The organism is Citrobacter portucalensis, assembly GCF_002042885.1.
GTDB lineage: Bacteria > Pseudomonadota > Gammaproteobacteria > Enterobacterales > Enterobacteriaceae > Citrobacter > Citrobacter portucalensis.
Map to the genome: position 1 here is coordinate 115344 of NZ_MVFY01000011.1, position 54860 is coordinate 170203.

Annotated in this window: 49 protein-coding genes and 1 riboswitch (1 of these 50 only partly in view); of the genes, 17 read left to right on the plus strand and 32 right to left on the minus strand. The window is 53.3% G+C overall.

The window, feature by feature from the left end:
- Nucleotides 1-1048: the 3' portion of a type II secretion system protein GspE gene (gene gspE, locus BZK40_RS17085; RefSeq protein ID WP_079934996.1), read on the plus strand. The gene continues 338 nt to the left of window position 1, outside the view; only the last 1048 of its 1386 coding nucleotides appear in the window; the start codon falls outside the window, past its left edge; it ends in the stop codon at nt 1046-1048.
- Nucleotides 1038-2240, plus strand: coding sequence for a protein transport protein HofC (gene hofC, locus BZK40_RS17090; RefSeq protein ID WP_079934997.1), 1203 nt, complete (start codon nt 1038-1040; stop codon nt 2238-2240). Before gspE ends, hofC begins: the two co-directional genes overlap by 11 nt.
- Before the next feature lie 56 nt (nt 2241-2296).
- Here the strand turns inward: hofC and BZK40_RS17095 are convergent, their stop codons facing one another.
- Complete coding sequence (locus BZK40_RS17095) at nt 2297-3340, minus strand: GMP reductase (protein WP_003829510.1); 1044 nt, start codon at nt 3338-3340, stop codon at nt 2297-2299.
- Nucleotides 3341-3565: 225 nt separating this feature from the next.
- On the opposite strand from BZK40_RS17095, the gene coaE reads away from it, so the two are divergent.
- From coaE to yacG, 3 genes are read left to right on the plus strand one after another with little or no spacing between them, the layout of a single operon-like run.
- Nucleotides 3566-4186, plus strand: a complete 621-nt coding sequence (gene coaE / locus BZK40_RS17100) for a dephospho-CoA kinase (protein WP_003829511.1) — start codon at nt 3566-3568, stop codon at nt 4184-4186.
- Nucleotides 4186-4929: a cell division protein ZapD gene (gene zapD / locus BZK40_RS17105; protein ID WP_003829513.1), complete on the plus strand. Its 744-nt coding sequence runs from the start codon at nt 4186-4188 to the stop codon at nt 4927-4929. Before coaE ends, zapD begins: the two co-directional genes overlap by 1 nt.
- Before the next feature lie 9 nt (nt 4930-4938).
- Entirely contained in the window at nt 4939-5133 is a 195-nt protein-coding gene (gene yacG / locus BZK40_RS17110) for a DNA gyrase inhibitor YacG (protein WP_003018740.1), read from the plus strand.
- A gap of 173 nt (nt 5134-5306) precedes the next feature.
- Here yacG and mutT read toward each other — a convergent pair whose 3' ends face one another.
- From mutT to leuO, 23 genes are all read right to left on the minus strand, one after another.
- Entirely contained in the window at nt 5307-5696 is a 390-nt protein-coding gene (mutT, locus tag BZK40_RS17115; protein WP_008786200.1) for an 8-oxo-dGTP diphosphatase MutT, read from the minus strand.
- A 56-nt stretch (nt 5697-5752) separates the two neighbouring features.
- Nucleotides 5753-8458, minus strand: coding sequence for a preprotein translocase subunit SecA (gene secA, locus BZK40_RS17120; RefSeq protein WP_008786199.1), 2706 nt, complete (start codon nt 8456-8458; stop codon nt 5753-5755).
- Nucleotides 8459-8518: 60 nt separating this feature from the next.
- Nucleotides 8519-9025, minus strand: coding sequence for a secA translation cis-regulator SecM (secM, locus tag BZK40_RS17125; protein ID WP_003829520.1), 507 nt, complete (start codon nt 9023-9025; stop codon nt 8519-8521).
- A 283-nt stretch (nt 9026-9308) separates the two neighbouring features.
- Nucleotides 9309-10226: a UDP-3-O-acyl-N-acetylglucosamine deacetylase gene (gene lpxC, locus BZK40_RS17130; protein WP_006686706.1), complete on the minus strand. Its 918-nt coding sequence runs from the start codon at nt 10224-10226 to the stop codon at nt 9309-9311.
- 100 nt (nt 10227-10326) lie between these two features.
- Nucleotides 10327-11478 carry a cell division protein FtsZ gene (gene ftsZ, locus BZK40_RS17135; RefSeq protein ID WP_003018753.1) on the minus strand — a complete coding sequence of 384 codons (1152 nt, stop codon included), beginning with the start codon at nt 11476-11478 and terminating at the stop codon, nt 10327-10329.
- Between the two features lie 62 nt (nt 11479-11540).
- Nucleotides 11541-12803: a cell division protein FtsA gene (gene ftsA, locus BZK40_RS17140; RefSeq protein ID WP_003018755.1), complete on the minus strand. Its 1263-nt coding sequence runs from the start codon at nt 12801-12803 to the stop codon at nt 11541-11543.
- Nucleotides 12800-13633, minus strand: a complete 834-nt coding sequence (gene ftsQ / locus BZK40_RS17145; RefSeq protein WP_079934998.1) for a cell division protein FtsQ — start codon at nt 13631-13633, stop codon at nt 12800-12802. The genes ftsA and ftsQ overlap by 4 nt, the downstream gene beginning before the upstream one ends.
- Nucleotide 13634: 1 nt before the next feature.
- A complete protein-coding gene (locus tag BZK40_RS17150; protein ID WP_079934999.1) occupies nt 13635-14555 on the minus strand; it encodes a D-alanine--D-alanine ligase in 921 nt (306 codons plus the stop codon).
- Nucleotides 14548-16023 (minus strand): UDP-N-acetylmuramate--L-alanine ligase, encoded by a 1476-nt coding sequence (murC, locus tag BZK40_RS17155; RefSeq protein ID WP_003018763.1) that lies wholly within the window; start codon nt 16021-16023, stop codon nt 14548-14550. The genes BZK40_RS17150 and murC overlap by 8 nt, the downstream gene beginning before the upstream one ends.
- A 51-nt stretch (nt 16024-16074) precedes the next feature.
- On the minus strand, nt 16075-17142 hold the full coding sequence (gene murG, locus BZK40_RS17160; RefSeq protein ID WP_003829528.1) for an undecaprenyldiphospho-muramoylpentapeptide beta-N-acetylglucosaminyltransferase: 1068 nt from the start codon (nt 17140-17142) through the stop codon (nt 16075-16077).
- Nucleotides 17139-18383, minus strand: a complete 1245-nt coding sequence (gene ftsW, locus BZK40_RS17165) for a cell division protein FtsW (protein ID WP_003829529.1) — start codon at nt 18381-18383, stop codon at nt 17139-17141. The genes murG and ftsW overlap by 4 nt, the downstream gene beginning before the upstream one ends.
- Nucleotides 18383-19699 carry a UDP-N-acetylmuramoyl-L-alanine--D-glutamate ligase gene (gene murD, locus BZK40_RS17170; protein WP_032942364.1) on the minus strand — a complete coding sequence of 439 codons (1317 nt, stop codon included), beginning with the start codon at nt 19697-19699 and terminating at the stop codon, nt 18383-18385. The genes ftsW and murD overlap by 1 nt, the downstream gene beginning before the upstream one ends.
- 2 nt (nt 19700-19701) lie before the next feature.
- Complete coding sequence (gene mraY / locus BZK40_RS17175) at nt 19702-20784, minus strand: phospho-N-acetylmuramoyl-pentapeptide-transferase (protein WP_003018774.1); 1083 nt, start codon at nt 20782-20784, stop codon at nt 19702-19704.
- The gene (gene murF / locus BZK40_RS17180; protein WP_079935000.1) at nt 20778-22136 is read right to left on the minus strand and encodes a UDP-N-acetylmuramoyl-tripeptide--D-alanyl-D-alanine ligase; all 1359 of its coding nucleotides are present in this window, start codon (nt 22134-22136) and stop codon (nt 20778-20780) included. Before murF ends, mraY begins: the two co-directional genes overlap by 7 nt.
- Nucleotides 22133-23620: a UDP-N-acetylmuramoyl-L-alanyl-D-glutamate--2,6-diaminopimelate ligase gene (gene murE / locus BZK40_RS17185; RefSeq protein WP_079935001.1), complete on the minus strand. Its 1488-nt coding sequence runs from the start codon at nt 23618-23620 to the stop codon at nt 22133-22135. Before murE ends, murF begins: the two co-directional genes overlap by 4 nt.
- Entirely contained in the window at nt 23607-25373 is a 1767-nt protein-coding gene (ftsI, locus tag BZK40_RS17190) for a peptidoglycan glycosyltransferase FtsI (RefSeq protein WP_003829538.1), read from the minus strand. Before ftsI ends, murE begins: the two co-directional genes overlap by 14 nt.
- A gap of 15 nt (nt 25374-25388) precedes the next feature.
- Nucleotides 25389-25754, minus strand: coding sequence for a cell division protein FtsL (gene ftsL, locus BZK40_RS17195; protein ID WP_000625651.1), 366 nt, complete (start codon nt 25752-25754; stop codon nt 25389-25391).
- Entirely contained in the window at nt 25751-26692 is a 942-nt protein-coding gene (gene rsmH, locus BZK40_RS17200) for a 16S rRNA (cytosine(1402)-N(4))-methyltransferase RsmH (protein WP_079935002.1), read from the minus strand. The genes ftsL and rsmH overlap by 4 nt, the downstream gene beginning before the upstream one ends.
- Nucleotide 26693: 1 nt before the next feature.
- On the minus strand, nt 26694-27152 hold the full coding sequence (mraZ, locus tag BZK40_RS17205) for a division/cell wall cluster transcriptional repressor MraZ (protein ID WP_003018792.1): 459 nt from the start codon (nt 27150-27152) through the stop codon (nt 26694-26696).
- Nucleotides 27153-27764: 612 nt separating this feature from the next.
- Complete coding sequence (cra, locus tag BZK40_RS17215) at nt 27765-28769, minus strand: catabolite repressor/activator (RefSeq protein ID WP_003018794.1); 1005 nt, start codon at nt 28767-28769, stop codon at nt 27765-27767.
- A gap of 263 nt (nt 28770-29032) precedes the next feature.
- Nucleotides 29033-29524, minus strand: a complete 492-nt coding sequence (ilvN, locus tag BZK40_RS17220) for an acetolactate synthase small subunit (RefSeq protein WP_003829566.1) — start codon at nt 29522-29524, stop codon at nt 29033-29035.
- Between the two features lie 2 nt (nt 29525-29526).
- The gene (gene ilvI, locus BZK40_RS17225) at nt 29527-31251 is read right to left on the minus strand and encodes an acetolactate synthase 3 large subunit (RefSeq protein WP_020996230.1); all 1725 of its coding nucleotides are present in this window, start codon (nt 31249-31251) and stop codon (nt 29527-29529) included.
- Between the two features lie 318 nt (nt 31252-31569).
- The gene (gene leuO / locus BZK40_RS17230; protein ID WP_020996231.1) at nt 31570-32517 is read right to left on the minus strand and encodes a transcriptional regulator LeuO; all 948 of its coding nucleotides are present in this window, start codon (nt 32515-32517) and stop codon (nt 31570-31572) included.
- 654 nt (nt 32518-33171) lie between these two features.
- Here leuO and leuL point away from each other — a divergent pair.
- From leuL to leuD, 5 genes are all read left to right on the plus strand, one after another.
- Nucleotides 33172-33258, plus strand: a complete 87-nt coding sequence (gene leuL, locus BZK40_RS24465; protein ID WP_048998978.1) for a leu operon leader peptide — start codon at nt 33172-33174, stop codon at nt 33256-33258.
- A gap of 90 nt (nt 33259-33348) precedes the next feature.
- A complete protein-coding gene (gene leuA / locus BZK40_RS17235) occupies nt 33349-34920 on the plus strand; it encodes a 2-isopropylmalate synthase (protein ID WP_003829569.1) in 1572 nt (523 codons plus the stop codon).
- Nucleotides 34920-36011 carry a 3-isopropylmalate dehydrogenase gene (leuB, locus tag BZK40_RS17240; protein WP_003829570.1) on the plus strand — a complete coding sequence of 364 codons (1092 nt, stop codon included), beginning with the start codon at nt 34920-34922 and terminating at the stop codon, nt 36009-36011. Before leuA ends, leuB begins: the two co-directional genes overlap by 1 nt.
- A 2-nt stretch (nt 36012-36013) precedes the next feature.
- Nucleotides 36014-37414 (plus strand): 3-isopropylmalate dehydratase large subunit, encoded by a 1401-nt coding sequence (gene leuC, locus BZK40_RS17245; protein ID WP_048227098.1) that lies wholly within the window; start codon nt 36014-36016, stop codon nt 37412-37414.
- A 10-nt stretch (nt 37415-37424) separates the two neighbouring features.
- Nucleotides 37425-38030, plus strand: a complete 606-nt coding sequence (gene leuD / locus BZK40_RS17250) for a 3-isopropylmalate dehydratase small subunit (protein WP_003829572.1) — start codon at nt 37425-37427, stop codon at nt 38028-38030.
- 45 nt (nt 38031-38075) lie between these two features.
- On the opposite strand, the gene idnR is transcribed toward leuD, so the two are convergent.
- The 5 genes from idnR to sgrT all read right to left on the minus strand — a co-directional run bounded on the left by idnR (nt 38076) and on the right by sgrT (nt 42951).
- Nucleotides 38076-39068, minus strand: a complete 993-nt coding sequence (idnR, locus tag BZK40_RS17255; protein WP_032944294.1) for a DNA-binding transcriptional regulator IdnR — start codon at nt 39066-39068, stop codon at nt 38076-38078.
- 82 nt (nt 39069-39150) lie between these two features.
- Nucleotides 39151-40434: an MFS transporter gene (locus BZK40_RS17260; protein ID WP_003829574.1), complete on the minus strand. Its 1284-nt coding sequence runs from the start codon at nt 40432-40434 to the stop codon at nt 39151-39153.
- Nucleotides 40435-40492: 58 nt separating this feature from the next.
- A complete protein-coding gene (gene idnO, locus BZK40_RS17265; protein WP_079935003.1) occupies nt 40493-41257 on the minus strand; it encodes a gluconate 5-dehydrogenase in 765 nt (254 codons plus the stop codon).
- A 278-nt stretch (nt 41258-41535) separates the two neighbouring features.
- Complete coding sequence (locus BZK40_RS17270; protein WP_003829576.1) at nt 41536-42714, minus strand: sugar efflux transporter; 1179 nt, start codon at nt 42712-42714, stop codon at nt 41536-41538.
- Nucleotides 42715-42822: 108 nt separating this feature from the next.
- The gene (gene sgrT, locus BZK40_RS17275) at nt 42823-42951 is read right to left on the minus strand and encodes a glucose uptake inhibitor SgrT (RefSeq protein WP_020996233.1); all 129 of its coding nucleotides are present in this window, start codon (nt 42949-42951) and stop codon (nt 42823-42825) included.
- Nucleotides 42952-43050: 99 nt separating this feature from the next.
- On the opposite strand from sgrT, the gene sgrR reads away from it, so the two are divergent.
- The 4 genes from sgrR (at nt 43051) to thiQ (ending at nt 48160) form a co-directional block, all read left to right on the plus strand.
- Nucleotides 43051-44706, plus strand: a complete 1656-nt coding sequence (gene sgrR, locus BZK40_RS17280; protein WP_079935004.1) for an HTH-type transcriptional regulator SgrR — start codon at nt 43051-43053, stop codon at nt 44704-44706.
- A 47-nt stretch (nt 44707-44753) separates the two neighbouring features.
- A riboswitch (TPP riboswitch) is annotated at nt 44754-44878 on the plus strand.
- Between the two features lie 30 nt (nt 44879-44908).
- The gene (gene thiB, locus BZK40_RS17285) at nt 44909-45892 is read left to right on the plus strand and encodes a thiamine ABC transporter substrate binding subunit (protein WP_008786184.1); all 984 of its coding nucleotides are present in this window, start codon (nt 44909-44911) and stop codon (nt 45890-45892) included.
- On the plus strand, nt 45868-47478 hold the full coding sequence (gene thiP / locus BZK40_RS17290) for a thiamine/thiamine pyrophosphate ABC transporter permease ThiP (RefSeq protein WP_079935005.1): 1611 nt from the start codon (nt 45868-45870) through the stop codon (nt 47476-47478). Before thiB ends, thiP begins: the two co-directional genes overlap by 25 nt.
- Complete coding sequence (gene thiQ, locus BZK40_RS17295; protein WP_032942352.1) at nt 47462-48160, plus strand: thiamine ABC transporter ATP-binding protein ThiQ; 699 nt, start codon at nt 47462-47464, stop codon at nt 48158-48160. The genes thiP and thiQ overlap by 17 nt, the downstream gene beginning before the upstream one ends.
- A 97-nt stretch (nt 48161-48257) precedes the next feature.
- Here the strand turns inward: thiQ and BZK40_RS17300 are convergent, their stop codons facing one another.
- Both BZK40_RS17300 and araC read right to left on the minus strand, forming a co-directional pair.
- Entirely contained in the window at nt 48258-49025 is a 768-nt protein-coding gene (locus tag BZK40_RS17300) for a DedA family protein (RefSeq protein ID WP_003829584.1), read from the minus strand.
- Between the two features lie 119 nt (nt 49026-49144).
- The gene (gene araC, locus BZK40_RS17305; protein WP_003829586.1) at nt 49145-49990 is read right to left on the minus strand and encodes an arabinose operon transcriptional regulator AraC; all 846 of its coding nucleotides are present in this window, start codon (nt 49988-49990) and stop codon (nt 49145-49147) included.
- Nucleotides 49991-50329: 339 nt separating this feature from the next.
- Between araC and araB the strand changes: the two genes are divergently transcribed.
- The 3 genes from araB (at nt 50330) to araD (ending at nt 54345) form a co-directional block, all read left to right on the plus strand.
- The gene (gene araB / locus BZK40_RS17310) at nt 50330-52039 is read left to right on the plus strand and encodes a ribulokinase (RefSeq protein WP_079935006.1); all 1710 of its coding nucleotides are present in this window, start codon (nt 50330-50332) and stop codon (nt 52037-52039) included.
- Nucleotides 52040-52049: 10 nt separating this feature from the next.
- On the plus strand, nt 52050-53552 hold the full coding sequence (araA, locus tag BZK40_RS17315; RefSeq protein ID WP_079935007.1) for an L-arabinose isomerase: 1503 nt from the start codon (nt 52050-52052) through the stop codon (nt 53550-53552).
- Nucleotides 53553-53649: 97 nt separating this feature from the next.
- On the plus strand, nt 53650-54345 hold the full coding sequence (gene araD / locus BZK40_RS17320; protein ID WP_048214955.1) for an L-ribulose-5-phosphate 4-epimerase: 696 nt from the start codon (nt 53650-53652) through the stop codon (nt 54343-54345).
- 39 nt (nt 54346-54384) lie between these two features.
- On the opposite strand, the gene BZK40_RS17325 is transcribed toward araD, so the two are convergent.
- Nucleotides 54385-54717, minus strand: a complete 333-nt coding sequence (locus BZK40_RS17325) for a DUF4751 family protein (RefSeq protein ID WP_079935008.1) — start codon at nt 54715-54717, stop codon at nt 54385-54387.
- Nucleotides 54718-54860 lie beyond the last annotated feature (143 nt).

Here is a 54860-nt window from a genome sequence, read left to right on the forward strand (position 1 = left end):
ACGCGTAGATGGCGTGCTTCACGCTTTACCGGAAGTCACGACCGAGATGGGCATTGCCATCACCGCAAGGTTAAAAGTATTAGGCAGCCTGGATATCGCCGAGCATCGGCTTCCACAAGACGGACAATTTACCGTTGAGATTTCAGGAGAGCCGGTCTCGTTTCGCATCGCCACCCTACCCTGTCGCTACGGCGAAAAAGTCGTGTTACGGCTACTTCATCAGGTCGATCAGTCACTGGAGATCGCGGCGCTGGGAATGCAAGACGCGCAGCTGGCCGCATTTTCGCAAGCCTTGCAGCAGCCTCAGGGGTTGATTCTGGTCACCGGACCTACCGGAAGCGGCAAAACGGTCACGCTGTACAGTGCGCTGCAAACCCGAAACACCCCGGATGTGAATCTTTGTAGCGTGGAGGATCCGGTAGAGATCCCGATCGCAGGTCTCAACCAGACGCAAATTCACCCACGCGCCGGTTTGACTTTTCAGGGCGTATTGCGCGCGCTGCTGCGCCAGGATCCCGACATTATCATGGTGGGTGAAATCCGCGATGGCGAAACGGCAGAAATAGCCCTTAAGGCCGCACAAACAGGTCATCTGGTTCTTTCTACGCTGCATACCAATTCCACCAGTGAAACGCTGGTGCGCCTGCAACAAATGGGTGTCGCACGCTGGATGATCGCCTCCGCGCTGACGCTCGTTATTGCACAGCGGTTGGTCAGAAAGTTGTGCCCCCATTGCCGACAACGTCAGAGTACGCCTATCACGCTCCCGAAAACTGTCTGGCCTACACCACTACCGAATTGGCAGGCCCCTGGCTGCAAACATTGTTATCACGGATTTTATGGTCGTGCGGCATTGTTTGAAGTGCTCCCTGTTACTCCGGCATTACGTCAGAGTATTGCCAGTGGCACATCCGTAGACGAAGTGGAATCTGATGCTCAGCAATCAGGAATGAGAACGCTTTTCGAGAATGGCTGTCAGGCCGTCGAGCAAGGGTTAACGACATTTGAAGAGCTGATTCGTGTACTGGGCATGCCTCATGTCCACTAAACAGCTTTGGCGCTGGCAAGGCATTAACAACGAAGGTAAATCGCTGGAAGGCACACTATGGGCCGATACCCGACCGTCATTGATACTGGCTCTTGAGAAACAACAGATTACGCCGCTGCGCATTAAACGTATGCGTGTCAAAACCTCGCACTGGAGCCGAACAAGAAGTGCCGAAACCATACACCAGCTGGCGACATTGCTAAAAGCAGGGTTAACGCTCTCAACAGGGCTAGCTCTGCTTGCTGAACAGCATCCCAGCACTCAATGGCAGGCGCTACTGCGTACGCTGGCTTACGATATGGAACAGGGCATTACCCTCTCCACCTCGTTATCACAATGGCAACACGTTTTTCCGCCCCTTTATCAGGCAATGATCCGTACCGGAGAACTTACGGGTAAGCTGGACGACTGCTGTTTTGAACTCGCCTACCAGCAAAAGAAACAACAGCAACTTGCTGATAAAGTTAAAAAAAACCTGCGCTATCCGATCATCATCATAACAATGGCGGTGATGGTCGTATTTGCGATGCTGCAGTTTGTACTCCCTGAGTTTGCCGCTATCTACCAGACGTTCAACACCCCGCTACCGGCGCTCACTCAGTGGATTATTACCATCGCACACTGTAGCAGCCAATGGGGATGGCTGGCGGTAGCGCTTGGCCTGGTAGCAGTTGCCACACATCATTTGATAAAGCAGAAACCGTACTGGCTCATTCTGCGCCAGAAATTGCTGCTCAGCCTCCCGGTCATAGGGACGATGGTGAGAGGGCAAAAACTCACGCAGATATTCACTGTTCTGGCGTTAACGCAAAATGCGGGCATTCCCTTTTTGCAGGGTCTTGAGAGCGTTACCGAAACGCTGGCTAACCCTTTCTGGTCGCAACGTTTAGCACTGGTTCAGCAGGACATCAGCTCAGGAAAACCGATCTGGTTAGCACTTAAAAATAGCTGTGAATTCAGCCCATTGTGTATACAGCTGGTCAGAACTGGTGAAGCTTCCGGCTCGCTGGATGCAATGCTGCGCAATCTTGCTCATCACCATGGCGAGAAAACCCTGGCTCAGGCTGAGAATTTGGCTGCATTACTTGAGCCTGCGTTGCTGGTCATTACGGGGCTTATCATCGGTACGCTGGTCGTCGCGATGTATTTACCGATTTTCCATTTGGGAGATGCGATGAGCGGGGTAGCATAGATTCAAATGCCGGATGGCGGCGTAACGCCATCAGGCATTTACAGAACTAGCTGTTCTTACAGGCTATTGAAAACGCGGTTTTCTTGTTCCTGTACACGAATAAACGTTGTACGTTTGGTCAGCTCTTTCAGACGGGATGCGCCCACATAGGTACAAGCAGAACGCAAACCGCCGAGGATATCGCGAGCGGTATTATCAACCGGGCCGCGCAGTGGCAGCTTGACGGTTTTACCTTCTGCAGCGCGGTACTGTGCAACACCACCTACGTGACGCGTCATGGCAGATTCAGAGCTCATACCGTAGAACAGCATGAATTTCTCACCGTTCTCTTCAACAATTTTGCCGCCACTTTCTTCATGACCAGCCAGCATGCCGCCGAGCATCACGAAGTCTGCACCGCCACCGAACGCTTTTGCCACGTCACCCGGCATGGTGCAGCCGCCGTCGCTGACAATCATGCCACCCAGACCGTGGGCTGCATCGGCGCATTCAATAACCGCAGAAAGCTGTGGATAGCCAACGCCGGTTTTTACACGCGTGGTACATACAGAACCTGGGCCAATGCCGACTTTGACAATATCAGCACCGGAGAGTACCAGCTCTTCGCACATTTCACCGGTGACCACATTGCCCGCACAGATCGTTTTAGTCGGCCATGCTTCACGCGCTTTCGACACGAACTGAACAAAATGCTCTGAGTAGCCATTAGCCACATCAATGCAGATAAAGTTCAGCGCGGGGTTGAGCGCCAGAATCTGTTTAGTTTTTTCGAAATCTGCATCAGACGTACCGGTTGAAACCATTACGTGTTTGAGCACATCGGCAGAGCTCTCTGCGATGAAGGCGGCCCAGTCTTCAACAGAATAGTGTTTGTGCACAGCGGTCAGGATGTCGAAGGAAGCCAGTGCCGTTGCCATGGCAAACGTCCCGACAGTGTCCATGTTCGCGGCAATAATAGGTACGCCGGACCAGGTCTGACCTGAATGCTTAAAGGTAAATTGACGTTCCAGCTCAACATCGGAACGGCTTTTGAGAGTAGAACGCTTAGGGCGGATAAGAACGTCTTTGAAACCTAACTTCAGATCTTCTTCGATACGCATGTGCGGATTCCTGGGGTTAATGGCGAAAAATCGAAACTCACAACTCCAGTGACGCTATCATACGCACTAATCAATGCCGCGCAAGACTGCGAAATTCTCTTTTTTTACGCTACAATCCCATAAATTTACCTGGCGAATAGTAGGTTAATCCTGCAGCAGCCTCGCCTTCGCACGCATAACTTTTAACTGTTTGATAATCAAACTTAAACTCCAGGATCGGCATCTATGAGGTATACGGTAGCCTTAACCGGCGGCATTGGCAGTGGTAAAAGCACCGTTGCAAATGCGTTCGCTGACCTCGGAATAAACGTCATTGATGCAGATATTATTGCGCGCCAGGTGGTTGAACCCGGCACACCTGCTCTTAAGGCGATCGAAGAACATTTTGGTTCCGACGTTATAGCCGCAGACGGATCGTTGCAGCGACGCATTTTACGCGAACGCATTTTTTCCAATCCTGAGGAGAAAAGCTGGCTGAATGCCCTGCTTCATCCGCTTATTCAGCAGGAAACGCAGCGTCAGTTTCAGCAAGCAACCTCTCCTTATCTGCTATGGGTTGTCCCTTTGCTGGTGGAAAATTCGCTGTATAAAAAAGCCGACCGCGTACTCGTGGTGGATGTCACCCCCGAAACCCAGCTCAGACGCACCATGCAGCGTGATGACGTCACGCGTGAGCATGTTGAACAAATTCTTGCTGCCCAGGCAACGCGTGAAGCGCGGCTGGCCGTGGCAGACGATGTTATTGATAATAATGGCGCACCGGAAGCCATCGCCTCGGATGTCGCCCGCCTGCACGCGCTCTATTTGCAATGCGCGTCGCAGTTTGTCTCACAGGAAAAACCGTAATGCACACCCAGGTCCTTTTTGAACACCCTCTCAATGAGAAGATGCGTACATGGCTGCGCATTGAGTTTTTAATCCAACAGCTCTCCGTTAATTTGCCCATTGCTGACCATGCCGGCGCTCTGCATTTTTTCCGCAATATCGGAGATTTACTGGATGTATTTGAACGCGGCGAAGTCCGTACCGAACTCCTCAAAGAACTGGAGCGACAGCAGCGTAAACTCCAGGCCTGGGTCGAAGTTCCCGGCGTCGATCAAAGCAGAATAGACTCTTTGCGTCAGCAGCTAAAAAGTGCAGGCAGCATTCTGATTTCTGCCCCGCGTATTGGACAGACGCTGCGCGAAGATCGTCTGATTGGTCTCGTACGTCAGCGTTTAAGTATTCCTGGCGGGTGCTGCAGTTTCGATCTGCCGACCCTGCATATCTGGTTACACCTGGCACAGTCGCATCGTGACGCGCAGGTTGAAACCTGGCTTGCCAGCCTGAATCCGCTCAATCAGGCGCTGTCGCTGGTACTGGATTTAATTCGCAACTCAGCGCCGTTTCGTAAGCAAACCAGCCTGAATGGTTTTTATCAGGACAACGGCGAAGATGCAGATCTGCTGCGCTTACAGCTGCCGCTTGATTCGCTGCTTTATCCGCAAATTTCTGGTCATAAGAGCCGTTTTGCCATCCGCTTTATGCCGCTGGATAGCGAGAATGGTCAGGTGCCTGAGCGCCTCGATTTTGAACTGGCGTGCTGTTAAGGAGTCAACATGTCTGAACAAACCATCGTCAACTGCCCAACCTGCGGCAAGCCTGTAGTATGGGCTGAGGTCAGTCCGTTTCGCCCATTCTGCAGCAAGCGCTGCCAGTTAATCGATCTGGGAGAGTGGGCCGCAGAAGAGAAACGCATCCCAAGCTCTGGTGATCTGTCAGAAAGCGACGACTGGAGTGAAGAGCAGAAGTAATTCTGCTAAAACGGTGGGTCGGATAAGGCAATGCCGCATCCGACATTTTATTTTGTTTTGCCTGATGGCGCTGCGCTTATCAGGCCTACGAACTAAAACGTAGGGCGGGCAAGCGTAGCGCCCCCGCCATAATTTGCCGGATACGGCGTTGCCTTATCCGGCCTACAGCACCATTAGCCAGCTATCAGCTTTTCAATGACCGGTGCATTCGCGGGCGGGAAATCCTGCGCATTCAGAGCATCTTGCGCAATCCACTGCGCCGGTTGCCCCTCTTTTCCCCACGGCTCGCCTTCCCAGCTTTCAACCAGCCAGAACCACAGAGTGATATGCCTGTCCGGAAACTGATACTCCAGCTTTTCGAACAATGAGCTTTGAGTCGGCGTGATCCCCACTTCTTCCTGTAGCTCGCGAATCAGCGCCTGCTCCGGCGTTTCGCCCGCTTCAATTTTCCCGCCGGGGAACTCCAGCTTATTGGCCATGTGGGCATCAGCCGCACGCTGGGTGATAAAAATTTCATGTTGCTGATTACGAATAATCCCGACGGCGATTTGCAGTATTTTCATCTTTATCGTCCATAAAAAAGGCGCAGAATTCTGCGCCTTTTCAGTAAGTTATTTTCTTAGCTCAGACGGCCGTGGCACTGTTTGTATTTTTTGCCAGAGCCGCAAGGACACGGATCGTTACGACCCACTTTACGATCGCCGGTTTGTGCTGCCAGCTCTTCTGCCGCAGCAGAATCGTCGCCTTTATGACTCAACTGCTGCATCTGCGCTAAGCGCTCAGCTTCTTCACGACGCTGCTGCTCCATGGCTTCGACTTCTTCAGGCATACGCACCTGAACTTTGCTCAGGGTGCTGATCACTTCATATTTCAGTGACTCCAGCATTGACGCAAACATAGAGAAGGATTCACGCTTGTATTCCTGCTTCGGATCTTTTTGCGCATAACCACGCAGGTGGATACCCTGGCGCAGATAGTCCATCGCAGCAAGGTGCTCTTTCCACAGGGAGTCGAGAGTTTGCAGCATCACGCCTTTTTCGAAGTGACGCATCATCTCCGCGCCCACAACTTCTTCTTTACGCTGATAAACTTCGATGGCGTTTGCCAGGATACGTTCACGCAGCGTTTCTTCGTGCAGCTCAGGCTCTTTATCCAGCCACTCTGAAATCGGCATCTCAAGATCGAAGTCGTTTTTCAGACGTTCCTGCAGACCCGGGATATCCCACATTTCTTCCAGAGACTGCGGCGGAATATAGGCATCAATAGTTGCTTTGAAGACATCTTCACGGATGCTGTTGATGGTTTCGCTAACGTCAGTTACGTCCAGCAGTTCGTTACGCTGGGTGTAGATAGCACGGCGCTGATCGTTGGCAACGTCATCATATTCCAGCAGCTGCTTACGAATATCGAAGTTGCGGCTTTCCACTTTACGCTGCGCGTTAGCAATTGCTTTGGTCACCCATGGGTGTTCAATGGCTTCGCCAGGCTTCATACCCAGTTTACGCATCATGCCTGACACGCGGTCAGAGGCAAAAATACGCATCAGCGCATCTTCCATCGACAGATAGAAACGGGAAGAGCCCGCATCACCCTGACGACCCGAACGACCACGCAGCTGGTTATCGATACGGCGAGATTCGTGACGCTCGGTACCGATAATATGCAAGCCACCGGCAGCTAATACCGCGTCATGGCGAACCTGCCAATCGGCTTTAATCTGCGCGATTTGTTCCGGAGTTGGGTTTTCCAGCTCGGCAACTTCCGCCTGCCAGCTACCGCCTAGTACGATATCGGTACCACGACCGGCCATGTTCGTCGCGATAGTCACGGCTGACGGGTAACCCGCCTGGGCGACGATTGCAGCTTCGTTGGCGTGGAACTTGGCGTTCAGAACATTGTGTTTGATACCCGCTTTGCTCAGCTCGTTAGACACTACTTCCGATTTTTCAATGGAGATAGTACCTACCAGCACCGGCTGGCCATTTGCAGTACGTTCTTTAATATCTTCAATGATCGCCTGAATTTTTTCCGCTTCGGTCATGTACACCAGATCCGGTAAATCCTTACGGATCATCGGACGGTTGGTCGGCACAACCACGGTATCCAGTTTGTAGATGGAGCTAAATTCAAACGCTTCAGTGTCGGCTGTACCGGTCATACCGGCCAGTTTTTCGTACAAACGGAAGTAGTTCTGGAAGGTAATAGATGCCAGCGTCTGGTTCTCGTTCTGGATCTCTACGCCTTCTTTAGCTTCAACAGCCTGGTGCAGACCATCGGACCAGCGACGCCCCTGCATGGTACGACCGGTGTGTTCATCGACGATGATAACTTCGCCGTCTTTCACGATGTAGTCTACGTCGCGGGTAAACAGCACGTGCGCACGCAGTGCGGCAGTCACGTGGTGCATCAGCATAATGTTGCCTGGAGAGTACAGTGACTCGCCCTCGTCCATAATGCCTTCGTTAACCAGCAGCTCTTCAATCAGTACCAGACCACGTTCGGTCAGGTTAACCTGGCGCGCTTTCTCATCAACTGAGAAGTGGCCTTCGCCCTGGAACGTGTCGGAATCTTCCTTCTCCTGACGGATCAGGTGCGGGATGATTTTATTCACTTTTTTGTACATTTCCGAGCTGTCTTCAGCCGGGCCGGAAATGATCAGTGGCGTACGCGCTTCATCGATCAGGATGGAGTCGACTTCATCGACCAGCGCATAGTGCAGTTTACGTTGAACACGCTCTTCCGGACTAAACGCCATGTTGTCACGCAGGTAGTCAAAGCCGTATTCGTTGTTGGTACCGTAAGTAATATCGGCGTTGTAGGCTTCACGCTTGGCTGGCGCAGGCAGGCCAGACATGTTGATACCAACGGTCATGCCGAGGAATTCAAACAGCGGGCGGTTATTTTCGGCATCACGCTGAGCCAGATAGTCGTTCACGGTAACCACGTGTACGCCCTTCCCGCTTAATGCGTTCAGGTAGGCTGGCAGCGTCGCGGTAAGGGTTTTACCTTCACCAGTACGCATTTCCGCGATGCAGCGATCGTTAAGCACCATACCGCCCAGCAGCTGAACGTCGAAGTGACGCATACCGAACACGCGTTTACTCGCTTCACGCACTACTGCGAACGCTTCCGGGATCAGGCTCTCAACGCTGGCACCTTTTTCCAGACGGGCGCGGAATTCAGCGGTCTTCGCTTTCAGTTCATCATCGGAGAGTTTTTCCATCTCCGGTTCCATCGCGTTGATGACATTGACCACTTTACGCATACGACGCAGCGTACGCTCGTTACGGCTACCGAATACTTTCGTTAATAATTTGATTAGCATAATAAAATCTCAAACGCCCCGCGGTGCGGAGTCAAAAATTATAAGTTGGAAGGTTCTTTTTTAGCTGAGGCGTTGAGGACCAGCGCGGATACCCTGCAGCTGGCTGATCCAGACCGGAACGCTAAACGCGGCCTGAGAGGTAAAGTGTGCGTATGTCACGCGACTTACTGTCGCGGGCGGAGTGCCTTCTTGCGTCAGCATCGCGCTGAGCGTATTCAGTAACGCAAGATGGTGCGCCTGAATTGGCAATGGCTCTTCGGCAACGGGCAACGCCTGAGGTGCCATGGCAAAAGAAAGATGGCGGATAACCGTACGAATGGCATGTTGATGCCAGTAATCGACGGTAAAATTTGGGCGGCGATTAGTCGCTTCCAGCAAAGCAAGCTGGCTAAAGTTAACTTTAGCGCCTTGATCGTGATTGCTGGCGGTCGCCTTCGCGGGGGTATTAGGTTCAGCAGCATTACCGAGCGCGGGCAGGCCAAAACTAGCCGCGACCATCCCCAACAGGAGATGCGGCCAGAAGTACCGTCTGCCTAACTGTCGCCAGCGCGTCAGTATTCCACTCACGTTATTGCCACCTGATATACCCTGCGTTTGGGGTTACAAATGCAAAACCATTTTTTGCGCACAAATCTTACCATTAATGCGTTCGCACCACAGCAGTAATGACAGCAAGTCGCGGGTAAATATGCTTAAGAAAGCAGCGATCGAACGGTATTTTAATCTACCTGTGGGGAAAAAGTCGCTTCAGATAAGGTGGTTTGCACTCGGAAGATAAAAAAACGACTGGTTCACCTGGCCGGAGAGAGTGCCAGATTTACCAGTCGAATTTATGCGACAGCGTATGTCGTTATGCCAGTACGGTCGATGGTGCTTTGAACGCCAACGGCAGTTCTGCATCGTCCTGGAAGGTCACATATTCCCAGGCTTCCTGTTTTGCCAGGACCGCCTGCAACAGTTTGTTATTCAATGCATGACCGGATTTATACGCGGTAAATGCACCAATAATGTTGTGACCACACATGAACAAGTCACCGATCGCGTCGAGCATTTTGTGACGAACGAATTCATCTTCAAAACGCAGGCCGTCTTCGTTCAATACGCGATAATCGTCAACAACGATGGCACAATCGAAGCTGCCGCCCAGGCACAGGCCGCGGGACTGCAGATATTCGATATCACGCATGAAGCCGAAAGTACGCGCACGGCTGATCTGACGCATGAACGCATCCGCAGAGAAGTTCATCGCGTAGCGCTGCGTGCTGGAGTCGATCGCCGGATGGTTAAAGTCGATGGTGAAATCCAACGTAAAACCATTATACGGCTTAAACTCAGCCCACTTATCGCCATCTTCGACACGAACGGTCTCTTTGATGCGAACAAATTTTTTGGCGCTGCTCAGTTCTTCAATACCTGCATCAAGCAGCAGATAAACGAACGGAGCGGCACTGCCATCCATGATCGGGATTTCCGGTGCGTTAACTTCAATAACGATGTTATCGATACCTAAACCCGCCAGAGCAGCATTAAGGTGCTCTACGGTTGAAATCCGTACATCATGCTCATTGACCAGACACGTACAGAGCATGGTATCACGCACAGATTTGGCATCGGCCGGGAAATCTACCGGAGGATTCAAGTCGGTGCGACGATAGATGACCCCGGTGTTGGCCGGCGCAGGGCGTAATGTCAGGGTGACTTTTTTGCCGGTATGCAAACCGACGCCAGTCGCCTGAACGATACGTTTAAGAGTCCTTTGTTTGATCATCGTATAATCTCGCCAAATTACCTATCCAACCGAAGTGTACTATACATTCGGTGGGCCAGTTTAGCACAAAGAGCCACAATTCCCAAATTCCAGCTAATTCTTAATCAGCTTGCTTACGCAGGAATGCTGGGATATCCAGATAATCCGGCTCTTTGGTGGTTTGCGGCGTATTGTCGTTAACCACTTTCGCTACCGGTTTCTGCTCTTGCGTCAACGGCGCCATGCCGTGCTGCTGGTAACGATCCATTACCGGCTGCTGTACCTGCTTGTTGGTCACCAGAGTGATTTCAGGACGTTTGTCCATACCAATTCCAGTTGCAACAACGGTCACGCGCAGTTCGTCGTTCATATCCGGGTCCAGGGAGGTACCGATAACCACGGTCGCATTATCCGATGCAAAGGCACGAATCGTGTTACCGACGGTTTCGAACTCATCCAGACGCAGGTCGAAGCCCGCAGTAATGTTGACCAGCACGCCGCGCGCACCAGACAGATCGATGTCTTCCAGCAGCGGAGAAGAGATAGCCATTTCAGCCGCTTCTTCTGCACGGTCTTCACCGCTTGCCACGCCTGAACCCATCATCGCGTAGCCCATTTCGGACATCACGGTGCGCACGTCTGCAAAGTCGACGTTCATCAGGCCCGGACGAGTAATCAGTTCAGCGATACCCTGGACTGCGCCTTTCAGCACGTCGTTCGCTGCGCCAAACGCATCCAGCAGGGAGATACCGCGACCCAGCACTTTCAGCAGCTTGTCATTCGGAATAGTGATCAGAGAGTCCACATGTTTGGACAGCTCGGTGATACCCTGTTCCGCGAATGCCATACGCTTCTTACCTTCAAAGTTGAAAGGCTTAGTCACGACAGCAACGGTCAGAATACCTAAATCTTTTGCTACTTCAGCAACCACTGGCGCTGCACCGGTACCGGTACCGCCGCCCATGCCAGCTGCGATAAACACCATGTCTGCGCCGTCAAGCGCTGCACGCAGAGCTTCACGATCTTCGTCTGCCGCATTACGGCCTACTTCCGGGTTTGCACCCGCGCCCAGACCTTTGGTGATGCCGCTACCAATCTGAATGGTCTGTCCAACCGCCGTTTTACGCAACGCCTGAGCGTCGGTATTCACCGCGAAGAATTCAACACCTTCGATGCGCTCGCGCACCATGTGTTCAACGGCATTACCGCCGCCGCCGCCGACGCCGATGACTTTAATCACCGCGTCATTGGTAAGTTCCATAGGTTCAAACATAGTTTCTCTCTCCGTTGTGCCTGTCGCCTGAGACCGTTAATGTGCGTTGGTCTCTTTAAAAATTAAAACTCTTTTCGCAGCCAGCTATTGAGTCGTTTGATCCACGAGCCAACTGATGCCGTAACGCGTTTTTCAACTTCAGCCTCACCACTCAAATGGGATTCTTTCCCGTAGTGAAGCAGCCCCACTGCCGTTGAATAATACGGCTCCTGGGCATAATCCGTCAGACCAGTGATATTCAGCGGTGCGCCAATACGTACTTGCGTATGGAACACGCGCTGTGCGCAGGCCGCAAGACCTTCAATTTGCGCAGCGCCACCGGTTAACACAATCCCCGCCGCCAGATGATGTTTCACCCCCTGCTGGCGAAGCTGTTCTTGTAATTGCAAAATTTCTTCGTTGACCAGGTTGAGCAGCTCGGTATAACGCGGCTCAATGACCTCTGCCAGGGTCTGACGTTGCAGGCTACGCGGTGGACGACCACCTACGCTTGGCACTTCAACGCTTTCGTCTTTACCCACGATGGAGCCCAGCGCGCAACCATGGCGCACTTTGATGGCTTCAGCATCGCTCGGCGGCGTACCAAAGGCATACGCGATATCGCTGGTCACTACATTCCCTGCATAAGGGATAACTTTAGTGTGGCGCAACGCCCCGCCAGTATAAACGGCGATGTCCATTGTACCACCACCAATATCCACCACGCAGACACCCAGTTCACGTTCATCTTCCGTCAACACGGAATAACTGGCTGCCAACCCGGCAAAAATCAGTTGGTCAACTTTCAGACCACAACGTTCAACGGCTTTGACAATGTTCTTTGCCATGTCGTTGTGGCAGGTAATAAGATGGACTTTTGCCTGCATACGCACGCCGGAAAGACCGACCGGATTTTTAATGCCTTCCTGGTAGTCGATGGCGTATTCCTGCGGAATAACGTGCAGAACACGATGTTCATCGCGAACGCGTACGGATTTTGCCGTATGTACCACGTTTTCCACATCTTCCTGCGTCACTTCCTCTTCGGAAATGGGCACCATACCAATTTCATTTTGACAGCTAATATGTTTACCGGAAAGTGCCAGATACACCGAGGAAATCTGGCAATCTGCCATCAGTTCAGCCTGGTCAATGGCGCGCTGTACGCACTTCACCACTGACTCAAGGTCATTCACCCCGCCTTTATCCATACCTCGCGATGGGCAACTGCCCACGCCAATGATATTGACCATACCGTCGGGCAGAACTTCCCCTACTAAAGCGGCTACCTTCGCGGTGCCAATCTCCAGTCCAACTACCAGTTTTCTGTCCGTCGCCTTGATCATCGTTGTTCTGCCTGTGCCTGATTCTGTTGCTGATTAGATTCCTCAGGAGGCAAGGGAACCCAGCCTACTGCCGCTCCTGAGTCATAACGCAAATCAACGTAGCTAATCCGTTTGCCATCGGTTTGCGCCTGCTGCTGTAAAACCGGGTAGAGTTCCACAAAGCGAGCCAAACGTTTTATCGTATCGCCCCTGCCCAGATTCAGCTTAATATCGTTATTCAGCGTCAACTGCCAGGAACGACGAGCGGTCATCGCCGCTTCCTTCAGGGTGAATCTATCCTTAGCCAGCACCTGCCCCATATCGCGGAACCCTTGCAACACTTCACTTGCGCTGCCTTCCGGCCCATACAACATGGGTAATACCTGCTTATTGGCCCGACCGGTTGGAACACTGAACGTATTTCCTTCAGCATCCACCATATGTTGGTCATTCCAACGCGCAATGGGCACATATTCAACCAGATGAATCTTCAATTCATCGGGCCATTGCTTTCTGACGCTCGCCTGTTTAATCCAGGGGAGGCGTTCAATTTGACTCTGAATGATGTTCACATCCTGAGTCATAAAGGTTCCCGGAGCGCCCAGCGCCAAAATGGACTGACGAATATCGTCATTGCGCGTGTAATGTCGTTCGCCGGTTAACACCAGTTTCGATAAAGGCAAACGTTGCGCATCTTCCATCCATCCCAACACTACCCAGCCGCTGACAAACACGGTGCACAGCACTGTCAGCAGGAACAATATTCCTGCAAGACGCGTTCCATTATTGCGGCGTGAGGAGTTTACTTCTTCTTCATCACCGTTTCGCGTGTTCAGCGCAGCCTGCGACATATCAGTCCGCCAACTCCAGAATTCTTACCACCAACTGCGAGAAGCTCAGGCCCGCCTGACGCGCCGCCATCGGCACCAGACTGTGGCTGGTCATACCCGGAGAGGTATTCGCTTCCAGCAGATAAAACTGGCCATCGCTGTCCAGCATGACGTCAATGCGACCCCAACCTTTACAGCCCAATGTGGTCCACGCTTTCAGGACTAATTCCTGTAAACGGGCCTCTTGTTCGACTTCCAGACCGGCAGGGCAGAAATATTGTGTCTCATCAGAGAGATACTTCGCCTCATAATCATAGAAGGTTCCCGCGGGTTGGATACGTATTGACGGTAAAATTTCTTCACCAAGTATCGCAACTGTAAATTCCGGGCCACTGAGCCATTTTTCGATCAGTACTTCTTCATCATGCTGAAAAGCCAATGCTAATGCACCATGCAAAGCATTTTCTTCTTCAACTTTTGACATCCCTACGCTTGAGCCTTCACGGCTTGGCTTCACAATCAGCGGCAAACCTAACGCAGAAATCTCCGTAACCACCTCATCGCTAAGACCTTTTTCGAACTCAGCGCGGGTCAATGCGACCCAAGGCGCGACCGGTAAACCAGCCCCCTGCCACAACAGTTTGCTGCGCAGTTTGTCCATCGAAATCGCAGAAGCCATGACGCCACTACCGGTGTACGGCAGACCAACCAGCTCCAGCATGCCCTGCAACGTACCATCTTCACCACCACGACCGTGCAGCGCAATAAACACCTTTTGAAAACCCATCGATTTCAAAAGCGTGACATCAACCTCTTTTGGGTCAATTGGATGAGCATCCACACCACCTTCGCGTAACCCTGCCAGTACGGCCGAGCCGGAATTCAGCGAAACGTCACGCTCTGCGGAGGTTCCCCCTAACAGGACCGCGATTTTATCAGCCATGTTGTTCTTCCTCCGGGTTTTGCGGCTTCAGTTTGATTTCAGCTAAGGAACGCGCGATTTTGCCGATATTTCCAGCGCCCTGCACCAAAATCAGATCGTTGCCGGTTAATACCGGCGCCAGCATGTCTGCCACCTGAGCCGGATCGGATACCAGAATCGGGTCGATCTTACCGCGACCACGGATCGTACGGCACAGCGAGCGACTGTCGGCTCCTGGAATCGCGGCTTCACCCGCGGCGTACACATCCAGCATCAACAGCGCATCGACCTGAGTCAGCACGTTGGCAAAGTCGTCATACAGATCGCGAGTACGCGTAAAGCGGTGCGGCTGGAACAGCATCACCAAATTTTTGTCCGGCCAGCCCGCGCGTGCAGCTTTAATCGTGGCATCCACTTCCGTAGGGTGATGACCATAATCATCCACCAGCATCGCCGTCCCGGCTTTACCGTTTACCGGCTCAAGCGGGAATTCGCCGAGGAAGTCAAAACGTCGTCCGGTGCCCTGGAAACTTTCCAGCGCGCGCAGAATTGCGTCGTCTTCAATGCCTTCTTCTGTTGCAACTGCTACCGCCGCCGCCGCGTTCAGCGCATTGTGACGGCCCGGTGCGTTCAACGTCACGCGTAAATCGGCCATCCCCTGACGCAGCAGCGTGAAGTGTCCTTGTGGACCAATCTGCTGGTAATCTTCGACGCGCACATCAGCATCATCGCTGAAACCATAGGTTGTGGTTTGACGACCAACTCGCGGCAACAACTCGCGGATCACCGGGTCGTCAACGCACATCACCGCACGACCATAAAACGGCAAGTTATGCAGGAAATTAATAAACGTCTGCTTTAAATTTTCGAAGTCGCCATGGTAGGTATCCATATGATCGGCTTCGATATTGGTAACAATCGCTACCATCGGCTGCAAATGCAGGAACGACGCATCGCTCTCATCCGCCTCAGCAATTAAATAACGGCTATGACCCAGACGCGCATGGACGCCTGCGGCCTTCACCAGACCGCCGTTGACAAACGTCGGATCCAGCCCCGCTTCCGCGTAGATACTGGAGACCATCGCTGTGGTCGTGGTTTTACCGTGCGTCCCGGCAATGGCGATACCGTGACGAAAACGCATTAACTCCGCCAGCATTTCAGCACGACGGATCACCGGAATGCGCGCTTCATGCGCCGCAACAATTTCCGGGTTATCCGCAGAAATGGCGCTGGATACCACCACCACGCTCGCATCGCGCACGTTTTCCGGGCGATGGTTGAAGAAAATCGTGGCGCCCAGATTCGTCAACTGCTGCGTCACCGGGTTCGGCGCTAAGTCAGAACCGCTGATCTGATAACCTTCGTTGGCCAAAACTTCGGCAATACCGCCCATACCAGCACCACCGATGCCGACAAAGTGAATGTGCCGAACGCGACGCATTTCGGGCACGATGGAACGCAGTTTTGCCAGTTGTTGTGTATTCATTCTTTAGCCATTAACTTCTTAGTTCATGCGATGCAAAAGGCATCACCACAATTACGCCCGGGCAGCCCGGCTCACTTCATTAGCAACGCGCTCTGTAGCATCCGGAATGGAAGCGGCGCGCGCACGTTCTGCCATGGTTAATAAGGTTTCTCGCGACCACCCGGAAAGGGTGTTAGCGACGGCATCCACAGTAAACTGCGGCTGCTCAAGAATTTTGGCGGCGCCCGCTTTCTCCAGCGGCAGCGCATTCCAGTACTGCTGTCGGTCTTTATGCTGAAAAGGCACAAACAGCGCAGGCAAACCTGCGGCGGCAATTTCGCTTACCGTCAGCGCGCCGGAGCGACAAACTACGACATCCGCCCACGCGTAGGCGGCTGCCATATCATCAATAAACTCAGTGACCTTGTGCTGCGGTTGTCCCGCGTCGGCATACGCCTGTTCAACGGTTTGCTGCGCGCCTTTGCCACTCTGATGCCAGATAGTCACCGCGTCACCAAGCTTTGCGGCAACCTGCGGCATCGTCTGGTTCAATACGCGTGCGCCCTGAGATCCCCCGACGACCAGCACGCGAACCGGGCCTTCACGCCCCGCCAGACGCGCTTCGGGCAACGGCAGCGCCAGAACGTCGGTGCGTACTGGGTTACCCACCACTTCCGCATTCGGGAAAGCGCCAGGAAAAGCCTGCATCACCTTCGTTGCAATTTTCGCCAGCCACTTGTTAGTTAATCCCGCAATGCCGTTCTGCTCATGCAGTACAACCGGAATGCCTAATGACCAGGCAGCCAGACCGCCAGGGCCGGACACGTAACCGCCCATCCCCAGCACCACATCAGGCTTAAACTGCTTCATGATGGCGCGCGCCTGACGCCAGGCATTAAAAATACGCACGGGAGCGGCAAGTAGTGCGTTAACGCCTTTGCCACGCAGACCAGAGATGCGAATAAAGTCAATTTCAATGCCATGCTTCGGCACTAAGTCCGCTTCCATACGATCGGCGGTGCCCAGCCAACGAACCTGCCAGCCCTGGGCCATTAAATGGTGTGCGACCGCCAGCCCCGGGAACACATGCCCGCCGGTACCGCCTGCCATCACCATTAACCGCTTCGGTTGACCACTCATCGTGCACCTCGTGTAAACGCCTGGGCTTTTTCCAGACGCGTTTCATAATCAATACGTAACAAAAACATGATGGCCGTCGACATAATCAACAAACTGGAACCACCATAACTGATCAGCGGTAACGTCAGACCTTTTGTTGGCAGCATGCCTGCTGCCGCGCCGACGTTTACCAGGGCCTGGAAGCTAAACCAAATCCCGATGGAGCAGGCTAAAAAGCCTGAAAAACGGTGGTCAATTTCCAGCGCTTTGCGGCCAATCGACATCGCGCGAAAAGCGACGAAGAATACCATTAAAAGTGCCAATACCACACCGATATAACCCAGCTCTTCCCCAATGATGGCGAAGATGAAGTCGGTGTGCGCTTCCGGTAAATACTCCAGTTTTTGCACTGAATTACCTAACCCCTGACCCCAAACCTCACCGCGACCAAAAGCCATCAGCGATTGCGTTAACTGATAGCCGCTGCCAAACGGATCTTCCCATGGGTTCCAGAAAGAGGTTACGCGGCGAATACGATACGGTTCGGCAAGGATCAGCAGCACCACCGCCGAAATCCCCATGCCGATAATGGCAATGAACTGCCACAGTTTCGCACCAGCGAGAAACAGCATCGCCAGCGTCGTGACAAACAGCACCACCACCGTACCAAGGTCAGGCTGCGCCAGCAGTAAGACTGCCAGCACCAGAATCACGCCCATCGGTTTTAAGAAGCCGCGCAGGTTGTTACGCACTTCATCGACTTTACGCACCAGGTAGTTGGCGAGATAACAGAACAGCGACAGCTTGGTAAATTCCGCAGGCTGAATACGCAATGGCCCCAGCGCGATCCAGCGCGATGCCCCGTTAACGGAGCTCCCCACCACCAGCACGATCAACAACATGATGATCGAGGCGATCAGCATCGTCGTGCTGTACTTTTGCCAGAACTCCATCGGCAGACGCAGCGTCACCATCGCCAGACAGAACGCGAGGAAGATATACAGCGCGTCACGCTTAGCAAACAGGAAAGGATCGCCTGCCAGGCGTTGCCCTACGGGCATCGATGCCGATGTCACCATCACAAAACCGATCGCTGCCAGACCAAAAGTCAGCCACAGCAGCATTCGGTCATACATGATCAAGCTGTCCGCGTCTTTATCACGCGAAGCCATCACCCAGCCTTTAAGTGCCGCGAAGATCCACGCCAGGACACCCAGTCCCGGTACGCGCGGCATTTTCAGACGAGGGAGAGAGAATCGCATCAACCCAACTCCTTCGCTAAACGGGTAAAGACGTCACCGCGTTGCTCAAAGTTCTTGAACTGGTCAAGGCTGGCGCAGGCTGGCGACAGCAGCACCATATCGCCCGACTTCACACGCGGTGCGAGCAGACGCATTGCCTGCTCCATGGTTTCAGTGTGTTCCGCAACCTCAGGACGCAGAGCGGCAAGCTGCGCGCCATCGCGACCAAAGCAGTACAGACGAATGTTGTCGCCAGTCAGGTAGCGTTGCAGCGGCATAAAGTCGGCGGATTTCCCATCGCCGCCCAGCAGCAGGTGCAACGTACCGTCAACGTGCAGACCATTCAGCGCCGCTTCGGTGCTGCCAACGTTGGTGGCTTTTGAATCGTTGATCCAACGCACACCGTTATGATTCAGTACCAACTGGAAACGATGCGCCAGACCGGTAAAGGTAGTCAGCGCTTTCAGGCTGGATGCCCGCGGCAGACCCGCAGCATCCGCCAGCGCCAGCGCCGCCAGGGCGTTGGTATAGTTATGCTGGCCGGTAAGCGTCATCTCTTTCACGTTCAGGACTTTTTCACCCTTCACCCGCAGCCAGGTTTCACCCTGCTGACGATTGAGATGATAGTCACCCATGTTGATGCCAAAGCTCACGCAGCGCTCATCCGCCCCGCGAATCGGCATGGTCAGCGCATCATCGGCATTAACCACGCACACTTTCGCATTCTCATAGACGCGCAGTTTGGCCGCACGGTACTGCTGCAAGCCAAACGGATACCTGTCCATATGATCTTCAGTGACGTTCAAAATGGTGGCGGCTACGGCCTGTAAGCTGGAGGTTGTCTCCAGCTGGAAGCTCGACAGCTCCAGTACATACAGCTCACGTTCGTCATCCAGCAACATCAGCGCGGGCAGGCCGATATTTCCGCCAACACCCACGTTCACACCAGCCGCTTTCGCCATTTCTCCCACCAACGTGGTGACGGTGCTTTTCCCGTTGGAACCGGTGATCGCGACGATCGGCGCCTGCGCTTCACGACAGAACAGCTCGATGTCACCGACAATTTCGATCCCTGCATCAGCAGCGGCGCTCAGCGAAGGATGCGCCAGGGCAATACCAGGGCTGGCGACGATAAGATCGGCGGCCAGCAGCCAATCATCATTCAGGCTGCCAACATGACGCTCAACCGCTTCCGGCAATTTATCCAGGCCAGGTGGCGTTGCGCGGGTATCCATCACACGCGGCGTCACGCCGCGCGCCAGAAAGAAATCCACGCAGGACAGCCCGGTCAAACCCAGACCGATAATGACGACTTTTTTACCCTGGTAATCAGCCATGATTAACGTACCTTCAGCGTTGCCAGGCCAATCAGCACCAGCATCAGCGAAATAATCCAGAAGCGCACAATTACGCGCGGTTCCGGCCAGCCTTTCAGTTCATAGTGATGGTGAATCGGCGCCATACGGAAGATGCGCTGTCCGCGCAGCTTAAAGGAGCCAACCTGCAGAATGACCGACAGCGTTTCCACAACAAATACGCCGCCCATAATTACCAGCAGGAATTCCTGACGCAGCAGCACGGCAATAATGCCCAGCGCGCCGCCCAGCGCCAGAGAACCGACGTCGCCCATAAAGACCTGCGCCGGATAGGTGTTAAACCACAGGAAGCCTAACCCCGCACCGACAATCGCCGTACAGACGATCACCAGTTCGCCGGCATGGCGTAAATAGGGAATGTGCAGGTAGTTGGCAAAGTTCATGTTACCGGTAGCCCATGCCACCAGCGCAAAACCTGCGGCCACGAACACGGTCGGCATAATCGCCAGACCGTCCAGGCCATCGGTGAGGTTTACCGCATTGCCAGTACCCACAATAACGAAGTACGCCAGCAGCACGTAGAACAGCCCCAATTGCGGCATGACATCTTTAAAGAACGGCACCACCAGCTCGGTAGCCGGGGTATCTTTACCGGCGAGGTACAGCGCAAAGGCTACACCCAGCGCAATCACCGACATCCAGAAGTACTTCCAGCGGGCAATCAGGCCCTTGGTATCTTTGCGCACCACTTTGCGATAGTCATCGACAAAACCGATAATGCCATAGCCAATCAATACCACCAGCACGCACCATACGTACGGGTTCGACGGATATGCCCACAACAGAACGGAGATAACAATCGCGGTGAGGATCATGATCCCGCCCATGGTTGGCGTACCACGTTTACTAAAGTGCGATTCAGGACCGTCGTTACGTACAACCTGTCCAAAGGACATTTTTTGCAAGCGGGCAATCATGCGCGGGCCCATCCACAAAGAGATGAACAGCGCGGTCAGCAGGCTGACGATGGCGCGAAACGTCAGATAGGAAAAGACGTTAAAGCCGGAATAATATTTGACCAAATGTTCGGCCAGCCAAACTAACATGTCCCATTCTCCTGTAATGCGCGTACTACCTCTTCCATGGCGGCACTACGTGAACCCTTCACTAAAATCGTCATGACCTGATGTTCTGCAATCAATGCTTTAAGATGCGCGGCCAGCGCGCTTTTATCCGCAAAATGTTCGCCAACGCCGCTGGCGTCGCTAATTGCCTTACTCAGTTTTCCTGTACTCAGTACACGGTCGATACCTGCTGCTTTCGCAGCAACACCTACCTGTACATGGCATGCTTCACTTTCTGCGCCAAGCTCTGCCATATCGCCAACGACCAGTACGCGATAGCCCGGCATTTCAGACAGCACCTGCACCGCTGCGGTCATCGAACCGACGTTCGCGTTATAGGAGTCGTCCAGCAGCAACTGATTTTCTGCGAGTTGAATCGGGAACAGACGTCCCGGTACCGCTTGCAGATCCTTCAAACCCGCTTTGATCGCCTCGTGCGTCGCGCCTACCGCCATAGAAAGCGCCGCCGCCGCAAGGGCGTTAGCGATATTGTGGCGACCCGGCAACGGCAGCAGGACATCAATGCTTCCGGTCGGCGTTTGCAGAGAAAATTCTGTGCCATGCGAGGTCACATGAACGTTGGTAGCAGAAAAGTCGCTGTTGGCCGCATTCGGGGAGAAGCGCCAGACTTTGCGTTCGCCGATGATGCTTTGCCAGTTCAACCAGTCGTTGTTGTCGGCATTCATAATGGCGATACCATTCTCAGACAGGCCGGTAAAAATCTCACCTTTTGCCTTCGCAACGCCCGCCAGAGAGCCGAAACCTTCCAGGTGCGCGGCGGCCAGATTGTTCACCAGCGCCGCTTCCGGACGCGTCAGGCCGACGGTCCAGGCGATTTCGCCCTGATGGTTGGCGCCGAGCTCAATCACGGCATAGTCGTAATCGTTAGTTAAGCGCAGCAGCGTCATCGGTACGCCGATGTCGTTATTCAGATTGCCCGCGGTATATAGGGTGTTACCACACTGGCTCAGAATGGCAGCCGTCATCTCTTTGACGGACGTTTTACCGGATGAGCCGGTCAGCGCGACAACGCGCGCCGGAACCTGAGCGCGAACCCACGCCGCCAGTTCACCAAACGCCAGACGCGTATCTTTAACAATCAGCTGCGGCAGGTTGGTGTCCAACGGGCGGCTGACCAGCAGCGCACCCGCCCCGCTCTCTTGCGCTTTGTCTGCAAAATCATGGGCATCAAAACGTTCGCCTTTCAGCGCCACAAACAGGCAGCCCGGCGTCACTTTACGCGTATCGGTTGTTACGGCATCAAGGGTCAGATCGGCCCCTTTCAGTTCGCCACGGAGGATCTCCGCCAGTTGGCTGAGCGTTACGCTAATCATGCGATAACCCCCAGCAGACGCGCTGCGGTCACGCGGTCAGAATAGTCGAGACGCTGCGAGCCGACGATCTGGTAATCTTCGTGACCTTTCCCGGCCACCAGCACCACGTCGTTTTCTTTCGCCTGCATAATGGCGTTTGTCACGGCTTCTGCGCGCCCTTCCATCACCTTCGCCTGTCCGGCATCCAGCATACCCGCCAGAATGTCGTTAATAATGGCGCGCGGCTCTTCGGTACGCGGGTTGTCATCAGTCACCACGACAACATCTGCAAACTGCTCGGCGATTGCGCCCATCAACGGACGTTTGCCTTTATCACGATCACCGCCGCAGCCAAAGACGCACCACAGTTTGCCAGTACAGTGCAGACGTGCCGCCTGCAGCGCTTTTTCCAGCGCATCTGGCGTATGAGCGTAATCAACCACCACGGTGGTTTTACCCGGCGCGCTGAACACTTCCATACGTCCGCAAACCGGCTGCAATTGTGTCGCCGTTTTCAGTAAATCAGCTAACGGATAGCCCAGTGCCAACAGCGTTGCCAGCGCCAGCAGAAGATTGCTGACGTTAAACGCCCCCATCAGGCGGCTTTCAATTTCGCCGTCGCCCCATGATGAGGTAAAACGAATCGTTGCCCCGCTGTCGTGATACTTCACGTCAACCGCTTTTAACCAACGACCATGACAGTTCGGGTTGATGTGGTCTTCCATCGAAACGGCAACCGCATCCGGGAGTTTCGCCAGCCAGCGACGACCGACTTCATCATCCGCATTGACGATGGCCTGACCGCAATGGTGCGTGGAATACAGCAGCCATTTCGCGGCTTCGTAATGTTCCATGTCGCCGTGGTAGTCGAGATGGTCGCGGCTTAAGTTAGTAAATACTGATGCGGCAAACTTCAGCGCCGCGACGCGATGCTGAACCAGGCCGTGTGAAGAGACTTCCATCGCGCCAACCGTTGCGCCCTGCGCAGCCAGCCCCGCCAGCACATGCTGGACATAAACGGCTGAACCGGTGGTATTTTCCGTCGGGATCACTTTGCCCAGCAGGCCATTGCCTACTGTTCCCATTACCGCGCTAGTTTCGCCAAGCAGTTGGCTCCACTGGGCCAGCAATTGGGTGGTGGTGGTTTTACCGTTAGTCCCGGTTACGCCGACCAGACGCATTTTCTCAGAAGGCTCGTGGTAAAAACGGCCCGCCAGTGCAGATAAACGTTCGTTAAGCTGACTGAGATAGATGACCGGAACGCCATGCATTTCACGGATTTCACCATCAGTAGCTTCATCTTTTGCTTCTGCAATAATGGCAGCCACACCTTGCGCTATCGCCTGCGGGATATACCGACGCCCGTCCGCCTGATGACCCAATACTGCGACAAAGAGATCGCCTGATGCAGCCACACGGCTGTCAAGCGTCATCTCCCGCAGTGCTCGCTCCGGTGCACCCGGCACCCATGGAGCAAGAAGGTCGCGCAAATTACGATCTGCCACCTGTTGCCTCGCCTTGATTATTCACAAATTCATTTTTATCGCCCGTTGTCAGCGCATCCGGCTCGATGTTCATGGTGCGCAGTACGCCGCCCATGATGGCACCAAAGACCGGCGCGGAAACGGCGCCACCGTAGTATTTACCCGCCTGCGGATCGTTGATAACAACAACCAGCGCGAAGCGCGGCTGACTCGCAGGCGCAACGCCTGCGGTATAAGCAATGTATTTGTTGATGTAGCGGCCATCCGGCCCTACTTTTTTCGCTGTACCGGTTTTAATAGCGATGCGATAGCCTTTAATCGCCGCCTTCACGCCGCCGCCGCCCGGCAGCGCCACGCTTTCCATCATATGCACGACGGTACGCACGGTATCTTCCGGGAAGATACGCTCACCCGGAACAGGAGGGTCAACTTTGGTAATCGACAGTGGACGATAAACGCCGTAGCTGCCGATCGTTGCATAGACTCGCGCTAACTGTAACGGCGTTACCATTAGCCCGTAGCCGAAAGAGAAGGTGGCCCTCTCTATGTCAGACCACCGTTGTTTTTGAGGATATAAGCCACTGCGTTCTCCGACCAACCCCAAATTGGTCGCTTTTCCCAGCCCAAAACGTGAGTAAGTATCTACTAACGCTGAGGACGGCATCGCTAACGCCAGCTTGGAAACACCGACGTTACTCGACTTCTGCAAAACCCCGGTGAGGGTTAATTCACTATAACGCGCCACGTCTTTGATTTCGTGACCATTAATTCGGTAAGGGATAGTGTTGAGGACGGTATTTTCGCGAACCACGCCACGCTGCAGCGCGGTCATCACCACCATCGGTTTAACGGTAGAACCCGGTTCAAACACGTCGGTGATGGTACGGTTACGCATCGCGTCTTTTGGCGTACCGGTGAGATTGTTCGGGTTGTAGGACGGACTGTTGGCCATGGCCAGCACTTCACCGGTGTTTACATCCACCAGTACCGCACTGCCTGACTCCGCCTTGTTGAACGCCACGGCATTATTCAGTTCACGGTAGACCAGTGCCTGTAAACGCTCATCAATGCTCAACGCGAGGTTATGCGCCGCCTGGCTGTCGGTAGAGGAGATATCTTCAATGACGCGGCCATAACGGTCTTTACGTACAATACGTTCGCCCGGTTGTCCGGTGAGCCACTTGTCGAAGCTCTTCTCTACGCCTTCAATCCCCTGGCTGTCGACGTTAGTAAAGCCGATGAGGTGAGCAGTCACTTCTCCGGAAGGATAGTAACGGCGGGATTCTTCGCGCAGGTGGATACCTGGCAGCTTCAGTTTCTTGATGTAGTCGGCCATGTCAGGGTTTACCTGACGCGCCAGATAGATGAAGCGCCCTTTCGGGTTGGCGTTAATGCGGGAAGCCAGTTGATCGAGCGGGAGATTCAGCGCGGTTGACAGCGCTCTCCAGCGTTCGCCAACGCTCACGCCGCCTGCATCATGTACTTCTTTCGGGTCGGCCCATATCGCTTTAACCGGAACGCTCACCGCCAGCGGGCGACCAGAGCGGTCGGTAATCATTCCGCGTGATGTAGACACTTCCTGGACGCGTAGAGAGCGCATATCACCCTGACGCACCAGCATGTCCGGCGCGATGATTTGCAGCCAGGCAACGCGCCCCAGCAGAAAACCCAGTGCCAGCAAAATACAGCCGCACAGTAACGCAAAACGCCAACTGATAAAGTTGGCTTGTTCTTCCTGGCGTTTTGGTTTGTGCGTTTTTGCCGCTGCTTTCATGCGTCGCGTTTATCCTTATTTTTGTACTACGATATTTTCTTGTGAGGGATCGACATGCTGCATTTGCAGCTTTTCCGTTGCGATCCGTTCAACACGGCTATGGTCGCCGAGCGCGTTCTCCTCAAGGATCAAGTTGCGCCATTCGATATCCAGCGCATCTCGCTCCAGAACAAGCTGCTCACGCTGCGCAGTCAGTAACCGCGTATGGTGTGCTGTTGTCACGACGGTAACCGCCGTCAAAATAATGCAAATGAACAGGCAGAGTGGCAGCTTCCCAAACCGCAAAAGATCGTCACCGATCACGCCAGGCAAGGCATGGCGCTCGTTGCTTCCTATCGATCCTTTAACTTTGCTGAGGGCTTCTGTCACTCTGCTGATCATGCGTTCGTCCTCTCTGCAATACGCAGAACTGAACTACGGGCACGAGGATTCTCAGCTACCTCTTCTTCACCCGGCATCATCTTGCCTAGTGCTCTTAACTCACGGCCGCCCAGCTTTTTGATCTGCGCTTCGGTCATCGGTATTCCAGCCGGTACCTGAGGACCACGGCTTTGTTCACGCATAAAGCGTTTCACAATGCGGTCTTCAAGCGAATGGAAACTGATGATCGAAAGGCGACCACCTGGAGCCAGCACGCTGAGCGAGCTTTTTAGCGCCTGCTCTATCTCCTCCAGTTCACTGTTCACCCAAATGCGCACCGCCTGGAAGGTACGGGTCGCGGGATGTTTGAATTTGTCCTTCACCGGCATTGCCGCTGCAATAACTTCCGCCAGCTCTTTGGTGCGGGTCATCGGTTCGATGCGGTTGCGCTCCACGATGGCGCGCGCAATGCGTTTGCCGAAGCGCTCTTCGCCAAAGGTTTTAATCACCCAGGCAATGTCTACTTCATCGGCGGTTTGCAGCCATTCGGCCGCTGACTGACCGCGTGTTGGGTCCATACGCATATCTAACGGACCGTCACGCATAAACGAGAAACCGCGCTCTGCATCATCGAGCTGTGGTGAAGAAACGCCGAGATCGAGAAGAATCCCGTCGATCTTACCGGTCAGTCCACGCTCGGCGACATAGTCAGCCAGCGCAGAGAAAGGTCCATGTACGATGGAGAAACGGGGATCGGTAATCGTTTTTGCAACGGCAATAGCCTGCGGATCGCGATCGATTGCCAGTAAACGTCCCTCTTCGCCAAGCTGGGAGAGGATCAGACGTGAGTGACCACCGCGACCAAATGTCCCGTCAATGTAGATGCCGTCTGGACGAATATTCAGGCCGTTTACGGCTTCATCCAGCAACACCGTTGTATGTTTATAATTTTCCGTCATTTTATAGAGACAAATCCTGCAATCGTTCCGACAACGCGCCAGTAACAGACTGCTCAGCGTCGATATCTTCCTTGACCTGTTGATACCAGGTCGTTTCATCCCACAGCTCAAACTTATTGAACTGCCCAACCAGCATCACTTCTTTCGTTAGCCCTGCGTGTTGCCGCAGAATGGGTGCTATCAGTAATCGACCAGCGTTATCCATCTGACATTCGCTGGCATGACCCAACAATAAGCGCTGTACGCGACGCTCAACTGGATTCATGCTCGACAGACGCGATAGCTTCTGCTCGATTATTTCCCATTCAGGCAGGGGGTACAGCAGCAGGCACGGGTGATGGATGTCAATGGTGCAAACCATTTGACCGGTAGCGCTCTCAAGCAGTTGATCCCGATAACGGGTAGGCACGGATAAGCGCCCTTTACTGTCGAGATTAACTAACGTTGCTCCCCGGAACATGCCAGTCTCACCCCCAATTACCACTTTATCCCACAAATTCCCACTTAAAGGAGTTTACGGAGCGGAGGAAAACCTTGTCAAGCAAGTCGCGGCGCTTAGCGGAGCAAAAAACCCATTGTTTACGGCTAATATCAGCGTTGAACAAATTCCGTACAGCAAACGAAGCAAATTAACGTCATGAATATTTGTAAGAAAAAAATCCAACAACTCATCATTGTTTAAAACAACTGAATATCATCCAAAGAAAATATAAAGTGTCAGTTTGCGACGCGAGCGGCATTTTAGGACAATATGCAGCGAGTTAACAGTACCAGTTAATCGGTCTGTACGCCGCGCAGAGCCGAGGAAAGCACCAGATGGCCGCAATACGAGAGCAAAGTGTTTGTTAATTCGGCAAATCCATACAAGCATGTAACAAAATAATACAAGCGTAACGCGTCGTTACGTATCAATAACCCAAAAATGGATAGTTGCATTTTTAATTCGGGGTATTTCAAGAATGATTTCAGATAATTCTAAAGAATATTCTTAAATATAATGCGGTTATTTCTGAGAATAGAAAAATTGAAGACGTCAGAGGCTTATCCCGCCGACGTCATCAATTGAGGAAACTTAGTTACGGCTGAGAATACCGCGACGGTACAGATTACGCCGTATACGCGTTAAACCTGGTTTTGGTTTACGCGGTTCGTCCAGACTTGCCAGTACAATCTCCAGCACGCGTTCTGCGACATCACGATGGCGCTGTGCCACTGCCAGTACCGGGCACTGCAGGAAGTCGAGCAGTTCGTGATCGCCAAAAGTCGCAATCGCTAAATCAGACGGCAGCTGCCCGTCACGACGCAGGGTCACATCCATCACGCCCTGCAACAGGGCAAACGACGTGGTAAACAACGCCTGAGGCATTGGGTGCGTTTCCAGCCATTTATCAAACAGCTGCGCAGCCGCTTCCCGCTCATAGCTGTTGGCGTACAGGAAATGGACTTCACGCGGATCGTCCTTCCACGCGGTACGAAAACCCTGCTCGCGCAGGAAACTGACGGATAATTCAGGAAGCGCGCCCAGATAGAGGACGGTTTCAGCAGGGAATTTGCGTAACTCCTCTGCCAGCATTTCCGCATCATCCTGATCCGCCCCCACAACGCTGGTAAAATGTTCGCGGTCCAGTGCACGGTCCAGCGCCACAATCGGGAATGAACTGTTTGCCCAGCGTTGGTAGAACGGATGCTCAGGCGGCAAAGAAGTCGACACAATAATGGCATCGACCTGGCGCTGTAAAAGATGCTCAATACAGCGCATTTCGTTATCCGGCTGATCTTCAGAGCAGGCAATCAACAGCTGATACCCACGCTGACGCGCCTGGCGTTCCAGATAGTTTGCGATCCGGGTATAGCTTGTGTTCTCAAGATCCGGGATCACCAGCCCGATAGAACGTGTGCGTCCAGCACGCAGCCCGGCCGCCACGGCATTCGGGTGGTAATTATGCTCACGCACCACCGCCATGACTTTTTCAACCGTTTTGTCGCTTACGCGATATTGCTTTGCTTTGCCATTAATAACGTAGCTTGCAGTCGTTCGCGAAACGCCGGCCAACCGAGCGATTTCATCCAGTTTCACAATTGCCCCTTGCGTAAAATGTACAAACCATAACCTTTTAGATGGCATGGATTAAACTTCTTAACATCTAAGCGCAGAATAATGACTGCGGCAACCGCTTTTGTCTCTGGTTACTGCTGATTTCGCAAAAAAAAGCGCAGCAGGTAGCATCAGCGAAAGCGGGTTCGTTACCTGCAGGCAGGATAAGGCGTTTATGCCGCTATCCGGCATGACCTCCACGATGAGGCCTGATAGCCTTTGCTTACCAGGCCTACGGTTGACGATTAGCGCATAATTTTATCGCCACGGGAGAGTCCCACCACACCGGAACGAGCAACTTCCACAATTTTGGCGACTTCACGCAAGGTTGCCAGAAACGCATCCAGCTTGTCGCTGGTGCCCGCCAGTTGTACGGTGTAGATAGACGGCGTCACGTCGATGATTTGCCCGCGGAAAATCTCCGTGTTGCGTTTCACCTCCTCCCGGCCATAACCGCTGGCCTGGATTTTCACCAGCATGATTTCTCGTTCAACATGGGCACCCTGCCCCAGCTCGCTAACGCGCAGAACATCCACCAGTTTGTGGAGCTGCTTTTCGATCTGCTCAAGGACTTTCTCATCCCCTACCGTCTGAATCGTCATCCGCGATAAGGTGGGGTCGTCGGTCGGCGCGACGGTCAGGCTTTCAATGTTGTATCCACGCTGGGCGAAGAGGCCAATCACCCGCGACAATGCACCCGACTCATTTTCCAGCAATACTGATAATATCCGGCGCATAATCAGGTCCTCTCCGTTTTGCTTAGCCACATTTCATCCATCCCGCCCCCACGAATCTGCATCGGGTAGACATGCTCACTGCCGTCGACGGTGACGTCGACAAACACCAGGCGATGGTTACGCACATGCTCCAGCGCTTCACCCAGCTTGCTCTCCAGTTCATCTGGATGATTAATCTGGATACCGATATGCCCATAAGCCTCAGCAAGGCGCACAAAATCGGGCAGCGACTGCATGTAAGACTGGGAGTGACGCCCGGAGTAGATCATGTCCTGCCATTGTTTGACCATGCCGAGATAACGGTTGTTAAGGTTGAGCACCAGCACCGGCAGTTCATACTGCAGCGCCGTCGACAGCTCCTGGATGTTCATCTGAATGCTGCCATCCCCGGTGACGCACACTACCGTTTCATCCGGCAATGCCATTTTCACCCCTAACGCCGCAGGTAAACCGAATCCCATCGTGCCGAGGCCGCCTGAGTTAATCCAGCGACGCGGTTTATCGAACGGATAATAAAGTGCGGCAAACATCTGATGCTGGCCAACGTCAGAGGTCACATACGCTTCCCCTTTCGTCAGACGCCAGATGGTTTCAATCACCGCCTGCGGCTTAATGCTTTCGCTTTGCGTGTCGTATTTCAGACACTGACGGGCGCGCCAGTGCTCAATCTGTTGCCACCAGTCACGGTTATCATCCAGTGGCTGCTGTGATTTCTCTTGCTCCAGCAGTTCGAGCATTTGATCCAGCACCAGACGGGCATCACCCACAATCGGAATATCCGCAGTAACGGTTTTAGAAATAGAGGTCGGATCGATGTCGATATGCAGCACGGTCGCATTCGGACAATATTTTGCCAGGTTATTCGTCGTTCGATCGTCAAAGCGAACGCCGACAGCAAAGATCACATCGGAATGATGCATGGTCATATTCGCTTCGTAGGTACCGTGCATCCCTAACATGCCCAGCGCCTGACGATGCGTGGCCGGAAACGCGCCCAACCCCATTAGCGAGGAGACAACCGGCAGATTCAGCGCTTCAGCAATCTGAGCTAACTGCTCATGGCAAGCAGCATTGACCGCGCCACCGCCCACATAGACAACCGGTTTCTTCGCCGCAACCAGCGTCTGTAGCGCCCGTTTGATCTGTCCTTTGTGCCCCGTCGTCGTCGGATTATACGAGCGCATACTCACCGAGTCCGGCCAGCTATAAGGCAGTTTCTTCGCCGGATTCAGAATATCCTTCGGCAAATCCACCACCACCGGCCCAGGACGACCGCTTGCTGCCAGCCAGAAGGCTTTTTTCAGCACCTGCGGGATATCTTCCGTTTGTTTGACCAGGAAGCTGTGTTTTACCACCGGGCGGGATATACCTACCATGTCGCACTCCTGGAAGGCATCGTAGCCAATCAGCGACGTTGCGACCTGTCCGGAGAGGATCACCAGCGGAATGGAATCCATGTAAGCCGTTGCGATTCCGGTAATCGCGTTGGTCGCCCCCGGTCCGGAGGTAACTAATACGACCCCCACTTCTCCCGTGGCACGCGCAAGGCCATCAGCCATATGTACCGCCGCTTGTTCATGGCGGACCAGCACATGATCAATACCGCCGACCGTATGCAGCGCATCATAAATATCGAGGACGGCCCCCCCGGGATAACCGAATACCTGCTTCACACCCTGATCGATGAGCGATCGGACGACCATCTCGGCTCCAGACAACATCTCCATGGCTTGCCTCACTCTTATAACGAATTACGGTTTAACAACACATTAACCGCTGACGATGACGCATGGCAATTGACTCCGAAGGGGGGTCACTGGAGTAAATAAGAATAAAAAGGAGGAAAGAAGCGAATAAACGGAGAATTAAACCAGCATAAGCAATCAGTATGATAAATAATCGCTTAAAAATGGGAACTGACAGCAATTACTCTATTTTTTGACACTTTTGGACAGACGTAAAAAATAGAGTTCAGCATAAAATTTCAGTTATAAAGACAAAAGCAGAATAAACAGGATGTATTGTCCGGTTTACTCTGCCAAGTGCTACTGCTTACAAACGGAGACTAACAGCTCTTCCATCCATTGATGTCCTTTATCTCGGCCCGCGGCTTCATGCCAGGAAAGATAGCATGTGCGGCTGTTCAATTTTAACGGTAAAGGTAAGATCTGTAGTTCTAAAGAATCGGCAAATTCTTCTGCTAACCAACGCGGCGCAATAGAGACCAAATGCGTTTGCGACACAATATTAAGAACGCTAATTAATGCCATGCCCTGATAAGCTACGCAGGATTGTTTATCCGGTGTGTCATACCATGGTTGGCTGAATGATGCGAAGCGATCAAGTGACACCACCGCATGCTGTTCATTATAGACATCGCTTTCCAGTAACGGACCACTAATGCGCGGATGCTTTTTACTTGCGACTAACACCATTTCGTCATTGAATAACGGAATACTGGTAAATTCAGGACGACGGAATTCTTCATAGCTAATAACGAATTCTGTTTCCTGGTAACGTAATTGATGCTCTGTATTTTGATTGAGTGAAGATTTAAATACGACATGAATGTTTGGTGCAACTTGCTCAACCCGATTATAAATCAACGACGTCAGGATATTATCCAATGGGCTGCATACGCAAAGATTGAATACGCGCTCGCTGCTGGCTGGCTCAAAACCCGATCCAGGCAGTTCATTTTGCACTAATTGCAATGCCTGGCGAACAGAACCAAATAGCTGGAAGGCTCTTGCTGTCGGCTGGATACCGCGTCCATAACGAACAAAAAGCTCATCATTAAACATCACTTTCAGGCGCGCGACCGCATTACTGACAGCAGGTTGCGACATTCCTAAAGTATGCGCGGCACGGGTAATATTTTGTTCTTGCATCACCGCATCAAAGACGGTTAATAAATTAAGATCAACCATGCGAAGCTGTGGCTTCCCCATATCTATAATATTTGTTTTATCTATTATTTTTACTTCTGGCATATTTAACTCCACTGTCACTCTAAACTCCCTTTTCCCAGACGGAGTGAAGAAATAATCTCCGTTAATATGATTTACCATACATATAAGATGAGAAAAAGAAAAAACATTAAAATTAGGAAAACATAAAGGTACAAACCTAAATGAACAAAAGACCAATGCGAGCGCAGTGTGGCAGGTGTCACTGCACGGTGATTCATATGTTTAAATTTCAAAAACAATATAACCATAAGCATGGCGAATATACAATCATACGTATCGTGAATACGTATTTAAGTTTTAATTAAATGTTTATATTATTAATACATTAAAAGTTAACATTAATTTATCAATTATGTGGTGTTACACTGCCCATAGCCATTCATGATTACTATAAAAACAGATAAATCATAAAGATATGAAATCCCAAGGGCGACCTTTTCTTCAGTTCGCCGTTACAATAAATGCAAATAATTATGCTCAAATATGTCAAACCATGAAAAGTATGTACAACCATCAACTGATTAATTTTATGTACTCCGAAAAATTCAGCACAATTCGCTTAAGTTTTGCAGAAACTTCTCCCCTCAAGTAAGGCATTTGCAGGAGTGAGGGTTGACATCAGTCTTCATATCCAGTACCACTAAAAGCATATCGCATTCGCCTGGAGCTTAATTGATGACTTACATTGCTCGTTTTAACGGTCTACTACTACTAAACGCATCTTCATTGCGCGGTAGACTGGTGGACGACATTCAGCATTAAGTCAGCTCCAGTTAAGACAAAAACCCGCGCCGTTGCGCGGGTTTTTTTATGCTCGAAGCAAGGCGCCCTAAGTAACCAAGGACCTAAACCATGAGCCAGCAAGTCATTATTTTCGATACCACCTTACGCGATGGTGAACAGGCGTTACAGGCAAGCCTGAGTGTGAAAGAAAAACTGCAGATTGCGCTGGCCCTTGAGCGTATGGGCGTTGACGTGATGGAAGTAGGTTTCCCCGTTTCTTCACCGGGCGACTTTGAGTCAGTTCAGACCATTGCTCGTCAGGTTAAAAACAGCCGCGTTTGCGCCTTAGCCCGCTGCGTAGAAAAAGATATCGACGTCGCTGCAGAATCGCTGAAAGTCGCTGAAGCTTTCCGTATTCATACGTTTATCGCCACCTCGCCGATGCACATCGCGACGAAATTACGCAGTACGCTGGATGAGGTCATTGAGCGCGCGGTCTACATGGTTAAGCGTGCGCGTAATTATACCGATGACGTGGAGTTCTCCTGCGAAGATGCAGGCCGTACCCCTATCGCCGATCTGGCTCGCGTTGTTGAAGCTGCTATTAACGCGGGTGCCAAAACCATTAACATCCCCGATACCGTCGGTTACACCATGCCTTTCGAATTTGGGGCAATCATTTCTGGCCTGTATGAACGCGTACCAAATATCGATAAAGCCATCATCTCCGTACACACCCATGATGATTTAGGTTTGGGCGTCGGCAACGCGCTGGCAGCCGTTCACGCCGGAGCGCGTCAGGTGGAAGGCGCGATGAACGGTATCGGCGAACGCGCCGGTAACTGTTCACTGGAAGAAGTGATCATGGCGATCAAGGTGCGTAAAGATATCCTGAATGTACAGACCCGCATCAATCACCAGGAGATCTGGCGTACCAGTCAGTTAGTCAGCCAAATCTGCAACATGCCAATTCCGGCAAACAAAGCCATTGTCGGTAGCGGCGCCTTTGCCCACTCCTCCGGCATCCATCAGGACGGCGTACTGAAAAACCGTGAAAACTACGAAATCATGACGCCTGAATCCATTGGTCTGAACCAGGTACAGCTGAACCTGACCTCCCGTTCCGGACGCGCCGCGGTGAAACACCGTATGGACGAGATGGGATATAAAGAAAATGAATACAGCCTGGACAACCTGTACGACGCATTCCTGAAACTGGCGGACAAAAAAGGTCAGGTATTTGATTACGACCTGGAAGCGCTGGCCTTCATTAATAAACAGCAGGAAGAACCGGAGCATTTCCGTCTGGATTACTTCAGCGTTCAGTCCGGCTCCAATGACATCGCCACCGCCTCCGTCAAGCTGGCCTGCGGTGAAGAAGTTAAAGCCGAAGCGGCGAACGGTAACGGTCCAGTCGATGCTATTTATCAGGCTATCAACCGTGTAACTGAGTACAACATCGAACTGGTGAAATACAGCCTGACCGCCAAAGGGCACGGTAAAGATGCGCTGGGTCAGGTGGATATCGTTGCCAACTATAACGGTCGTCGTTTCCACGGCGTCGGTCTGGCGACAGATATCGTCGAATCTTCTGCTAAAGCGATGGTGCATGTGCTGAACAACATCTGGCGCGCCGAAGAAGTCGAAAAAGAATTGCAACGCAAAGCTCAGAACAACGAGAACAACAAGGAAACCGTGTGATGTCGAAGAATTATCATATTGCTGTTTTGCCGGGTGACGGTATTGGCCCGGAAGTGATGGCGCAAGCCCTGAAGGTACTGGACGCAATCCGCAACCGTTTTAACATGCGCATTACCACCAGCCACTACGACGTGGGTGGTGCCGCGATCGATAACCACGGTCAGCCGCTGCCACCTGCAACGGTTGAAGGCTGTGAACAAGCTGACGCCATTCTGTTTGGCTCCGTTGGCGGCCCGAAATGGGAAAACTTACCGCCAAACCAGCAGCCAGAGCGTGGCGCACTGCTGCCATTGCGTAAACACTTCAAATTATTCAGCAACCTGCGCCCGGCTAAGCTCTACCAGGGGCTGGAAGCGTTTTGCCCTCTGCGCGCAGATATTGCCGCGAACGGTTTCGACATCCTGTGCGTACGCGAACTGACTGGCGGGATTTACTTCGGTCAACCAAAAGGCCGCGAAGGCAGCGGACAACATGAAAAAGCCTTTGATACCGAGGTTTATCACCGTTTCGAGATCGAACGTATTGCGCGTATCGCGTTTGAATCCGCTCGCAAACGTCGCCGTAAAGTTACGTCGATTGATAAAGCTAACGTACTGCAAACGTCTATTCTGTGGCGCGAAATTGTCAATGAAATTGCTAATGAATACCCGGACGTTGAACTGGCGCATATGTACATCGACAACGCGACTATGCAATTAATTAAAGATCCATCCCAGTTCGACGTGTTGCTGTGCTCTAACCTGTTTGGTGACATTCTGTCTGATGAGTGCGCCATGATCACCGGTTCAATGGGCATGTTACCGTCCGCCAGCCTGAATGAGCAGGGCTTCGGTTTGTACGAGCCTGCTGGCGGCTCCGCTCCGGACATCGCCGGAAAAAACATTGCCAACCCTATCGCCCAGATCCTGTCGCTGGCGCTGCTGCTGCGCTACAGCCTGGATGCCAATGATGCGGCAACCGCAATTGAGAGCGCCATCAACCGCGCATTAGAAGAAGGCATTCGCACCGGTGACTTAGCCCGTGGCGCTGCCGCAGTCAGTACCGATGAAATGGGCGACATCATTGCCCGTTACGTCGCAGAAGGGGTGTAATCATGGCCAAAACGTTGTACGAAAAATTGTTTGATGCGCACGTCGTCTTTGAGGCGCAAAACGAAACCCCACTGTTGTACATCGACAGGCATCTGGTGCATGAAGTGACCTCTCCGCAGGCGTTTGATGGTCTGCGCGCGCATGGCCGTCAGGTGCGCCAGCCAGGTAAAACCTTTGCCACCATGGATCACAACGTCTCTACCCAGACCAAAGATATCAACGCGTCGGGTGAGATGGCGCGCATCCAGATGCAGGAGCTGATTAAGAACTGTAACGAATTTGGCGTCGAGCTGTACGACCTGAACCATCCGTATCAGGGTATCGTTCACGTGATGGGGCCAGAACAAGGCGTGACGTTGCCGGGTATGACCATCGTCTGCGGCGATTCCCACACCGCTACACACGGCGCGTTCGGCGCACTGGCGTTTGGCATTGGCACCTCTGAAGTTGAACACGTTCTGGCGACGCAGACCCTGAAACAGGGGCGCGCCAAAACCATGAAGATTGAAGTCAACGGTAAAGCAGCCCCTGGCATTACCGCCAAAGATATCGTGCTGGCGATTATCGGTAAAACCGGTAGCGCAGGCGGAACCGGACACGTGGTTGAGTTTTGTGGCGAAGCCATCCGTGCATTGAGCATGGAAGGCCGGATGACCCTGTGCAACATGGCCATTGAAATGGGCGCCAAAGCGGGTCTGGTCGCACCGGATGAAACGACCTTTAACTATGTTCAGGGTCGTTTACACGCACCGAAGGGCGAGGATTTTGACCACGCGGTTACATACTGGAAAACCCTGAAAACCGACGACAACGCGACGTTTGATACCGTCGTTACCCTGCAGGCAGAAGAGATCGCTCCGCAGGTCACCTGGGGAACAAACCCGGGTCAGGTCATCTCGGTGAACGATAATATTCCCGACCCGGCGTCATTTGCCGATCCCGTTGAGCGTGCATCAGCTGAAAAAGCGCTGGCGTATATGGGGCTGAAACCGGGTATTCCGTTAACGGAAGTGGCTATCGATAAAGTGTTCATCGGTTCCTGCACCAACTCGCGTATTGAAGATTTACGCGCCGCGGCAGAAATCGCCAAAGGGCGCAAAGTTGCGCCGGGCGTGCAGGCACTGGTGGTGCCGGGCTCTGGTCCGGTGAAAGCGCAGGCGGAAGCAGAAGGTCTGGATAAGATCTTTATCGAAGCCGGTTTTGAATGGCGTTTACCGGGCTGTTCCATGTGCCTGGCGATGAACAATGACCGCCTGAACCCAGGCGAACGCTGCGCATCCACCAGCAACCGTAATTTTGAAGGTCGTCAGGGCCGCGGTGGTCGCACGCATTTAGTCAGCCCGGCCATGGCCGCCGCTGCCGCCGTAACCGGTCATTTTGCCGACATTCGCAGCATCAAATAAGGAAACTACCATGGCAGAGAAATTTACCCAGCATACCGGCCTGGTTGTCCCACTGGATGCCGCCAACGTTGATACCGACGCAATTATCCCTAAACAGTTTTTGCAGAAGGTTACGCGCACCGGTTTTGGCGCCCATCTGTTTAACGACTGGCGTTTCCTGGACGAAAAGGGCCAACAGCCGAATCCTGAGTTCGTTTTAAACTTCCCGGAATATAAAGGGGCATCAATTCTGCTCGCACGGGAAAACTTTGGCTGCGGCTCTTCACGCGAACATGCGCCGTGGGCACTGACCGATTACGGCTTTAAAGTGGTGATCGCACCAAGCTTCGCCGACATCTTCTACGGCAACAGTTTCAATAACCAACTGTTGCCGGTGACCCTGAGCGACGCGCAGGTAGATGAAATGTTCGCGCTGGTGAAAGCCAATCCGGGCATTAAATTTGAAGTGGATCTGGAAGCGCAGGTGGTGAAAGCAGGCGATAAGTCCTATAGCTTTAAAATCGACGACTTCCGCCGCCACTGCATGCTGAACGGTCTGGACAGCATCGGGCTGACGCTGCAGCATGAAGCGGCCATCACCGAGTACGAAGACAAGCAGCCAGCGTTTATGCAGTAATCTCTCCCGCTGGTCACCACACGGTGACCAGCCCCTTCTCTTCGCCTACAGCGTATCGCCGTAATAGATTTGGTAGCCAAGATTGACGCTGCCCGGCGCATCTTTCCCGTTCAAACGCTTAATCAGAATATCCGCCGCCGTTTTGCCAATCTCAAAGCGTGGCGTAATCACGCTGGCGATTTTTTGCAGCCTCGCACGGCCAATTTCCAGCCCGTGGAAACCGGCAATCGCCATTTTTCCCGGCACATCGTACTGCTGTGCCTGACACTCCAGCAGCGCGCCAACCGCCAGGTCATCGTTGGTACAGAAAATAGCGTCAATATCCGGCTTTTCCGCCATCGCCTGCTGGAACATCTTGCGGCCCAGCGCCACCGACGAAATAGTTTTTGGCGCCAGGTGGTACGCTTCCAGTCCCTGCGCCGCCAGCGCTTTCTCGGTGCCGCGAAAACGGCTAAGGTCTCGGGGGTCATCCATCGAGCCAAAGAAAGCAATGCTGCGTTTACCGCTGTCGATAAAAGCCTGCGTCATTTCAAACGCGGCTTTTTCGTTATCAAACCCAACCTGTATATCAAGATACTGGCCGCTAATATCCATCAGTTCCGCCACCGGTACGCCGCTGGCGCGCACGTACTGGATCATTCGCTCGGTATGCAGCTTTCCCGTGAGGATCAGGCCGTCGATATTGTAAGAGAGCAGGTTCAGCACCTCGCGTTCTTCACGCTCGGCATCATATTCGTAGTTGGCGATCAGCGTCTGGTACTGGCAGGCCGAGGTGACGGATTCAATCCCCGCCAGCACGTCGGCAAAGATCTGATTACGAAACGAGGGGATCAGCACACCAATGGTTTTGCTACGTGCGTTGAGCAGAATTTCCGGGGCACGGTTGGGGATGTAGTTGTTCTCTTCCATCACTTTCGAAATCAATTCGCGGCTGCGTTGCGACACCTGATTCGGGTCACGCAGATAACGGCTGACCGTCATCTTATTCAGCCCGGCCAGATTAGCGATATCCTGTAATGTCATCCGATTGTTTTTCATGAGGTTCTCTACGACCAACAGCCCATTATGCTCGCAGAGAACCTTATCACAGCCGGTTAGCGACTGCACTCCTCGCTCAACCTTAACGCGTAGCCATCTCAGCCGACGGCGACGTGGTTTCATTTTGCGCACGAACGCAGTACATCAGCACCACCGACGCCAGCAGAGCAATCGCCATGAAGGTGTAGGAGACGCCCGGCCCGCCGGTCACACCGTTGAGGTAACCCACCAGCCACGCGCCGAGGAATGCCCCTAACGCGCCAAAACTGTTGATCATCCCCATCGACACGCCGGAGACGTTGCGCGGCAGCAGTTCGGGGATCAGCGCAAAGAACGGCCCGTAAGGCGCATACATACAGGCGGCGGCCACAACCAGCAGCGCGTAGGAGAGCCAGAAGGACTGGTTGCCCAACAGCCACGAGGCAAAGAACGCGATGGCGGCAATCAACAGCAGCGGCCAGATAAACAGCTTACGGTTCTGGAACTTATCGGACAGCCAGGAGACGGTCAGCATCAGGCAGATCGCCGCCAGATACGGTACCGCTGCCAGCCAGCCCACCGCCACGATGTCCATCTGCGCCGCATTTTTGAGGATTGACGGCATCCACATCATGAAGCCATACACGCCGATGCTCCACAGCGCATGCACCGCGCAAAGCATAATGACGCTGCGTGAACGCATCGCTTCACCGTAGTTACGCATCGGTTTGATGTCGCGCTGCTCGCGATCCATCGCCTGCTGTAATGCCTGTTTCTCCTGCTCGCTCAACCAGCCCGCATCCGCCGGTTTGTCCCGTACCAGAATCACCCAGCAGAACGCCCAGATCACCGCCGGGATACCTTCGATAATAAACATTTCGCGCCAGCCCCAGGCTTCAATCAGGTAGCCGGAGACAATCGACATCCACAGCACTGTGACCGGGTTGCCGAGAATTAAAAAGGTGTTGGCGCGCGAGCGTTCAGTTTTGGTAAACCAGTTGCTGATATAAATCAGCATCGCGGGCATCACCGCCGCTTCGACGATGCCGAGAATAAAGCGGATCGCCATCAGCGTTGGGATATTGCTGACAAAGCCGGTCGCCGCGGCACAAAGCCCCCAAAGGATCAGGCTGTAAAAAATCATTTTGCGCACGCTATGCTTAACGGCGTACATCGCGCCCGGCACCTGGAAAAAGAAATAGCCCAGGAAGAATAATGCGCCAATTAACGATGCTGTTCCCTGAGTAATCCCTAAGTCATGTTCAATACCGGCGGCAGCGGCAAAGCCGTAATTGGCGCGGTCGAGATAAGCTAAGCTGTAGGTAATAAAAATAATCGGCATTAAATACCACCAGCGACGCGCTGGCAGTTTTGCGAGCATATTCATACTCACTCCTTGGATTATTGTTTTATCGCTCAGGCCGCGCGTTGCGGCCCATTATTGATCAGACCGCGGCCAGCATGCCGCCGTCCACAAACAGAAGATGCCCATTCACAAAGTCAGAAGCGGGCGCGGCAAGATAAACCGCCGCGCCGATCAGCTCCTCCGGGTTACCCCAGCGAGCGGCGGGCGTGCGCTGGAACAGCCAGGCGGAGAATGCTTCATCGTTGACCAGCGCGGTGGTCATGTCGGTGGCGAAATAGCCGGGAGCAATGCCATTGACCTGAATATTGTATTCCGCCAGTTCCACGCACATGCCACGGGTTAACATTTTGACCGCGCCTTTTGACGCCGCGTATGGAGTAATGGTTTTACGACCTAATTCGCTTTGCATTGAGCAGATATTAATAATCTTCCCGCGGCGGCGTTGCACCATGTAGCGGGAAACCTGCTGCGACACCAGAAAGACCGATTTCTGGTTTACATCAATCACTTTGTCCCATTCAGCCTCCGGGAATTCGGTGAAGGGAAAACGACGCTGAATTCCGGCGTTGTTAATTAAAATATCAATGGCCCCAACTTCCTTTTCGATTTGCGCGATGGCGCGCGCAACCTCTTCCCCGTTGGTGACATCAAATCCATAGCCAACGGCGCGATAGCCTTCGGTCACCAGTTTGTCCGCCGCCGCCTGAGCGCGCTGCTGGGTAATATCGTTAATCACAATCTCAGCACCGTGCGCCGCCAGACCGTTGGCCAGCAGGTTACCAATGCCCTGAGCGGAACCGGTAATCAGCGCGCGTTTACCGGTCAGGTCGAATAGGTTCTTCATAAAAAACTCCTTTTTTAAAAACTGTTACGCGTAACTGTATACGCGTAACAGTAGAAAAAAGAAGATCCAGGAAGAGGAAAATGATCGTTATGTGATCAACATTGCATTTACGTGCAAGATGAAAAAAAGAGGGATTGGCCTGATAAGCGTAACGCGATCAGGCCGTAAGGACAGGTTGCCGGATGGCGGCGTAAACGCTTTATCCGGCCTACAAAAACGACAAAAGCGAATACGAAATGTCGCCCGGTCGAGCACAGCAACGCCGGGACTGCACCGGACTAAACATCCTTCACCCGCCCGGTCATCCACAGCGTCACCACCGAAATCACCGCAATTACCCAATAGACAGCATAGTGACCGTAGCTTTGCGCAACTGCCCCCTGAATCACCCCTGCCAGAATGACTCCCGTTGAAATACTGTTGGTAAATAATGTGGTCGCTGATCCCGCACGTCCGGGCATCAGATCCTGAAACCACAGCATGCCTATCCCGGCGATAATACCGATAAATACCGCGTTAAACAGTTGCAGCACCAGCAGCGCCGTACGGCTGTGAAAGAAGATCAAACCAAGATAAAACAGCACGCCTGCCGCGACGGCCGCGATCATCATTCGCCGTTTGCCAAAGCGCTTCACGTAATAGCCCGCAAGAATCATCGCCGGAATTTCCAGTCCAGCCGCCGTCCCCATTAGAATCCCGGCCAGCTTGTCCGGCAAGCCCAGTTCGAGGCTTATCCACAGCGGCATATCGATGATGTACATGGTGTTGCAGGTCCACATCAGCGTGGAGGCAATAAACAACATGCGTACATTTTTGTCCTGCCAACCGCCGGTCTGTTCCAGCGGCACGTCTACAGGCTGCTCCACCCGAGCAACTGACGGCAGTATCAGCGCAATCAGCACCAGGCTAATGGCAAAAATCCCTGCGGCAATGGAAAACATCGCCGTAAAGCCGTAATTCAGCGCCAGCATAAAAGCCAGCGGTGGGCCAATTACCCAGGCCAATGAAAGCTGCGCACGCATCACCGAGCTAAACATCACCACTTCACGCGCGGAGTTATCAGCATATTCCCGCGCCAGCGCAAACAGCTGCGGCATGGCGGTGTTCGCCAGCGAGGCCAGCAGCACACCGCAGGTGATCAGCGTAAGATAGTGACGATTAAAGGCAAACAGCAACGCATTGCCAATTGCCATCAGGCAGCAGAACATGATCAACTTACGTCGATCGCCCTGGCTGTCGGATCGTTTCGCGAGGCCAAGGCTGACGACGATCCCGACAATCGCATTGACGGTGTAAAACAGCCCGACCCAAAATGGCTGTGCCCCGACTTCACGGCTCAGGAACAGACTCAGCGTGGGTGCCTGCAATGCCCCCGCCACGCCCATCATAAAAGCGACCAGCATAAATGCCGCGTAAACACCGTTGAGGCGCCGTCCCATGGTCATAATCCAGAGCATATCTTTCCTTTTAAGCGCAGCTGAAACGAAAAAAGCCAGCAGATGATACCTGCTGGCGCGGCGATTAACACCAATACTCAGTCACACATGATGTCTGCAATTTCCAATTCAGGAGTCAGATGTCATCTCCCACTGCATCAGCTCTTCGAGCATCTTTAAGCGCTGCGGGGCACTCAGGCAAGCCAACCAGGACGATTTTTCTGTCGCGGTAAAGTACTTCAACCAGAACTGACGCATAGATGACCCCTTCGTTGTCTCATCGCTTCATCGGAATCTATTATTGGCTTAATATAGGGATTATAAAATTGCTGAGTTTTCCGCAGGAGTTCCCCTTTTATGTCTTCTGGTCGTTTGCAACAACAGTTCATCCGTCTGTGGCAATGCTGTGACGGCAAGACGCAAGAAACGACGCTCAACGAGCTGGCGGATCTGCTGAGCTGCTCGCGCCGCCATATGCGTACGCTGCTTAATACCATGCAGGATCGTGGCTGGTTAACGTGGGAAGCTGAAGTTGGACGAGGCAAACGCTCGCAACTGACATTCCTCTATACTGGGCTGGCGCTCCAGCAGCAGCGCGCGGAAGATCTACTGGAACAGGATCGCATCGATCAACTAGTGCAGCTTGTCGGTGACAAAACGGCCGTCCGGCAAATGCTGGTCTCCCACTTGGGCCGCAGCTTTCGCCAGGGTCGGCATATCATGCGCGTTCTCTATTATCGCCCGATGCACAACCTGCTCCCCGGTACGGCATTACGCCGCTCCGAAACCCATATCGCCCGCCAAATTTTCAGTGCCTTAATTCGGGTAAATGAGGAAAATGGGGAACTGGAAGCGGACATTGCCCATCACTGGCAGCAAATTTCACCTTTGCATTGGCGATTCTTCCTGCGCCCGGGGATCCATTTTCATCATGGCCGCGAGCTGGAAATGGAAGATGTTATCGCCTCGCTGAGGCGCATTAACGCCCTACCACTGTACTCACACATCACGCAGATCGTCTCTCCCACGGCCTGGACGCTGGATATCCATCTGGCCCAGCCAGATCGCTGGCTTCCCTGGCTATTGGGGCAGGTCCCCGCCATGATCCTGCCGCGAGAATGGGAAACGCTAAACAACTTTTCCAGCCACCCGATTGGTACCGGTCCGTATGCGGTAATGCGCAATACCAATAACCAACTGAAAATTCATGCATTTGATGATTACTTTGGCTACCGGGCGCTGATTGACGAAGTTAACGTTTGGGTATTACCCGACATCGGAGAAGAGCCTGGCGGCGGGTTGACGCTAAAAGGTCCAACAGAGGATGAAAAGGCGATCGAAAGCCGCCTCGAAGAAGGTTGCTACTACCTGTTGTTTGATGCGCGTAGCCACCGTGGCGCGAACCAGGAGGTTCGCGAGTGGGCAAGCCGCGTTCTCTCGCCAACGAATTTAATCTGCCACGCCGATGAACAGTACCAGCGGTTGTGGTTTCCCGCCTACGGTTTGCTTCCCCGCTGGCATCACGCCAAACCTGGCCATGGAGAAAAACCCGCCGGGCTGGAAACGCTGACGATCACCTACTATCGCGATCATATCGAACACCGGATTATCGCGCAGATCATGAAAACGTTGCTGGCGCAGCATCAGGTACAGTTGAATATTCAGGAGATCGACTACGATCAATGGCATGCAGGTGAAATCGTCAGCGATATCTGGCTCAACAGCGCCAACTTTACCCTCCCGCTGGACTTCTCACTGTTCGCACATTTGTGCGAAGTCCCTTTGCTGCAAAACTGTATCTCGCGGGACTGGGAAAACGATGCGGCTCGCTGGCGAACGGGCGAAATGAGCCTGGCAGCATGGTGCCAACAGTTGCTCGCCACAAAGGCCATTGTGCCATTAATCCACCACTGGCTGATCATTCAGGGACAGCGCAGTATGCGCGGGCTGCGCATGAATACCCTCGGCTGGTTTGATTTTAAATCGGCGTGGTTTGCGCCGCCGGATCCATAAGAGCCAGCTCTTAATTGCTGCCCGGCAACAAAATCACTACACTAACGCCGTTCTCAACGGGGTGCTAAATAAAAAACATACACAAGATCATTCGATCTGTGTATGGGCTGAGAGATACCCGTCGAACCTGATCCGGATAATGCCGGCGAAGGGATTTGAGGCTTATCTCAAGTCCTTTGCCACCCAACTATTGAGGTGCAAAGTGTTTAAAAAATGTCTTCCGCTTTTACTGCTGTGCGCAGCGCCTGCTTTCGCTAAACCTGTACTGACCGTCTATACCTACGACTCGTTCGCAGCTGACTGGGGCCCGGGCCCGACAATCAAAAAAGCCTTTGAAGCTGACTGCAACTGCGAGCTAAAGCTGGTGGCGCTGGAAGATGGCGTCTCGCTGCTTAACCGCTTGCGCATGGAAGGAAAAAACAGCAAAGCCGACGTCGTGCTGGGTCTGGATAACAACCTTCTGGAAGCCGCCACACAAACCAAACTGTTTGCCAAAAGCGGTGTAGCAAACGACGCCGTTAACGTACCCGGCGGCTGGAAAAATGACACCTTTGTTCCGTTTGATTACGGCTACTTCGCCTTCGTTTATGATAAAAACAAGCTGAAGAATCCGCCCAAAAGCCTGAAAGAACTGGTAGAGAGCGACCAAAAATGGCGCGTCATTTATCAGGATCCGCGTACCAGCACGCCGGGATTGGGTCTGCTGCTATGGATGCAGAAAGTCTATGGCGATAAAGCGCCAGAGGCGTGGCAGAAGCTGGCGGCAAAAACCGTCACCGTCACCAAGGGCTGGAGCGAAGCCTACGGCCTGTTCCTGAAAGGTGAAAGCGATCTGGTGCTCAGCTACACCACCTCTCCGGCCTATCACATCATCGCCGATAAAAAAGACAACTACGCCGCAGCCGACTTTAGCGAAGGCCATTATTTGCAGGTGGAAGTCGCCGCCCGTACCGCGGCCAGCAAGCAGCCGGAACTGGCCGAGAAATTCCTGAAGTTTATGGTATCCCCGGCATTCCAGAATGCGATTCCGACCGGCAACTGGATGTATCCCGTGACGCAAGTCGCCCTACCGCCAGGATTCGAGCAACTGAATAAACCGGCCACCGCGCTGGAATTTACGCCGCAGCAGGTTGCGGCCCAGCGTCAGGCATGGATTAGCGAATGGCAACGCGCCGTCAGCCGTTAATCCCCGGCTGGCTGGTTCCAGGGCTTACCGCCGCCACGCTGATGGTGGCCGTTGCCCTGGCCGCATTTTTGGCACTGTGGTTTAACGCCCCGCAGGGAGAATGGCTCTCGCTGTGGCAAGACGACTACCTGTGGCACGTGGTGCGCTTTTCTTTCTGGCAGGCTTTTTTATCCGCTGTGCTGTCGGTTGTCCCGGCGATTTTCCTTGCCAGAGCGCTCTATCGTCGCCGTTTTCCAGGACGTCTGGCGCTGCTGCGCCTGTGCGCGATGACGTTAATCCTGCCAGTGCTGGTCGCGGTATTCGGTATTCTTAGCGTCTACGGCCACCAGGGTTGGCTGGCCTCGCTCTGGCATACATTCGGGCTGGAGTGGACGTTTTCGCCATACGGTTTGCAGGGCATTCTGCTGGCGCATGTCTTTTTCAATCTGCCGATGGCCAGCCGCCTGCTGTTACAGTCGCTGGAGAATATTCCCGGCGAACAGCGGCAGTTAGCCGCTCAGTTGGGTATGCGTGGCTGGCATTTCTTCCGTTTTGTTGAATGGCCGTGGCTGCGTCGTCAGATCCTGCCCGTCGCGGCACTCATCTTTATGCTGTGCTTCGCCAGCTTCGCCACCGTTCTGTCGCTTGGCGGCGGGCCACAGGCCACCACCATCGAGCTGGCTATCTATCAGGCGCTGAATTTTGATTACGATCCTGCCCGCGCAGCCATGCTGGCGTTGATCCAGATGGTTTGTTGTTTGGCGCTGGTGCTCCTCAGCCAACGTCTGAGCCGGGCGATTGCTCCCGGTGCTACCCTGTTACAAGGCTGGCGCGATCCCGACGATCGCCTGCACAGCCGACTGGCTGACGCAATCCTGATTATTCTTGCCCTGTTGCTGTTACTGCCGCCGTTGCTGGCGGTGATTGTCGATGGCTTAAACCGCCATGTTCTGGATGTACTGATGCAGCCAGTGCTGTGGCAGGCGCTGGGAACCTCGCTGCGCATCGCATTAGCAGCAGGAGCGTTATGCGTGATACTCACCATGATGCTGTTATGGAGCAGTCGTGAACTGCGCGCCCGACAGCAGGTGCTGGCAGGCCAGATGCTGGAGCTTAGCGGCATGATGATCCTCGCCATGCCGGGTATCGTGTTAGCTACCGGCTTCTTTCTGCTGCTCAATAACACCATTGGTCTTCCTGAATCTGCCGACGGCATTGTCATTTTTACCAATGCGCTGATGGCGATCCCTTACGCGCTGAAAGTGCTGGAAAACCCAATGCGTGACGTCACTGCGCGCTACAGTATGTTGTGCCAGTCGTTGGGCATTGAGGGATGGTCGCGCCTGAAAGTGGTTGAACTGCGCGCCCTGAAGCGCCCGCTGGCGCAGGCGATGGCGTTTGCCTGCGTCCTGTCGATTGGCGATTTTGGCGTAGTGGCGTTATTTGGTAATGAGGATTTCCGTACCCTGCCGTTTTATTTATATCAGCAGATTGGCTCTTATCGCAGTCAGGATGGCGCGGTTACGGCGTTATTACTGCTGATCCTGTGCTTTACGCTGTTTACCGTTATTGAGAAATTGCCGGGTCGAAATGTTAAAACTGATTGATATCACATGGCTGTATCACCATTTGCCTATGCGCTTTACGCTGTCGGTCACGCGCGGTGAGCAAATAGCTGTACTCGGGCCCAGCGGCGCCGGGAAAAGTACGCTGCTGAATCTGATTGCCGGCTTTCTCACGCCTGCCAGCGGTACCATGATGATTGACGGTGAAGATCACACCACCACGCCGCCCTCACGCCGTCCCGTTTCCATGTTGTTTCAGGAAAATAACCTGTTCAGCCATCTGAGCGTACAGCAAAACATCGGCCTGGGCCTGAATCCGGGATTGAAGCTGAACACATCGCAGCGGGAGAAAATGCACCACATCGCTCAACAAATGGGACTCGACTCTCTGCTGGAACGCCTCCCCGGCGAACTTTCCGGCGGGCAGCGACAGCGCGTGGCGCTGGCGCGTTGTCTGGTGCGGGAACAACCTATTTTACTGCTTGATGAACCGTTCTCAGCGCTCGATCCCGCGCTGCGCCAGGAGATGCTAACGCTGGTCGCCGAAGTCTGTCGCGAGAAGCAGCTAACGTTACTGATGGTTTCTCACAGCGTAGAAGATGCGGCGCGAATTGCGTCCCGCTCGATTGTGGTCGCCGATGGGCGCATCGCGTGGCAGGGCAAAACGGACGATCTGTTAAGCGGCAACGCCAGCGCCTCGGCGCTATTGGGCATTAAAGCATAATGCGTTGCCGGATGACGGCGTGAACGCCTTATCCGGCCCGCAGGTCGCACATTTTGTAGGCCGGATAAGGCGAAGCCGCCATCCGGCAAAGGTATCGTCAGTAACCTACAACCTTACGCAGAATGTCGATATACACCGGCATCAGCGGATGGCGCAGTAACGCCACCAGCGCGACCACGCCGATCCCGAGCGTTAACGGCGCCAGATACAGCAAACGGCTGCGGGGGAAATACGCCGTTAAGCGATCAACAGCCGCTTTGCCACTACGCCATAGCCGCCAGCAAAACCAGCCGCCCACCCAGAGCAACACCGCCGTCGCCAGCAGCAACCATTTAAAATCCCCGCTCTGCATATCAGAAGGGATATCAATTGCCGCTCCCGCCAGGATCCCCGGCAGGAAGTAGAACGGTGGCCACAGCACGCAGCCAATAATATTCGGGACGATAAATTTAGCGACAGGCAGATCCAGCATGCCTGCTACCATCGGCACCAGCGGGCGCGTCGGTCCGACAAAACGCCCCACCAGAATAGTAAACATGCTGTGCTGATGCAGGGCGTGCTCGGTTTTATCCAGCAACGCTTTGTTCTTTTTCATGAACGACCAACGGTGCAATGGCTTTTTAAAGCGCCAGCCCAACCAGAAGGAGATCCAGTCCCCCAACAGGCAGCCGACAATGCCCGCAAGCCAGGCATGCCAGAAGTTCAGTTCGCCGCTGCCAATCAGCGCGCCCAACCCCGCCATCATCACGGTCCCGGGCAGAATCAGACCAACCAGCGCCAGCGACTCCAAAAAAGCCACCAGAAGTACGGCGATCAGAGAGTACAGGGCGGACTGGAGAATAAAGTGTTCCAGCAATGCTTGCATAATGTGTCCGTCAAATTTACGAAGCAGGGATTTTGATAACCCCTCTCAACTTCGTCAAGCCATCAATTGTCTGAATAGATTGCGAGTTATGACAACTTTCAGGATACATCATTCACTTTTTATTCACATCCAGCGCGAAACTCGCTCGGACTGGCACCGGTACATTTTTTGAAAACACGAGAGAAATAGAGCTGGTCGTCAAAACCAACATTGCGACCTACGGTGGCGATAGGCATACGTGTGGTACTCAGCAGTAGCTTCGCCTGGCTGATGCGCTGGTCCTCGCGCCAGCTTAATACGCTGATCCCCAACTGCTGACGGAACAGATGCGACAAACGGGAAGGCGACAGGCAGACGTGCTGCGCGACGCTGGCGATATCAAAATTGCTGTCCGCCAGGTGATCGCTGATGTACTGGCAGGCATCGCGGACGCGGTTGTCCATGGGCGGGTGTAGCGATTCATTGATGGCTTCCATACGTCGGAGCAACAACTGCTCCAGTAAATTAATCGCCAGCAGTTCGGAATAACGACCTTCTCCCTGCCCGGCGTTAATTATTTGCCCAAACAGCTCGTTAAAATGCGGCTGATGTGCTTCATCCGGGCGGAAAAAACCGGTCTGGCCAAAAATAGCCGGCCAGGTCAGCCACTCCTGCCAGTAGGCGCGCGGACGAAAGTAAACCCACTGGTGATACCACTCGCTGGCATCAGGATGGCGCCCGTAGTGGTGAATTTCTCCAGGTGGAAACAACAGAATATCGCCAGGCCGGCAGACAAACTGCTTGCCCTGATTATTGATAACCCCTTCGCCACGGATGGTGAGATTGAGGATATAACCCTTCATACCCAGCGGCCTGTCGATAAAAAAATCCAGGTATCCGTTCGCCTCAATGGGGGTTAATCCGGCCACCAAATGCGCGTTAAACGAATAACCAGGCAACAGGGGATCGTTTTGCGTTTCAGCCATAATTTCAATACTCCCTACGTCCTGCCAAGAAACAATTTGTCCATATTACGCCAGACATCATCGCTGTCGCCCCTGCGGGCCGCTGTATTTGCGGCAATGGACCACCAACCCCGCTTGTGAAAAGCTCTTTGTAAAAAACATGTACTACGCCAACGTCAAAATCGGCTAACAAAAGTGTCTATAACTACGGCAGAAATGTCCACATTGATTATTTGCACAGCGTCACACTTTGTGATGCCACAGCATTTTAGTCCATAAGATTAGCGGATCCTGCCTGACGGTTTTTATCGCTACTCACTACTGTTTATCCATACCCGTATTTTTGGATGGAGTAAGACGATGGCGATTGCAATTGGCCTCGATTTTGGTAGTGATTCAGTACGCGCTTTGGCGGTGGAATGTGCCACCGGCGAAGAGATCGCCACCAGCGTTGAGTGGTACCCACGTTGGCAGGAAGGGCAGTATTGCGATGGCCCAAACAACCAGTTTCGCCATCATCCGCGCGACTACATTGAATCCATGGAAGCGGCGCTGAAAACCGTACTGGCCGAACTGAGCGCTGAGCAGCGCGCGGAAGTGGTCGGTATTGGCGTTGATAGTACCGGCTCAACCCCGGCCCCCATTGATGCAGACGGTAATGTACTGGCGCTGCGTCCGGAGTTCGCGGAAAACCCGAATGCGATGTTTGTCCTGTGGAAAGATCACACCTCAGTAGAAGAAGCCGAAGAAATCACCCGCCTGTGCCACACACCGGGCAAGATCGATTACTCCCGCTATATCGGCGGCATTTATTCCAGCGAATGGTTCTGGGCCAAAATCCTGCATGTCACTCGTCAGGACCACGCAGTTGCCGAGGCTGCGGTTTCGTGGATTGAGCTATGCGACTGGGTTCCGGCCCTGCTCTCCAACACCGTACGCCCACAGGATATTCGTCGCGGTCGCTGCAGCGCCGGGCATAAATCTCTGTGGCATGAAAGCTGGGGTGGTCTGCCGCCAGCCAGTTTCTTTGACGAACTCGACCCCATCCTCAACCGCCATCTGCAATACCCAATGTTTACCGATACCTTCACCGCGGATCTGCCGGTTGGCACCCTGTGCACCGAGTGGGCACAGCGCCTGGGACTACCGGAAAGTGTGGTGATTGCAGGCGGTGCTTTTGACTGCCATATGGGCGCGGTCGGCGCAGGTGCACAGCCTAACACGCTAGTGAAAGTCATCGGCACGTCAACCTGCGACATTCTGATTGCCGACAAGCAAAGCGTTGGCGAGCGTGCGGTGAAAGGCATTTGCGGCCAGGTTGATGGCAGCGTGGTGCCTAATTTTATTGGCCTCGAAGCTGGTCAGTCTGCATTCGGCGATATCTATGCCTGGTTTAGCCGCGTGCTGAGCTGGCCGCTGGAACAGCTTGCCGCACAGCATCCGGAACTGCAGACCCAGATTAAAGCCAGTCAAAAACAGCTGCTGCCTGCACTCACCGAAGCATGGGCGAAAAATCCATCACTGGAGCATCTGCCGGTCGTGCTCGACTGGTTCAACGGTCGCCGTACGCCCAATGCCAACCAGCGTTTGAAAGGGGTGATTACCGATCTGAACCTGGCAACCGACGCGCCAGCACTGTTCGGTGGCCTGATTGCCGCCACCGCCTTTGGCGCGCGCGCCATTATGGAATGCTTCACCGAACAAGGCATTGCGGTTAACAACGTGATGGCGCTTGGCGGTATCGCGCGCAAGAACCCGGTCATCATGCAGGCCTGCTGTGACGTGCTGAACCGTCCGCTACAGATTGTCGCTTCAGACCAGTGCTGCGCACTCGGTGCGGCTATCTTCGCCGCCGTTGCCGCGAAAGTACACGCCGATATCCCTGCCGCTCAACAGCAGATGGCAAGCGCCGTGGAAAACACGCTGCAACCTCGCCCAGAGCAGGCTCAACGTTTTGAACAGCTTTACCGCCGCTATCAGCAATGGGCGATAAGCGCTGAACAGCAATACCTTCCGACTGCCGCTCCGGCGCAACAAGCCCCGGTAGACCTGGCAACCCTGACACATTAAGGACACGACAATGACGATTTTTGATAACTATGAAGTGTGGTTTGTGATTGGTAGCCAGCATCTGTATGGCCCTGAAACCCTGCGTCAGGTAACCCAACATGCCGAGCACGTCGTTAACACACTGAATACTGAAGCCAAACTGCCCTGCAAGCTGGTATTAAAACCGCTGGGCACTTCCCCTGACGAGATTACCGCTATCTGTCGTGACGCGAACTACGACGATCGCTGTGCAGGGATGGTGGTCTGGCTGCATACCTTCTCCCCGGCCAAAATGTGGATTAACGGTCTGACTATCCTCAACAAGCCGCTGATGCAGTTCCACACCCAGTTCAATGCCGCACTGCCGTGGGACAGCATTGATATGGACTTTATGAACCTGAACCAGACTGCGCACGGCGGTCGTGAGTTCGGCTTCATCGGCGCGCGTATGCGTCAGCAGCATGCCGTGGTCACCGGTCACTGGCAGGATAAACAAGCGCACGAACGCATTGGCTCCTGGATGCGCCAGGCCGTGTCCAAACAAGATACCCGCCACCTGAAAGTCTGCCGTTTTGGCGACAACATGCGTGAAGTTGCGGTCACCGATGGCGATAAAGTCGCTGCGCAGATCAAGTTCGGCTTCTCGGTAAACACCTGGGCCGTGGGCGATCTGGTGCAGGTAGTGAACGCAATTAGCGACGGTGAAATCAACGCGCTAATCGATGAGTACGAAAGCACCTATACCATGACGGCGGCGACGCAAGTCCACGGTGAAAAACGTCAGAATGTCCTGGAAGCGGCCCGTATTGAACTGGGGATGAAGCGCTTCCTGGAACAGGGCGGATTCCACGCCTTCACCACCACATTTGAAGATTTACACGGCCTGAAACAGCTCCCTGGTCTGGCCGTACAGCGTCTGATGCAGCAAGGCTACGGTTTTGCGGGCGAAGGCGACTGGAAAACCGCCGCTCTGCTTCGCATCATGAAGGTGATGTCAACCGGTCTGCAGGGCGGCACCTCATTTATGGAGGATTACACCTACCACTTCGAGAAAGGCAACGATCTGGTGCTCGGCTCGCACATGCTGGAAGTGTGCCCGTCCATCGCGGTGGAAGAGAAACCGATCCTCGACGTACAGCACCTCGGCATTGGTGGTAAAGACGATCCTGCCCGTCTGATCTTCAACACCAAAACCGGCCCGGCAGTGGTTGCCAGCCTGATCGATCTCGGCGATCGCTATCGCCTGCTGGTTAACTGCATCGACACGGTACAAACGCCGCACTCCCTGCCAAAACTGCCTGTCGCTAACGCGCTGTGGAAAGCTCAACCGGATCTGCCAACCGCTTCTGAAGCCTGGATCCTGGCCGGTGGCGCGCACCACACTGTGTTCAGCCACGCGCTGGATCTGAACGATATGCGCCAGTTCGCTGAAATGCATGATATCGAGATCGCGGTGATCGATAACGATACCCGCCTGCCGGCCTTTAAGGACGCGCTGCGCTGGAACGAAGTGTATTACGGGTTCAAACGTTAATTGGCGAAACGAATTGCCCGGTGGCATTTCATTTACCGGGCCTACAAATCACCGTAGGCCGGATAAGCGAAGCGCCATCCGGCATTCAGGAGTTAACATGCTAGAAGATCTCAAACGTCAGGTACTGGAAGCCAATCTGGCGTTGCCTAAGCACAATCTGGTCACCCTGACCTGGGGGAACGTCAGCGCCGTCGATCGCGAGCGCGGCGTGTTTGTGATTAAACCTTCGGGAGTCGATTACAGCGTAATGACCGCCGACGATATGGTGGTAGTCAGTATCGCCACGGGTGAAGTTGTAGAAGGTACGAAGAAACCTTCCTCAGATACCCCAACACACCGTTTGCTGTATCAGGCGTTCCCGACCATTGGCGGCATTGTTCACACCCATTCGCGCCATGCAACCATCTGGGCACAGGCGGGTCAGTCGATTCCGGCAACGGGGACCACCCATGCGGACTATTTCTACGGTTCGATTCCCTGCACACGCAAAATGACCGACGAAGAAATCAACGGCGAATATGAATGGGAAACCGGTAACGTAATCGTTGAAACCTTTGAAAAACAAGGTATTGACGCCGCACAGATGCCTGGCGTGCTGGTGCACTCTCACGGTCCATTTGCCTGGGGAAAAAATGCCGAAGATGCGGTGCATAACGCCATCGTGCTGGAAGAAGTCGCCTATATGGGGATCTTCTGTCGCCAGCTCGCGCCGCAGTTACCGGATATGCAGCAAACCCTGCTAGATAAACACTACCTGCGCAAACACGGTGCAAAAGCGTATTACGGGCAGTAAAAAAATAAGCGCGCAGATAATCTACGCGCTCCTTTATAGTTATTCGCTATAATATTCGGCGAATGAACCTTGGTATACACAATCATTTGAACAGATATAATCAATTACATTATCATAGTGTCCATGAGCCTTATTTCCTTCCAGACAATGGAAAAAGACATAATCTGTAATGGTCGCCTGCCACTTCTGCCCGTTCAGCAGATAATTAATCACTGTATCTTTGTGCCCCTTACTTTTGTCATTACCCTGCCAGTGAAAAAAAGCGCTACCATTTTCAATAATTTCAGCATTCCACAACTTACCGTCCCATGTTTTATATAAAATATAGTTCTGATATTTAATGCCAAGCTGATGTTTGGAAAGAACGTTCATAAAAACTCCATTTTTTCAAAATTAATATCAAAAGGACAAAAAAATGCACAAGCCATCGAAAAAATAAAATTATATTCACAGAGAACTTCCCGACGAAATTGAATTAAAACTGCTTATTTAGAGCAATAACAATCCTATTTAAA

Excerpts from the sequence above, each read along its gene's own strand:
- hofC (WP_079934997.1), top strand. The coding sequence starts at position 1,038 with ATGTCCACTAAACAGCTTTGGCGCTGGCAAGGCATTAACAACGAAGGT.
- BZK40_RS17095 (WP_003829510.1), bottom strand. The coding sequence starts at position 3,340 with ATGCGTATCGAAGAAGATCTGAAGTTAGGTTTCAAAGACGTTCTTATC.
- coaE (WP_003829511.1), top strand. The coding sequence starts at position 3,566 with ATGAGGTATACGGTAGCCTTAACCGGCGGCATTGGCAGTGGTAAAAGC.
- zapD (WP_003829513.1), top strand. The coding sequence starts at position 4,186 with ATGCACACCCAGGTCCTTTTTGAACACCCTCTCAATGAGAAGATGCGT.
- yacG (WP_003018740.1), top strand. The coding sequence starts at position 4,939 with ATGTCTGAACAAACCATCGTCAACTGCCCAACCTGCGGCAAGCCTGTA.
- mutT (WP_008786200.1), bottom strand. The coding sequence starts at position 5,696 with ATGAAAATACTGCAAATCGCCGTCGGGATTATTCGTAATCAGCAACAT.
- secA (WP_008786199.1), bottom strand. The coding sequence starts at position 8,458 with ATGCTAATCAAATTATTAACGAAAGTATTCGGTAGCCGTAACGAGCGT.
- lpxC (WP_006686706.1), bottom strand. The coding sequence starts at position 10,226 with ATGATCAAACAAAGGACTCTTAAACGTATCGTTCAGGCGACTGGCGTC.
- ftsZ (WP_003018753.1), bottom strand. The coding sequence starts at position 11,478 with ATGTTTGAACCTATGGAACTTACCAATGACGCGGTGATTAAAGTCATC.
- ftsA (WP_003018755.1), bottom strand. The coding sequence starts at position 12,803 with ATGATCAAGGCGACGGACAGAAAACTGGTAGTTGGACTGGAGATTGGC.
- ftsQ (WP_079934998.1), bottom strand. The coding sequence starts at position 13,633 with ATGTCGCAGGCTGCGCTGAACACGCGAAACGGTGATGAAGAAGAAGTA.
- BZK40_RS17150 (WP_079934999.1), bottom strand. The coding sequence starts at position 14,555 with ATGGCTGATAAAATCGCGGTCCTGTTAGGGGGAACCTCCGCAGAGCGT.
- murC (WP_003018763.1), bottom strand. The coding sequence starts at position 16,023 with ATGAATACACAACAACTGGCAAAACTGCGTTCCATCGTGCCCGAAATG.
- murG (WP_003829528.1), bottom strand. The coding sequence starts at position 17,142 with ATGAGTGGTCAACCGAAGCGGTTAATGGTGATGGCAGGCGGTACCGGC.
- ftsW (WP_003829529.1), bottom strand. The coding sequence starts at position 18,383 with ATGCGATTCTCTCTCCCTCGTCTGAAAATGCCGCGCGTACCGGGACTG.
- murD (WP_032942364.1), bottom strand. The coding sequence starts at position 19,699 with ATGGCTGATTACCAGGGTAAAAAAGTCGTCATTATCGGTCTGGGTTTG.
- mraY (WP_003018774.1), bottom strand. The coding sequence starts at position 20,784 with ATGTTAGTTTGGCTGGCCGAACATTTGGTCAAATATTATTCCGGCTTT.
- murF (WP_079935000.1), bottom strand. The coding sequence starts at position 22,136 with ATGATTAGCGTAACGCTCAGCCAACTGGCGGAGATCCTCCGTGGCGAA.
- ftsI (WP_003829538.1), bottom strand. The coding sequence starts at position 25,373 with ATGAAAGCAGCGGCAAAAACGCACAAACCAAAACGCCAGGAAGAACAA.
- ftsL (WP_000625651.1), bottom strand. The coding sequence starts at position 25,754 with ATGATCAGCAGAGTGACAGAAGCCCTCAGCAAAGTTAAAGGATCGATA.
- rsmH (WP_079935002.1), bottom strand. The coding sequence starts at position 26,692 with ATGACGGAAAATTATAAACATACAACGGTGTTGCTGGATGAAGCCGTA.
- mraZ (WP_003018792.1), bottom strand. The coding sequence starts at position 27,152 with ATGTTCCGGGGAGCAACGTTAGTTAATCTCGACAGTAAAGGGCGCTTA.
- ilvN (WP_003829566.1), bottom strand. The coding sequence starts at position 29,524 with ATGCGCCGGATATTATCAGTATTGCTGGAAAATGAGTCGGGTGCATTG.
- ilvI (WP_020996230.1), bottom strand. The coding sequence starts at position 31,251 with ATGGAGATGTTGTCTGGAGCCGAGATGGTCGTCCGATCGCTCATCGAT.
- leuO (WP_020996231.1), bottom strand. The coding sequence starts at position 32,517 with ATGCCAGAAGTAAAAATAATAGATAAAACAAATATTATAGATATGGGG.
- leuL (WP_048998978.1), top strand. The coding sequence starts at position 33,172 with ATGACTTACATTGCTCGTTTTAACGGTCTACTACTACTAAACGCATCT.
- leuA (WP_003829569.1), top strand. The coding sequence starts at position 33,349 with ATGAGCCAGCAAGTCATTATTTTCGATACCACCTTACGCGATGGTGAA.
- leuB (WP_003829570.1), top strand. The coding sequence starts at position 34,920 with ATGTCGAAGAATTATCATATTGCTGTTTTGCCGGGTGACGGTATTGGC.
- leuC (WP_048227098.1), top strand. The coding sequence starts at position 36,014 with ATGGCCAAAACGTTGTACGAAAAATTGTTTGATGCGCACGTCGTCTTT.
- leuD (WP_003829572.1), top strand. The coding sequence starts at position 37,425 with ATGGCAGAGAAATTTACCCAGCATACCGGCCTGGTTGTCCCACTGGAT.
- idnR (WP_032944294.1), bottom strand. The coding sequence starts at position 39,068 with ATGAAAAACAATCGGATGACATTACAGGATATCGCTAATCTGGCCGGG.
- BZK40_RS17260 (WP_003829574.1), bottom strand. The coding sequence starts at position 40,434 with ATGAATATGCTCGCAAAACTGCCAGCGCGTCGCTGGTGGTATTTAATG.
- idnO (WP_079935003.1), bottom strand. The coding sequence starts at position 41,257 with ATGAAGAACCTATTCGACCTGACCGGTAAACGCGCGCTGATTACCGGT.
- BZK40_RS17270 (WP_003829576.1), bottom strand. The coding sequence starts at position 42,714 with ATGCTCTGGATTATGACCATGGGACGGCGCCTCAACGGTGTTTACGCG.
- sgrT (WP_020996233.1), bottom strand. The coding sequence starts at position 42,951 with ATGCGTCAGTTCTGGTTGAAGTACTTTACCGCGACAGAAAAATCGTCC.
- sgrR (WP_079935004.1), top strand. The coding sequence starts at position 43,051 with ATGTCTTCTGGTCGTTTGCAACAACAGTTCATCCGTCTGTGGCAATGC.
- thiP (WP_079935005.1), top strand. The coding sequence starts at position 45,868 with ATGGCAACGCGCCGTCAGCCGTTAATCCCCGGCTGGCTGGTTCCAGGG.
- thiQ (WP_032942352.1), top strand. The coding sequence starts at position 47,462 with ATGTTAAAACTGATTGATATCACATGGCTGTATCACCATTTGCCTATG.
- BZK40_RS17300 (WP_003829584.1), bottom strand. The coding sequence starts at position 49,025 with ATGCAAGCATTGCTGGAACACTTTATTCTCCAGTCCGCCCTGTACTCT.
- araC (WP_003829586.1), bottom strand. The coding sequence starts at position 49,990 with ATGGCTGAAACGCAAAACGATCCCCTGTTGCCTGGTTATTCGTTTAAC.
- araB (WP_079935006.1), top strand. The coding sequence starts at position 50,330 with ATGGCGATTGCAATTGGCCTCGATTTTGGTAGTGATTCAGTACGCGCT.
- araA (WP_079935007.1), top strand. The coding sequence starts at position 52,050 with ATGACGATTTTTGATAACTATGAAGTGTGGTTTGTGATTGGTAGCCAG.
- araD (WP_048214955.1), top strand. The coding sequence starts at position 53,650 with ATGCTAGAAGATCTCAAACGTCAGGTACTGGAAGCCAATCTGGCGTTG.
- BZK40_RS17325 (WP_079935008.1), bottom strand. The coding sequence starts at position 54,717 with ATGAACGTTCTTTCCAAACATCAGCTTGGCATTAAATATCAGAACTAT.